Origin of the sequence: Cellulosimicrobium funkei (assembly GCF_900155925.1) — a bacterium.
In the GTDB taxonomy this organism is placed as follows: domain Bacteria; phylum Actinomycetota; class Actinomycetes; order Actinomycetales; family Cellulomonadaceae; genus Cellulosimicrobium; species Cellulosimicrobium funkei.
The window spans coordinates 1-56071 of record NZ_FTMI01000006.1 but is presented as its reverse complement, the minus strand read 5'-3'; the positions used below and the strand labels follow the sequence as shown (position 1 = coordinate 56071).

The following is a 56071-nucleotide window of genomic DNA, read 5'->3' as shown; positions in this document are numbered from 1 at the left end:
ATCTGGTCGAGCGGGACGTTGATGTAGTCCTTGATCCACTCCTGGTTCTGCTGGTACTGCTCCGGGGAGAACATCGGCAGGACCGGGGTGCCGACGGGCTGGTCGTTCGCGACGAGCGTCTCGGCGTCGGCGACGGCGCGCTTCTCGTCGACGAGCTTGCCGAGGTAGAAGAAGTCGATCCACTTGATCGCGGCCTCCTTCTTCGCCTCGTCCACGTCCGCCGGCATCGCGGCGAGCGTGCCGCCGGTGAGGACGCCCGCGTCGTCGCCCTCGAGCGGGAGCGCCGCGAGGCCGTAGGTGGCGGGGTCGATCGCGTTCGTCTGGACGAGCGACGTGAAGACGTCCGAGCCTGACGTGTACATGGCGACCTGGCCCGCGGCGAACGCCTGGTTCATGGTCCCCCAGTCGAGGAGGAAGTTGCTCCCGAGGGAGTTGTCCTCCCAGCGCATGGCCTGGAGCCACTCGAGCGCTTCCTTGGTGCCGTCGTTCGTGAGCGTCGAGGTGGCGGTGCCGTCGTCGGCGACCTCCTGCGTCCGACCGCCGCGCGCGAACGTGTTGACCGTGAGCTGCCAGCCGCCCGTGTTGTTCTGCGACATCTGCATGTAGCCCGCGACGCCCGGGTTGGCGTCCGCGATCTTCTTCGCGTCCTCGCGGACCTCGTCCCACGTGGTCGGCGGCTGGTCGGGATCGAGCCCGGCGGACTCGAACAGCTCCCGGTTGTAGTGCAGGCCCACGCCGTACACGTTCTTCGCGGGGATCGCGTAGACGTGGCCGTCGGAGCCCGTCCCGGCCTCGAGGATCGCCGGGTTGAACTTGTCGGCGTACGGCAGGGTCCGGAACTGCTCGTCGAGATCGGCGAGCTGGCCGTTCTCGACGAGCGTCTTGGCGTCGGTGAAGGGGATCTCGAAGACGTCGGGCAGCGTGCCGCCGGCGAGCTGCGGGGCGAACGTCGTCGCCTTCCACTCGTACTCCTCCGGCTGCACGTCGATGTCCGGGTTCGCGGCCTCGAACTCCTCGACCTGCGCGTTGAAGGCGTCGATCGCCTCCTGCTCGGAGCCCGGCAGGAGGGACACCACCTTGAGGGTGACCTTCCCGTCGCCGCCCGAGCCGCTGCTCTCGTCGTCGCTGCCCGAGCCGCCGCTCGAGCACGCGGCGAGCGTGCTGAACGCGAGCGCCCCCGCGAGGGTGAGGGCGGTCGCCTGACGTGTGGACTTCATCGTCGCTCCTGGGTTCCGGTGGTGCTGGGTGGGTTACGGGGTGCTGGGTAGCGGGTGCGGGTCGTGGGGCCGGGGCCCCGCGGCCCGGGTTCTCGTGGCGGTCGCCGCGGTCAGGCCCGGAGCCAGACGGCGGTGTCGGTGGGCAGGCGCGCCGCGCCCGGCGCGTCGCTCGCGCGGGACACGCTCCCGGGCGCGTCGCTGCGCAGGAGGACCTCGGCGTCCGCGGGGAGCGGGACGTCGTCGGGCCCGAGGTTGACGACGCACGCGACCGCGCGGCCGTCGCCGTCGCGGGGCGCCTCGCGGACGAAGGCGAGCACGTCGTCGCCGAGCACGACCCCGCCGAGGGAGTCGAGCCAGCGGAACCCGCCGGCCCGGAGCGCGGGCTCGGCCCGGCGGGTCGCGAGGACGCGCCGGTAGAGCGTGAGCACCGAGGTCTCGTCGCCGGTCTGCGCCTCGACGGAGAGCTCGCCCCAGCCGCGCGGCTGGGGCAGCCAGGGCGGCGCCCCGCCGTCGGGCCCGAAGCCGTGGCTCGTGCCGCCGCGCGTCCACGGGAGCGGGACGCGGCAGCCGTCGCGGCCCGGGTCGACGCCGCCGGACCGCGCGTGCATCGGGTCCTGGATCGCGTCGAGCGGGAGGTCCTCCACCTCGGGCAGCCCGAGCTCGTCGCCCTGGTAGAGGTACAGCGAGCCCGGCAGCGCGGCGGAGAGCAGCGCGGCCGCGCGGGCCCGACGCCGCCCGGTCGCCAGGTCCGTCGGCGTGCCGAACCGCTTGGTGGCGAACGCGAACGAGCTGTCCTCGCGCCCGTAGCGCGTCACGGGTCGGGTCACGTCGTGGTTGGACAGGACCCAGGTCGCGGGGGCGGCGACCGGCGCGTGCGCGTCGAGCGTGGTCTGGACCGACTCGCGCAGCGCCTTCGCGTCCCACGGGCGGGCCATGAAGTCGAAGTTGAACGCCGTGTGCATCTCGTCCGGGCGCAGGTACCGGGCGAACCGCTCCCGGTCCGCGAGCCAGACCTCGCCCACGAGCACGCGCGGCTCGTCGTACGCGTCGGCGACGGCGCGCCAGCCGCGGTAGATGTCGTGCAGCTCGTCGCGGTCGACGTGCGGGTGCTCGCCGGGGCCGGGGTGGTCCGGGACCTCGGGCAGGGCCGGGTCCTTGACGAGCTGCGCCGCCGAGTCGATGCGGATGCCCGCGGCGCCGCGGTCGAACCAGAACCGCAGGATGTCCTCGTGCTCGCGGCGCACGTCGGGGTGGTCCCAGTTGAGGTCGGGCTGCTCGGGCGCGAACACGTGGAGGTACCACTCGCCGGGCGTACCGTCGGGGTTCGTCGTGCGCGTCCACGTGCCGCCCTGGAACTCCGAGACCCAGTGGGTCGGGACCTGCGACCCGTCCTCGCCCCGGCCCGGGTGGAACCAGAAGCGCTCGCGCTCGGGCGAGCCGGGGCCGGCCGCGAGGGCCGCGCGGAACCACTCGTGCTCGGACGAGACGTGGTTCGGGACGACGTCGACGATCGTGCGGATGCCGAGCGCGCGGGCCTCCGCGATGAGCTGCTCGGCCTCGGCGAGCGTGCCGAACTGCGGGTCGATCGCGCGGTAGTCGGCGACGTCGTAGCCGCCGTCCGCGAGCGGGGACACGTACCAGGGGGTGAACCAGATCGCGTCGACGCCGAGGTCGCGCAGGTAGCCGAGGCGCTGGCGCACGCCTGCGAGGTCACCGGTCCCGTCGCCGTTCCCGTCCGCGAAGCTGCGCACGTACACCTGGTAGATCACGGCGCTGCGCCACCAGTCGGGCGACGAGGCCGCCGGCCGTGCCGCCGCCGCGGGGGCCGCGTCGGGGGTGGGCGCGCCGTCGGCGGCTCGGGGGTGGTCGTTGCTCACCGCGTCCTCTTCCGTGAGTGCGTGGCCGGTGGTCGGGGCGGTCGCCCCGTCGGTCGGCGCACGGCGTTCGATGCAGTCCGGGATGGTCCCGGGATGGTCCCGGGACGGCCGTCGTGCACCGGGTGCCGACCGCGCCGTCGGGCATGACAGTAACTAGTCGACAGCATGAGCGCAAGAACCTGACAGCAGCGTTATCGAAACGCTATCTCGACGCGTCCAGACCGCGACGGCGGCAGCCAGAGGCGAGACCGGCCCCGCCGCAGGGCAGACGACGAGGGCCCCGGCCCGGCGCGCACGAGGCGGCCGGGCCGGGGCCCAGGAGGAAGAGGGTGCGGTCAGGCGACCGTCGCGTCACGACCCGTCGTGCGTGCGGCGGCCGTCGAGCCGCGCACGACGAGCTCCGGCTCGAAGAGCAGCTCGTCGCGGGAGACGTCGGCGCCCGCGATCATGCCGGCGAGCAGGTCGACGGCCGCGCGACCCATCGGCTCGATGGGCTGGCGCACGGTCGTCAGCGCGGGGTCCGTCGAGTTCATGAGGTTCGAGTCGTCGTAGCCGACGACGGAGACGTCGGCGGGCACGTCGAGCCCCGCGCGGCGGACGGCGCGGACCGCGCCCAGCGCGAGGGGGTCGCTCGCGCACACGATCGCCGTCGCGCCGGCCTCGAGGAGCCGGTTCGCGGCGGCCTGACCGCTCTCGAGCGAGTACTGGCTGTGCACGACGAGCGCCGGGTCCAGCGCGTGGCCGTGCCGCTCGGCGAAGGCCTGCGCGGCAGCGAGCTTGCGCTCGGACGGTACGTGGTCGGCCGGGCCGAGGAGCAGGCCGACCCTCTCGTGGCCGAGGGACAGCACGTGGCCGAGCGCCTGGTTCATCGCGACGAGGTCGTCGCACGAGACGCGCGGGAAGTCGAGGTCCTCGACGGACGCGTTCATCAGCACGACGGGCAGGCCGAGCTTCTCGAGCCGGCGGAAGTGCGCGTGGTCGGCCTGGCGCTCGGCGTAGAAGCCGCCCGCGAAGATCACGCCCGACACGTGCTGCCCCAGGAGCAGGTCGATGTACTCGGCCTCCGTCACGCCGCCCGCCGTGCGCGTGCACAGCACCGGGGTGAACCCCTGCTGCGCGAGCGCGCCCCCGATGACCTCGGCGAACGCCGGGAAGATGGGGTTGACGAGCTCCGGGAGCACGAGCCCCACGAGCCGGCCGCGCTCCCCGCGCAGCTTGGTGGGCCGTTCGTAGCCGAGCACGTCGAGCGCCGTGAGCACCGCGTCCCGCGTGGCCTGCGAGACGCCGGGCTTCCCGTTGAGCACGCGGCTCACGGTGGCCTCGCTGACACCGACCTTGGTGGCGACCTCCGCCAGACGTCTCGACATGCCGTCGACTATACGTCCGGCCGCAAGCGGCTTGCGTGATCCTCCCGGCCGCGAACGCACGCTTGCGGCAGCGCTGTCCCACTCGTCCACAGCCGGGTAGGAACGCCCCCGCGGGCCCGCTAGGCTCGTTCGGTGTCCTTCCAAAAGGTGCCCACCTCGTCCACGGCGGACCCCGCCGGGATCCTCCCCGCCCCGGTGACGCTCGAGCCCGGCGCCGGGACGACCGTCGTCGCGGACGGGACGACCGTCGTCGCGGACCCCGCCCTGCACCGGGCGGCGCGCTGGTGGCGGCGCGTCACCGAGGACGCGTTCGGCCTGGACCTCGTGCCCGCCCCGGCGGGCACCGCGCCCACCGACGGCACCCCGTCCGTGGTCTTCGCGGTCGACGACGACCTCCCGCCGTCGGGCTACCGCCTCGTCGTCGGCGACGACGGCGTCCGGGTCGGTGCGGCCGACCTCGACGGCGCGCACGCCGCGGCCCAGACCCTGCGCCAGCTCGCCGGCCCCGCCGCGTTCCGCCGCGCCCCCACCGTGACGGGCGCGGGCGGTCGCGCGACGCTCGCGCTCCCCCACGTCGCGGTCACCGACCACCCGCGGTTCGCGTGGCGTGGCGTGCTGCTCGACGTCGCGCGCCACTTCCTGCCGAAGGCCGACGTCCTGCGGTTCGTCGACCTCGCCGCCGCGCACCGGCTCAACGTGCTCCAGCTCCACCTCACGGACGACCAAGGGTGGCGCGTCGAGATCGCGCGCTACCCCCGGCTCACCGAGGTGGGCGCGTGGCGGCGCGAGTCCGGGCTCGGCACCTGGCGCGCCGGCGTCGCCGACGGCCGTCCGCACGGCGGCTTCTACACGCAGGACGACCTGCGCGAGATCGTCGCGTACGCGCGCGAGCGCGGCGTCACCGTGGTCCCGGAGATCGACGCACCGGGGCACGTGGAGGCCGCCGTCGCCGCGTACCCGGAGCTCGGCACGCGCAAGCGGCCGCACGAGGTCCGCACCACGTGGGGCGTGAGCACCGAGGTGCTCGACCCGTCGGAGGAGTCGCTGACGTTCTTCCGGCACGTGCTCGACGAGGTGCTGGAGATCTTCGACGCGCCGTTCGTCGCGATCGGCGGCGACGAGGTGCCCACGACGCTGTGGCGCGAGAACCCCGCGATCGTCGCGCGCGCGCAGGCGCTCGGGCTCGACGACGTCGGCGGGCTGCACGGCTGGTTCCTCGCGCGGCTCGCCGAGCACGTCGCGTCCCGCGGTCGGCGGGCGGTCGTGTGGGACGAGGCGTTCGGCCCCGCGCTCCCGCGCGACGTCGTCGTGACGTCGTGGCGCGGCTGGGCCGTGGGCGCGGACGCGCTCGCGGCGGGCCACGACGTCGTCATGGCGCCCGAGCAGGTCGTGTACCTCGACCACCGCGGCGGCGACACCCCGGACGAGCCCGTGCCGGTCGGGTTCCTCACCACGCTCGACGACGTGTACGCGTTCGAGCCCCTGCCGGCCGAGCTCGCGGGTGCCGCGGACGGCACGGCGGCCGGTCCCGCCACCGCTCCCGCGCCGGGCGCGCTGCTCGGCGGGCAGGCGGAGCTCTGGTCCGAGCACCTCGACTCCGCGCGCCGCGTCGACTACGCCGCGTTCCCGCGCCTCGCGGCGTTCGCCGAGGTCATGTGGTCGCCCGAGGCCGACCGCTCCCCCGGGTCCCCCGCGGCGCGCGCGTTCCGCGAGCGCCTCGTCGCGCACCACCTGCCGCGCCTCGACGCGGCCGGCGTGGAGTACCGGCCGCTCGACGGGCCGCACCCGTGGCAGACCCGGCCCGGGGTCGCGGGCTGGCCGCGCGACCGCGCCGAGGAGCTCGCCGCGGGCGGCCTGCGCGGCGTCGGCGGCTGGGTCGAGGGTCGCGACGAGGACGCGGGCGGCCCGGCATGAGCGCCCTCGTGGTGCGCGGGGCGCGCCTCGTCGAGCCCGACGGCGGCCCCTCCGCCCCCGTCGACGTCACCGTGCGCGCGGGCCGGGTCGAGGGTGTCGCGCCCGCGGCCGGGACCGCTCCGGCGGACGCCGACGTGCTGGACGCGGACGGCCGCCTCCTGCTGCCCGGGTTCGTCGACGCGCACGTGCACGGGGAGGCCGCCGTGCTCGACGACGACGTGCAGCTCGCGATGCTGCGCCAGGGCGTGACGAGCGTCGTCGTCGGGCAGGACGGGGTGTCCTACGCACCCTCGCCGCGCCCGGGCGCCGACGGCGGGCCCGCGGCGTCGGGCCTGCACGACGCCGCCGCGTGGGCGAGCGGGTACTTCGCGGCGATCAACGGCGAGCACCCGACGTTCCGGGGCGGGTCCGTCGCCGACCTCCTCGCCACGTACGACGGCACGACCCGCGTCAACGTGGGCTACCTCGCCCCGCACGGCACGATCCGCTACGCGGTGCTCGGCGCCGCCGCGCGCCCCGCGACGCCCGCCGAGACGGACCGGATGCTCGCGCTGCTCGCCTCGGCGCTCGACGACGGCGCGCTCGGCCTGTCGACCGGCCTGGAGTACGTCCCCGCGACGTACGCCGACGAGGCCGAGCTCGTCGCGCTCGCGCGCGTGCTCGCGGCCCGCGGCGTGCCGCACGTGTCGCACATGCGCGGCTACGAGGACCGGGCCGGCCCGGCGTTCGCGGAGCTCGTGCGCGTCGCACGCGCGTCCGGGGTCGCGACCCACGTCTCGCACTACCACGGCCCGGCCGCGGAGCTGCTGGGGTACGTCGACGACGCGCACGCCGCGGGCCTGGACGTCACGTTCGACTCGTACCCGTACCTGCGCGGCTGCTCGATCCTGTCGATGGTGTCGCTGCCGACGTGGCTCCCCATCGCGGACGTCGACGCGACCGTCGCGGCGCTCGCCGACCCCGCGGTGCTCGAGCGCCTGCACCGCGAGCACTTCCCGCACCTGGCCGACCTGTGGCCGCGCGTGACGATGGCCGCGGTCCCGACCGGCCCCGCCGCCGGGGCCGCGCCGGGCTCGGTCGAGGACCTGTCGTGGACCGAGGGCATGACGTTGCCCGACGTCGCCGCGCGCCTGGGGCTGTCCCCCGCCGAGACCGCGGTGCGGCTGCTCGTCGCGACGCGGCTGCGCGCGTCGTGCGTCTTCGCCCAGCCGCCCACGAACTCCCCGGAGTCCGTCCGCGCCCTGCTGCGCCACCGGGCGCACGTCGGCGGGTCCGACGCGATCTACGCGCCGGTCGGGGGCGGCGGCCGCCCCCACCCGCGTGGCTGGGGCGCGTTCGCGCGCTTCCTCGCCGAGCACGTGCGTACGCTCGGGGACTGGACGTGGCACGACGCCGTCACGCACCTGTCCGCGCGGCCCGCCGCGCGCTTCGGGCTCGCCGGGCGCGGTGCGGTCGTCCCGGGGGCGGTCGCGGACCTCGCGCTCGTCGACCCCGACCGCGTGCGCGACGAGGCGACGTACGAGGACCCGCGCCGACCGGCGTCGGGCGTGGACGACGTGCTCGTCGCGGGCGTGCGCGTCCTGCGCGACGGCGCGCTCACCGACGCGCTCCCGGGCCGCCCGCTGCGCCCGGGCGCCCCGGCGGCGTGAGCCTCCCCCTGCACCCGTCCACGAGAGCCCCGTCCCCGAGGAGGACCCCATGACCGGCACGACGCACGACGCCGCGCGGCCCGCACCCGACCGCCCCTGGGCGCGCGACGTCGTCGGGCCCCGGACCAAGGGCCTGCGGCTCCCGGCCGGGACCACCGTCGCGGACGTGCTCGCGGGCTCGCCGCGCGTCACCGACGGCGCGTTCTCCTGGCCGCTGCTCACGCTCGACGACGCGGCGCTCGACCACAACGTCGGCACCGTCGCGCGCGTGTGCGCCGAGCGCGGGGTCGAGCACGCGCCGCACGTGAAGACGACGATGTCGCGCGCGCTCTACGCGCGCCAGGCTGCGGCCGGGGCGTGCGGCGCGACGGTCGCGACGCCGTCCCAGCTGCGCACGGTGCGCGACTGGGGCGTGCCTCGCGTGCTGCTCGCCAACGAGCTGCTCGACCCGCGCGAGATCGCGTGGCTGCGTGACGACCTGGCGCGCGCCGAGGCCGCGGGCGGCGACGACGAGGTGTGGCTGTGCGTCGACTCGCCGCACGGGGTCGACCTGCTCGCCCGCGGGTTCGCCGACGCCCCGGCCGGCGTCCGCGTGCGCCTCGGCGTGCTCGTCGAGCTCGGCGTCCCCGGCGGGCGCACCGGCGTCCGCAGCACCGCCGCGGCGCTCGACCTCGCGCGCGCGGTCCGCGCGTCGGGCCTGCGCCTGCTCGGCGCGACGGGGTACGAGGGCTCGGTCGCGGGCGGCACGACCGACGACGAGCTCGCCGCCGTCGGCGCCTGGTGCGACGGGCTGCGCGCGCTCGGCGCCGCGTTCGTGCGCGAAGGTCTCGCGGGCGTCGCCGAGCCGCTCGTGCTGTCGGCGGGCGGCAGCTCGTTCCTCGACGTCGTGCTCGCCGGGCTGCCCGGCCCCGTCCCCGGCGCGGACGGGCGCGAGGTCGAGGTCCGCGTCGTCGTACGCTCGGGCGCGTACGTGACGCACGACCACGGCTTCTACTCGCGCACCGACCCGTGGAGCCGCATCCCCGGCGCGGAGCCGCTGCGCGCCGCCGCGACCGTCTGGGGCCAGGTGCTCTCCGTCCCGGAGCCCGGGCTCGCGGTCTGCGGCATCGGGCGCCGCGACGTCTCGTTCGACATCGACCTGCCCGTCGCGCTCTGGCTGCGCTCGCAGGCCGACGACGGCTGGCTCGCCCCCCGCGAGCTCGCCGGCACCCGTGTCACCGCGCTCAACGACCAGCACCTCTACCTCGCGCTGGACGCGGACGAGGCCGGCGCCGGGCAGGTCGGCGGCCCCGCCACCGCCCAGGTCCGCCCGGGCGACGTCGTCGGCTTCGGCATCTCCCACCCCTGCACGACGTTCGACCGGTGGCGCGTCGCCGCCGTCGTGCGGGGCGACGAGGTCGTGGACCTCGCGACGATCGACCTCTGACCCACCCCGACGACCCCACCCGACCCCGCACAGCACCCAGACACCCAGACGCTCCGAGAGGACCCCGCATGACCACCGAGAAGACCGCGATCTCCACCCCCGACGCCCCGGCCCCCGCGCACACGTTCCACCAGGGCGTGCGCAAGGGACCGTTCGTCCAGGTCTCGGGCCAGGGGCCCGTCGACCCGGCGACGAACGAGTACCTCTACCCCGGCGACGTCGCCGCGCAGACCACGCGCACGCTCGAGAACGTGCGCGCGATCGTCGAGGCGTCCGGCGCCACGTTCGACGACGTCGTCATGCTCCGCGTGTACCTCACGAAGCGCGAGGACTTCCCGATCATGAACGACGCCTACGGCGCGTTCGTCGCGCAGCACACCACGAAGGGCGTGCTCCCCAGCCGCACCACGGTGTTCACGGGCCTGCCCCGCGAGGAGATGCTCGTCGAGATCGACGCGTTCGCGATCACCGACTGACGCGCCACACAGCCCGCCTTGCCGCGCTCCGCGCCGGGGCCCCGCGCCGCCGCGTGGGACCCGGCGCGTAGCGTGCCGGGCGGGAGGTGACCGATGCTCGCGACGATCGCGGTGGAGGGCTACCGCTCGCTGCGGAGCCTCGTGCTGCCGCTCGGGCGGCTCACGGTCGTGACCGGGGCGAACGGGACCGGCAAGTCGAGCCTGTACCGCGCGCTGCGCCTGCTGTCCGGGTGCGCGCTGGGCGGCGCCGTCGGCGCGGTGGCCCGCGAGGGCGGCCTGCGGTCGACGCTCTGGGCCGGGCCCGAGCAGGGCGGTCGGGCGGCGCGCGGTGGCGCGGTGCAGGGCACGCGACGGTCGGCGCCCGTCGCGCTGCGCCTCGGCTTCGCAGGGGCCACCCCGGACGACCTCGGCTACGCGGTGGACCTCGGCCTGCCGCAGCACCCGGGCTCGGCGTTCGCCCTCGACCCGGAGATCAAGGTCGAGACCGTCTGGTCGGGGCCCGTCCCGCGGCCCGCGACGCTCCAGGTCGAGCGGCGCGGACCGGCCGTCCGCGTGCGCGACGACGCGGGCCGCTGGCAGTCCTCACCCGCGCGCCTGCGCCCCTTCGACAGCGTGCTCACCGAGCTCGTCGACCCGGTGGGCGCGCCGGAGGTCGTCGCGGTGCGCGAGCGCCTGCGGTCGTGGCGCTTCTACGACCAGCTGCGCACCGACGCCGACGCCCCGGCGCGCTCGCCGCGGCTCGGCACCCGCACGCCCGTCCTCGCGCACGACGGCGCGGACCTCGCCGCGGCGCTGGAGACGGTGCGCGACCTGGGCCGCGGGGACGAGCTCGACGACGCCGTCGCCCGGGCCTTCCCCGGCAGCCGGCTCGCGGTGCACGCCGACGACGGCCGGTTCGAGGTCGCCTTCCACCAGGACGGCCTGCTCCGGCCGCTCACCGGCGCCGAGCTCAGCGACGGGACGCTGCGCTATCTCTTCCTCGTCGCCGCGCTGCTCTCGCCGCGACCGCCCGAGCTCCTCGTGCTCAACGAGCCGGAGACGAGCCTGCACCCCGACCTCCTGCCCGCGCTCGGCGCGCTCGTGCACGCGGCGGGCCGCGAGACGCAGGTCGTGGTCGTCACGCACGCGCCGCCGCTCGTCGAGGCACTGCGCGACGCGGCCGCGTCGGGCCCGGCGGACCTGCCCGGCGCGGACGAGCTCGTGGAGGTCGAGCTCGTGCGGTCACCGTTCGGCGAGACGACGGTCGCCGGGCGCGAGGGACTCCTCGACCAGCCCGCGTGGGGCTGGCCGAAGCGCTGACGGCGGCACCGTCCCTCGGGAGCCGGCCGAGGGCAGGGGCGGGGGACGCGCCGGTCAGCGCCGCGACGCGACGTGCAGGCTCGTGACGGTCGCGGCGAGGTCGACGAGGCGGGACGCCGTGCGGTCGAGCAGCTCGTCGAGCGCGATGGGCCCGGGCGCGATGCTGAACGCCGCGGCGATCCCGGCCTCGCGCGTCTGATGGGCGGGCAGCAGCACCCGGCCCGCGAGCACGACGACCGGTGGCCGGTGCGGCGTCGCCGCGGCGAGGGCGCCCATCGCGTCCGCGACCTTCCCGTTGACGGACTGCGAGTCGAACGACCCCTCCCCCGTGACGACGAGGTCGGCAGCACGGATGGCAGCAGGCAGCCCGATCGCCTCGGCGACGAGGCGCGCGCCCGGCTCGAGCTCGGCGCCGAGGACGCCGACCATGCCCGCGGGCACGCCGCCCGCGGCGCCCGCGCCCGCGAGCTCCGCCACGTCGACGCCGGTCTCCTGCGCGAGGACTCCCGCCCAGCGCCGCAGCGCGTCGTCGAGGAACGCGACGTCCGCCGGCTGGGCTCCCTTCTGCGGTCCGAACACGTGCGCCGCGCCCCGCTCGCCGTGCAGCGGGTTGGTGACGTCGACCGCGAGGCGCCAGCGGACCTCGCGCGCCCGCGGGTGCAGGCCGGACAGGTCGAGCCGCGCAACCCGCGCGAGGCCCTCCCCGCCGTCGGGAACGGGCGCGCCGTCGGCGTCGAGGAGCCGCGCGCCGAGGCCGGTGAGGATGCCCGCACCGCCGTCGGTGGACGCCGAGCCGCCGAGGCACACGACCACCTCGTCGACCCCCGCGTCGAGCACGGCGGCCGCCGCCGCGCCCGTGCCGCGGGTGTGCGCGTGCAGGGGCTGGAGCGCGACGTCGCTGACCTGGGGCAGCCCGCTCGCCTCGGCGAGCTCGACCACGCCGAGGCGGCCGTCGGCCGAGACCCCGTACCGCGCGGTGCGGGGACGGCCGATCGCGTCGACCGTGGAGACCTCGCGGGCCGGGACGCCCCACACGGCGAGCAGGGCCTCGAGCGTGCCCTCGCCGCCGTCGGCCATGGGGAGCTCGACGACCTCCGCGTCGGGGACGACGCTGCGCACGCCCGTCGCGACGGCGCGCGCGACGTCGGCGGCGCTCAGGCTGCCCTTGAACGAGTCGGGCGCGACGACGACGCGCAGCGGGCCGTCGGCGCGGGGCCCGGGGACGGGGTTCGGGGTGGTGCTCGGCGTTGAGGACACGCTCGCATCCTAGGCAGGCCGACGTGCGACGGCCCGTAGCGGAAGGGACGGACCGGACGTGTTCCGCGCCACAGCGCCGAGCGTGCGGGGCCGATGCTGAGGCGCTCGGGGTGCCCGGGTCGCCAGCATCGCCCTTGGCCGAGTGCTCAGGCGCCCGGGGCGCCCGCCGCGCGTCTCGGCGCGGCGTCCGGGATGTCCGGCTGCGCGGCGCGCAGCCGCTCGAGCAGCTCGCCGAGCGTGGCGAGGTCGGTGTCGTCGAGCGCGCCGCCCACGTACGTCGCGATGGCCTGGGCGTGCGCGCGGCCGGTCGCGCGCTGGAGGTCCCGGCCCGCCGGGGTGAGCCGGACGAGCGTGCCCCGCGCGTCGTCCGGCGGGGTCGCCCGCTCGACGAGGCCGCGCGCCGCGAGCCGGTCCACCATGCGGCTCAGCGAGGGCTGGCTGAGCAGGATGTACGCGTTGAGGTCGCGCAGCCGCATCCCGTCCTCGGGGCCCTTCGTCAGCGAGAACAGCACGTCGTACTCGCGCAGGGTCAGGCCGTCCCAGACCGGGTCGGACTGCAGCCGCCGCATGATCGCGACCTGGGCCCGGAAGAGGGACTCCCACGTCTCGACGGCGAGGCGCGCGCTCCCGGGGCCCGGCTCGGGGCCCGCGTCGTCGGCGTGCTGCTGGGTCATGTCGCCCCCGGACGGATCGGTCGATGCATTCGCATCGACCCTACCCGCCGGGTGACCGATCAGCGGCCCAGCCGGCGTTCGCGCTGCGAGTACGCGCGCAGCGCGCGCAGGTAGTCGACGCGACGGAAGTCGGGCCAGTACGCCTCGCAGAAGTAGAACTCCGAGTGCGCGCTCTGCCAGAGCAGGAAGCCGCCGAGGCGCTGCTCGCCCGACGTGCGGATGACGAGCTCCGGGTCCGGCTGGCCCTTGGTGTAGAGGTGCTCCTCGATGTGCTCGACGTCGAGGTTCTCCGCGAGGTCCTGCAGGCGCGCGCCCGCGGCGGCCTGCTCGCGCAGGTACGACCGCACGGCGTCGGCGATCTCGTGGCGCCCCCCGTAGCCGATCGCGACGTTGACCTGGAGGCCGTCGACGGCGGCCGTGCGCTGCTGGGCGTCGCGCAGCGCCGCCGTGAGCCGCTCGGGCAGCAGGTCGAGCCGACCCATGACCCGCAGGCGCCAGCGGCCCGTCTCGGCGAGGTCGCGCACGGCGTCCTCGATGATGTCGAGCAGCGCCGACAGCTCCTCCTGCGACCGCGACAGGTTGTCGGTCGAGAGCATCCACAGCGTGACGACCTCGACGCCGAGGTCCTCGCTCCAGCCCAGGAACTCCGTGATCTTGTCGGCACCCCGGCGGTGCCCGGTCGCCGTGGACTCCCCGAACGAGCGCGCCCACCGCCGGTTGCCGTCGAGGATGACCCCCACGTGGCGCGGGACGCTCTCGCGCGAGAGGGTCGCCGCGAGGCGACGCTCGTAGAGTCCGTAGACGGGGCGGGGCAGGCGCACGCTGGTTCCTCGGCGATGGGCGGACGGGGACGCCCGGCGGGCGCGCCCCGGTGCGGGGCGCTCGGGCCGAACCCGCACACGCTACCGCTCGTCCGTGCCCGGTCCGGCGGGCCCGGACCGCTCCGCGCGCCCCTGCCCAGGATCTTCACACCGCGAGGCGGGGACCGGTCGCGAACCTACGTTGGCGTAACTTACGATGGCGTAGGTTGGCGTGGGAGCCCCGCGCCGGCCTCTTCCGTGCACGGACACACCACCGAGGAGACGTCGTGGACCGACCGACCGACCGCGACCGCACCCCGAGCGCGCCGCCCGCCGACCCGGGCCCGGCGCACGCACCCGGCACCGACGCGCTCGACTCCGTCCGCGAGAACGTGGGCGACGCGGTCGCGAAGGTCGCCGAGGTCGTCAAGCCGCGCCTGCGCGGCTGGATCCACGCGGGGACGTTCCCCCTCGCGCTCGTCGCGAGCATCGTCCTCGTCGTCGTCGCGCCGCCCGTCGCCGGCAAGGTCGCGACCGCGGTCTTCGGCCTCAGCGCGTGCCTGCTGTTCGGCACGAGCGCCGTGTACCACCGCGGCACGTGGTCGCCCCGCGTCGCGGGCGTGCTCCGCCGCGCCGACCACTCGAACATCTTCCTCATCATCGCGGGCACCTACACGCCCCTCGCCGTCCTCCTGCTGCCCCAGCGGACAGCGACGATCCTGCTCGCGATCGTGTGGAGCGGGGCCCTGCTCGGCCTCCTCGCCCGGATCCTGTGGCTCGACGCCCCGCGGTGGGTGTACGTCCCGATCTACGTCGCGCTCGGGTGGGTCGCGGTGGGCTACATGCCGCAGTTCTGGACGACGACGAACGGCCCGGCGATCGTCTGGCTCGTCGCCGTCGGCGGCCTCGCCTACACGCTGGGCGCCGTGGTCTACGGCATCAAGAAGCCCAACCCCAGCCCGCGCTGGTTCGGCTTCCACGAGATCTTCCACGTGCTCACCGTCGTCGGCTACGGGTGCCACTACGCCGCGATCCTCATCGCGGCGCTCGCCGCGCGCTGAGCGCCCGCCGCGGGCGGAGTGCCCACCCGGGCGCCCCGCGCCGGCTCAGTCCTTCGGGACGACGACGTAGCGCCGGTTCGCGAGCGACGGGTTGCGCTCGCGCACCGCGGCCAGCGCGGCCGGGTCGAGGTCCGCGCTGCGCAGCTCCGCGCGCTCGCCGAGCTCCAGCCCCACCTGGCCGTCGGGACCGACGAGCAGGGAGCGCCCGGTCACGCCCCGGCCCGCCTGGCCGACGGCGAGCACGACGGCGGTGTTCTCGATCGCGCGGGCCCGCGCGAGGGTGCGCCACTGGTCCGCCTTGAGCTCGCCCGCCGCCCACGCGGCCGGCACCACCAGCACGTCGGCGCCCACGTCCACGAGGCGCCGCGCGCTCTCCGGGAAGCGCAGGTCGTAGCAGGTCATCACGCCGAACGTCAGGTCGCCGACGCGCAGCACGAGCGGGGGCGCGGCCGGGTCCCCCGCGTCGAGCCGGTCCGACTCGCGGTGACCGAAGGCGTCGTAGAGGTGCACCTTGCGGTACGTCCCCACGAGGTCGCCCGCGGCGTCCACCGCCACGACGACGTTCACCGCCCGGCCGGGCGCGCTGCCCGGCACGAGGGTCCCCGCCACGACCGCGACACCGTGCTCGCGCGCGAGCCCGCGCAACGTGCCGACGAACGGCCCGTCCAGCGGCTCCGCGTGCTCCGCGCCGGTGCCGCGCGGGTCGAACGCCGCGGCGTACTCCGGCAGCACGAGCAGGTCGGCGCGCACGCGCGCCGCCTCCCGGAACGCCGCGCCGACGGTCACGAGGTTCGCGGCGTGGTCGGCCGAGACCTCGAGCTGCCCGATCGTGACGCGAGCGCCGGTCGCCACGGTCAGCCCTGCCGCTCCGGGCCGCTCTCGTCCGGGCCGCGCGCGTCGCGGGTGCCGCCGGACGTGGAGCCGTCCGGCGCGGCGCCGTCGGACGCGGAGCCGTCCGGTCCGGAGCCGGCGGTCGCGGAGCCGGCGGGGGTCTCCGGGGCGGTCGCGTCGACCGGGCCGTCCGGGCCGATCCCCTGGGTCTCGGCGTTGTGCCGCATGCGTCGGAGCTGGCGCGAGAGCCCGAAGAACAGGGCGACGGTCGCGACCGCCACCGCGAAGATCGCGAGGAAACCGGCGAGACCGGGCGACACGTCGTTCGGATCCAGGTCCTCGCGCAGCGGGTCGTCCGACGGGCTCGGCGTCGCGGTCTCCGCGACGACGTCCGCCGCCCAGCCCGGGCCGCCCGCGAGCGTCGGCACGTCGAGGAAGGGTGCCGCGCTCACGAGGCCACCTCCTCGCCCGCGACGAGCTCCCGCACGCCGGCGAACAGGTCGTCCTCCGGCAGGTCCGTCGGGACGCGCGACTCCGCGAGCTCGAACTCCTCGAACGGCCACACGTCGACCTCGAGGTCGCGCGGGATCGCGAAGAAGAAGCCCTCCGGGTCGATCTGCGACGCGTGCGCGATGAGCGCCGCGTCACGCTGGGCGTAGTAGCGCGCCACGTGGACGCGCGTCGTGACCTCGCGCTCGGGGATCTCCCGCGCGGACCGCGACTCGACCCAGTCGCCGAACGGCGACTCCAGGCCCGCGCCCTGCATCGCCTCGTGGAGCGTGCGGATGCGGTTCATCGAGAAGTCGTGGTTGTAGTACAGCTTGAGCGGCGACCAGGGCGCCGCGCCGCCCTCCCGGCGGTAGCGCTCCGGGTCGCCCGCGGCGTGGAACGCCTCGAACGCGACGCGGTGGCACATGACGTGGTCCGGGTGCGGGTAGCCGCCCGACGGGTCGTACGTCGTGACGACGTGCGGACGGAACTCGCGCACGAGCTCGACCAGCGGCGCGGCCGCCTCCTCGAGCGGCACGAGACCGAACGAGCCCTCGGGCAGCGGCGGCAGCGGGTCCCCCTCGGGCAGCCCCGAGTCGACGAACCCGAGCCACTGCTGCCGGACGCCGAGCGCGCGCGCCGCGGCGGCCATCTCGACGCGACGCAGGGCACGCATGCCCTCGATGTCCGCCGGGCCCTCGCCGAAGCTCGGGTTGAGGATGTCGCCACGCTCGCCCCCGGTGCACGTGGCGACGAGCACGTCCACGCCCTCGGCCGCGTAGCGCGCCGTCGTCGCGGCGCCCTTGCTCGACTCGTCGTCGGGATGCGCGTGCACGGCCAGGAGACGGAGCGTCTCCGGCTGCTCGCGGTGGGTGGTCGATCCGGCCGCGGGTTCGGCCACTGGTCCTCCCGGGTGCGTCGTACGTCTCCTCGCGCGGCCCGGGACGCGGCACAGGACGCCGTGGGTGCACGACGAGGGCCGGGGCTCTGCGAAGATGGGTCGAGGACATGATCCACCACCGCGCCCACACCTGACGAACCGCCGACCATCGCCGGCACCCGCCGGGCCCGCGACCGGGGCGCGGCGGCACCGACCACGGGACCGCACCATGACGAACGAGACCACCGCCCCGCAGCCGAGCCCGAGCACGCCCCTGCGCCCTCCGGCGGGCCGGTACGGGCCCGAGCCCACCGAGCGGCGTCGGCGCCTGGCGGTCGTCGGGATCGTGCTCGTCGCGGTCGTCGGGCTCGCGATCACGTTCGTCATCGGGCTGCGCTACGCGAACGAGCCGGTGCGCTTCAAGGACTTCGGCTACACCGTCGTCAGCCCGGAGCGCGTGGACGTCACGTTCGAGGTGTACATGGACCCCGGCACGACGGCGACGTGCACCCTGGACGCACTCGCCGAGAGCTACGCGCAGGTCGGCACGGTCGACGTGACGGTCGGCCCCGTCGAGGTCACGGAGTCCCGCTACACCGTGAGCGTCGCGACGTCGGAGCTCGCCACGACGGGGATCGTCCAGTCCTGCCGCCCGGCTCCCTGAGCCGCCCGGCCGTCGTGCGGACCAGCCGCCGCACTCCCGGCCGTCGTGCCGGCGGACCGCCCCGCCCCGCGCCGTCCGCACCTCGTGCTTTGCTATCCTGAGGGATTCCCGCACCCGACCGCGTGCGGCCCGCGGCCGGTGCTCGTGACAGGCGACCGACCATCGGGCGACCCGGCGGTCCGGCGGGAACCAGTCCTCCGCGCTGCCACCCGGGCAGCGTCACCGACCCGGGCAGGCAGGCGCTCGCGTGAGCACGCGCCCCGGCTGCCCGTCTCTGCACGGCCGTGCCCGGCGCGACCGTCGAACCATGGAAAGGAAGGAGCGAACCGTGACCGACACCACCGTCACCTGGCTGACCCAGGAGGCGCACGACAGGCTGCAGGCCGAGCTCGCCCACCTGTCCGGCGAGGGCCGCACCGAGATCGCGGAGCGCATCGCCGCCGCCCGTGACGAGGGCGACCTCAAGGAGAACGGCGGCTACCACGCCGCCCGCGAGGAGCAGGCCAAGAACGAGGCCCGCATCCGCGAGCTCACCGAGAAGCTGCGCAACGTGCGCATCGGCACGCCGCCGGACGACGGCAAGGTCGAGGCCGGCATGGTCGTCACGGCCGTCGTCGCGGGCGACGAGATGACGTTCCTCCTCGGCTCGCGCGAGATCGCCGGCACGACGGACCTCGACGTGTACTCGCCGACGTCCCCGCTCGGTGCCGCGATCGACGGCAAGACCGTCGGCGACGAGACCAGCTACACCGCTCCGAACGGCAACGAGATCGCCGTGAAGATCACCGCCGCGAAGCCCTTCGAGGGCTGACGCGCCCCCGGCGGCCGCGACACCGCCGGGCGAGACGTGAGAAGTGGCCCCTCCGACACGTGTCGGAGGGGCCACTTCTCGCTTCTCGGCAGCTCTCGTCTGCTTCGTCCACAGGTCTCGGCCGTTCCTCGGCAGGTCGGGGGTGTGCTCGGGGACACTCTCGGCATGCCCGTCCCGGTGCCCGACCCGCCGTTCGTCGTCGCCGAGGCGCTCCGCCTCGGCGTGAGCCGGAAGCAGCTGCGCTCACCGCGGCTCCACGCCCCGGTGCGGGGCGTCCGCATGGACGCCGCCCGGCGCGACGACCTGCGGTCCGTCGCCGCCGCCGTCCGGCTCGCGCTCCCGCGCGCGGCCGCCTTCTCCCACACCACCGCTGCCGCGCTGTGGGACCTGCCGCTCCCGCCCGGCGTGTCCGGCCTCTCTCCGCTGCACGTCTCGGGGCCACCCGGCACGCGACCCCTCGACGCGACCGGTGTCGTCACGCACGTCGGCCTGCCGGGGCGCGACGTCGTCGTCCGGCACGAGCTCGCCGTGACCGGCCCGGACAGGACCGTCGCCGACCTGGCGGCGCTCGTCGCCGCGGGCGGGCACGGTCTCACCGAGACGGACCTCGTCGTCGTCCTGGACGCGGTCCTCGGCGCCCGGGGACGAGCCCGCCCGTACCCCCGCGACCGGCTCGAGGCGCGCGTGCACCTGCTGCGCGGTCGACGCGGGGTCGTGCCGCTCGCGTCCGCGCTCCACCGTTCCCGCCGTTTCGTGGACTCCCCCATGGAGACGCTGCTGCGCCTCCGGCTGGTCGACTCGGGCTTCCCCTGCCCGGTCGTCGGGGCCGACGTCGTCGACGACGACGGACGCTGGCTCGCACGACCCGACCTGTGCTGGCCCGAGCTCCGCATCGCGGTGGAGTACGACGGCCGGCACCACCTGACCTCCGCGCGGCAGCGCCTGAACGACGTCGCGCGGCAGGAGGAGCTGGAACGGCTCGGATGGCGGGTGATCGTGCTGTTCGCGTACGACGTCCTCGGCCGCTGGCCCTCGACCGAGGGCCGGATTCTGCAAGCCTTCGTCGACCGCGGCGCGCGCCCGGAAGAGCTCCCGGACGCTCCCGACCCGGCCACGCGCCCGCGCGTCGTCACCCCGGCGCACCGGACCACCTGACTGCCGGCCGCCGGCCGAGAGGCGGGTGGGCGAGACGTGAGAAGTGAGAAGTGGCCCCTCCGGCACGCGCGGGAGGGGCCACTTCTCGCTCCTCGTCAGACGCGCGGCGACCCGCCGTCGCTGCGCTCGACGCGGTAGCCCGCGGAGCGCAGGTGCGCGACGAGCTCTTCGCAGTGCTCGGGCCCCTTGGTCTCGACCTGCATGCGCACCCACGCCTCGCCGATCGCGAGGCCCACGTCGGTGCGGTCGTGGTCGATGTGCATGATGTTGCCGCGCCTCGCCGCGACCGCCTCGAGCATGCGCGCGAGGGCGCCGGGGCGGTCGTCGAGCAGCACCTGGAGCTGGATGTACCGGCCCGCGGCGGCGAGGCCGTGCCGCACGACCCGCAGCAGCACGAGCGGGTCGACGTTCCCTCCGGACAGCACGACGACGACCGGTCCCTCGACCGGGTCCGCCGCGCCCGCGTCGACCGCGGCCGTCCCGGACAGGAGCGCCGCGACGCCGGTCGCGGCGGCGGGCTCCACGAGCAGCTTCGCGCGCTCGGCGACCATGAGCAGGGACCGGGAGATCTCCTCCTCGGTCACGGTGCGCACCTCGACGCCGTGGTGCGCGACGATCCCGAACGGCACCGCACCCGGGGTCCCGACCGCGATGCCGTCGGCCATCGTCCCGGCGAGCCGGGCCGTCGTCGGCTCTCCCGCGGCGAGCGAGCCCGGGTAGGCCGCGGCACGCTCCGCCTGCACCCCGATGACGCGCACGTGCGGCGCGGCCTGGGCGAACGCCGCGGCGAGCCCGGCGACGAGGCCGCCGCCTCCGAGCGGGGCGACGACGGTCCGGACGTCGGGCACCTGCTCGAGGATCTCGAGCGCGATGGTCGCCTGACCCGCGACGACGTCGGGGTGGTCGAACGGGTGGATGAACACGGCGCCGGTGCGGTCGGCCTCGGCGCGCGCGGCGGCGAGCGTCTCGTCCACGTCGGCGCCGACGAGCCGGACCTCGGCGCCGTACTGGCGCGTCGCCGCGACCTTGGGGAGCGCGGCGTCGACCGGCATGTACACGACGGCCCGGATGCCGAGCAGGCCCGCGGCGAACGCGACGCCCTGCGCATGGTTGCCCGCGCTCGCCGCGACGACGCCGCGCGCCTTCTCGTCGGCGCTCAGGCGCGCCATGCGCACGTAGGCGCCGCGGACCTTGAACGACCCCGCGCGCTGGAGGTTCTCGCACTTGAGCAGGACCCGGACGCCGGCCGCCTCGCTGATCGCCCGGGTGGTGTGCACCGGCGTGCGGTACGCGACGCCGTCGAGCAGGCGGGCGGCGTCGCGGACGTCGCCGAGCGGGACGGGCACGGGACCTGAGGTCACCGCGCCTCTCCCGGTGTGCCCTCGCCCGGTGCGTCGGCGACGCCGGCGTCCTGCGTCTCCACGACCGCCGAGCCGCCGGCGTCGTGCGCCCGGCGACCGGGGCGGCGGCGCACGCCCGCGTCGTCGAGGTCGGACTCGGCGCGCGCGATGACGGGCGGCTGCGGGCTGCCGCGCACGACGACGCGGTCGTCGGTGCCGAGCTCGGGGAACTTGTCGTGGCCGTGCAGGTAGAGCACCACCGTGTTGAGCACCGCGGCGATCGGGACCGCGAACAGCGCGCCGACGATGCCCGCGGCGAAGCTACCGGCCGCGACGACGAGCAGGACGGCGACGGGGTGCAGCGAGACCGCGTGCCCCATGAGGAAGGGCTGGAGGATGTGGCCCTCGATCTGCTGCACGAGCAGCACGATGCCGAGCATGACGAGCGCCTGCACCCAGCCCTGCGCGACGAGCACGACGAGCACCGCGATGGACCCGGTGACGATGGCACCGACGATCGGGATGAACGACCCGACGAAGACGAGGATGCCGAGCGGCAGCGCGAGCGACGGCACGAAGAACGCGGCGCCGACGCCGATGCCGACCGCGTCGACCGCGGCGACGAGGATCTGGGTGCGCGTGTACGCGGCGAGCGTCACGATGCCGCGACGGCCGGCCTGGTGCACGCGGTCGCGGGCGCGCAGCGGGAGCAGCCCCACGACCCACGACCAGATCGAGCGGCCGTCGAGCAGGAAGAAGAACGTGCAGAACAGGGCGATGAGGGCCCCGGCGAGCACGTGGCCGATGGTCGTCGCCGCGCCCAGCGCGCCCGAGACGATCGAGTCCTGGTTCTCGGAGACCGCGGTCCCCGCCTGGTCGAGCCAGTGCGAGAGCGTGGTGGAGTCGAGGCCGAGGGGGCCGTCGGCGAGCCAGTTCGTGAACTGCTCGAAGCCCTCGACGGCCTGGTCGCGCAGGTCCTGGAAGCCGCTGACGATCTGCTGCCCCGCGATGGCGATGAGCCCCGCGACCACGACGATGAGCGCGATGAGCGCGGCGCCCGACGCGAGGCCGCGCGACATGCGCAGGTGCCGCCGGAAGAACCGCTGGACCGGCGTGAGGAGCACGGTGAGCAGCAGCGCCACCGCGATCGGCACGACGATCACCTTGAGCTGCGTCACGACCCACAGCCCGGCCGCGATCGCCGCGCCGATGAGCAGCAGGCGCCACGACCACGCGGCGGCCGAGCGCACGGCGTCGGGCACGGCCGCTGCGCCGGGACGCGCGGGAGGAAGCGGGTCGGGGGTGCGGTGCTGGTCCGTCTGCGCGCTCACAGCGCAACCCTAGGGGAGCGGCCCCCGCCGCGCGCCCCTGCGCACGGCGAGCCCGCGCGGTGTGCGCAGGATCTCCCCGTCAGGCGAGCGCCTGCCCGAGGTCGGCGAGGAGGTCCTCGACGTCCTCGATGCCGACGGACAGCCGGACGAGGTCGTCGGGGACCTCGAGCGCCGTGCCCGCGACGGAGCCGTGCGTCATGCGGCCGGGGTGCTCGACGAGCGACTCGACCCCGCCCAGCGACTCCGCGAGCGTGAACACCCGGGTGCGCGCGCACACGTCGAGCGCCTTGGCCTCGCTGCCCACTCGGAACGAGACCATGCCGCCGAACCCGGACATCTGACGCGCGGCGAGCTCGTGGCCCGGGTGCGACGCGAGGCCCGGGTAGATCACCTCGGTCACGGCCGGGTGCGCGTCGAGGAACTCCGCGACCGCGGCCGCGTTCGCCTGGTGGCGGTCCATGCGCACCGCGAGCGTCTTGAGCCCGCGCAGCGTGAGCCACGCGTCGAACGGCCCGGCGACGGCGCCCGACGCGTTCTGGTGGAAGCCCACCGCCCCCGCGACGTCCGTGCCGCCCGCGGGCGACGCGAGCCCGCCGGGGAGCTGCGCGGCCGTCGCCACGACGAGCGCTCCCCCGACGACGTCGCTGTGGCCCCCGACGTACTTCGTGGTCGAGTGCACGACGACGTCCGCCCCCAGCGCGAGCGGCTGCTGGAGGTAGGGCGTCGCGAACGTGTTGTCGACGACGAGCAGCGCCCCGGCGTCGTGCGCGACGCCCGCGAGCGCCGCGACGTCGCTCACGCCGAGCAGCGGGTTCGTGGGGGTCTCGACCCAGACGACGCGCGTCTCGGGGCGCACGGCCGCGCGCACGGCCTCGACGTCCGTGAGGTCGACGGGCGTGTGCTCGACGCCCCACGGCCCGAACACGCGGGCGATGAGGCGGTAGGTGCCGCCGTACGCGTCGTCGGGCACGATCACGTGGTCCCCGGGGCGCACGACGGCGCGCAGCAGCGTGTCCTCGGCCGCGAGGCCGGACGCGAAGGCGAACCCGCGCGCGGCGGGCGACCCGTCCGCCGTCGGGCGCAGGCCGCCGGACTCCGCGGCCGCGAGCGCCTCCTCGAGGGCGGTGCGCGTCGGGTTCGCGGAGCGCGAGTACTCGTAGCCGCCGCGCAGCCCGCCGACGCCGTCCTGCTTGTACGTCGAGACCTGGTGGATCGGCGGCACGACGGCGCCGGTCGTCGCGTCCGGGTCCTGGCCCGCGTGGATCGCACGCGTGGAGAAGCCGGTGGTGGTCCAGTCGGGGTGCTCGCTCGAGGTGGTCACCCGACCAGCCTAGGCGCACCCCCTGCGCCGAGCAGGCGGTCCTGGTCCGTCCCGCTACCCGGACGAGCCAGGACCACCTGCTCGGCGGCGGCCGTGGCGACGGCGGCCATGGCGGGGGCGGTGAGGCGGTGGCGGCCGCGACCGCCGCGGGGCACGGTAGGGAGGCGGGCGGCGACCGTCGTCCGACGACCCGGAAGGAGCCCGCGCATGAGGATCGACCTGGACGGCAGGAGGGCGCTCGTCACCGGCTCGGCGCAGGGGATCGGGCTCGCGATCTCGCGCACGCTCGCGGCGTGCGGCGCGGCGGTCGTCGTCAACGGGCGCTCCGAGGAGACGGCGCAGCGGGCCGCCGCCGACGTGCGCGAGCACGTGCCCGGGGCGGACGTGCTGGGCGTGGCCGCCGACCTCGCGACCGACGAGGGGACGGCGGCCGTGCTCGACGCCGTGCCGCACGTCGACGTGCTGGTGAACAACCTCGGCATCTTCTCGAGCGCGGACCCGCTCGCGATCGACGACGCCACGTGGCGCCGCTACTTCGAGGTGAACGTCCTCGCGGGCGTGCGGCTCACGCGCGCGTACCTGCCGGGGATGACGGAGCGCGGCTGGGGCCGGGTGCAGTTCGTCGGGAGCGACTCGGCGGTCGTGATCCCGGCCGAGATGATCCACTACGGCGTGACGAAGACGGCGCTGCTCGGCGTCTCGCGCGGGTTCGCCAAGGCGGCGGCGGGCACGGGCGTCACGGTGAACAGCGTGCTCGCCGGGCCCACGCACACGGGCGGGGTGGAGGCGTTCGCGCGCGAGCTCGTCGGCGACGACCTGCCGTGGGACGAGGCGCAGCGCGTGTTCATGCGCGAGCACCGCCCGCAGTCGCTGCTCCAGCGCCTCATCGAGCCGGAGGAGATCGCGCACATGGTCGCCTACCTCGCGTCACCGCTCGCGTCGGCGACGACCGGCGCCGCGGTGCGCGTCGACGGCGGGTACATCGACTCGATCGTCCCGTGAGAGGCTCGGGCCGGACGCGCGCCCGGGCCCCGGTCGCGGCACGTCCGCGGAACACCGACCGCCCCCGCCGCGTTCTACCCCGTGCCAGGACGATGCGTCGTGGGCCAGCGCCCCGGTCGTCCGGGCACCCTCAGGAGGTAAGCGATGAACTCGATCTTCGACGCGATCTTCGGCTCGTCCGGCAAGACGACGATGATCGCCCCCGAGGACGCGCTGCCCGGGCGCCAGTCGCCCGTGCTGCAGGCGCCGCGTCCCCACACCGTGCTCGGCACCTCGATCACTGGCCCGTGGCCCGAGGGCACGCGCGTGCTCTACCTGGCGATGGGCTGCTTCTGGGGCGCCGAGGAGATCTTCTGGCAGGTCCCCGGGGTGGTGAGCACCGCCGTCGGCTACATGGGCGGCACGACGCCGAACCCCACCTACGAGGAGGCGTGCACCGCGCGGACCGGCCACACCGAGACGGCGCTCGTCGCGTACGACCCGACGAAGGTCTCCGAGGAGGAGCTGCTCAAGATCTTCTGGGAGCGCCACGACCCGACGCAGGGCTACCGCCAGGGCAACGACGTCGGCACCCAGTACCGGTCCGCCGTGTACTGGACGACGCCCGAGCAGGAGCGGGCCGTCCGCGAGACGGCGGCGCGCTACTCCGCGGTGCTCGAGGCCAAGGGGTACGACCCGGTGACGACGGAGATGCGCCCCGCGGCCGAGGCCGGGCCGTTCTACTACGCCGAGGACTACCACCAGCAGTACCTCGACAAGAACCCGAACGGCTACCGCTGCCACGCGACCACGGGGGTCCCGTTCCCGAGCGCCGCGTAGCACCCGCCGAGAGGTGAGAAGTGGCCCCGGGTCCCGCCGGACCAGGGGCCACTTCTCGCATCTCGCCCGCGCGACGTCCCGCTGCCGCGTCCCGCCGAGGTGCGGGGCCGCCGGGGTCGCCCGCACGATGGGCCCATGACGATCCCCACCCTCGCGGCGCAGGACGGCACGACGATCCCCGCGATCGGCCTCGGCACCTACCGGCTCCAGGGCGAGGAGGGCGCGGACGCCGTCGCGCGCGCGATCGACGCGGGGTACCGGCTCGTCGACTCCGCGTTCAGCTACGAGAACGAGGGCGCCGTGGGCGCGGCGGTGCGCCGCTCGGGCGTCGCGCGCGAGGACGTGCTCGTGACGTCGAAGCTCCCCGGGCGCCACCACGCGCACGACGACGCCGTCCGGACGGTCGAGGAGTCGGTGCTGCGCACGGGCCTGGACTACCTCGACCTGTACCTCGTGCACTGGCCCAACCCGCGCGTGGGCCGGTACGTCGAGGCGTACGAGGCGCTCGTGGAGTGCCGCGACCGGGGCCTGGTCCGGCACGTCGGCGTCTCGAACTTCCTGCCCGAGCACCTGGACGCGGTGATCGCGGCGACGGGCGTGACGCCCGTCGTGAACCAGGTCGAGCTGCACCCGTACTTCCCGCAGCCGCTCCAGCGTGCGGCGGACGCGGAGCGCGGCGTCGTCACGGAGGCGTGGAGCCCGATCGGACGCGCGAACGACCTGCTCCGGGACCCGGTCGTCACGCAGGTCGCGGCCGCGCACGGCGTCTCCCCGGTGCAGGCGATCCTGCGCTGGCACGTGCAGCTCGGTGTCGTGCCGCTGCCGAAGGCGTCGTCGCCGGAGCGTCAGCGCGAGAACCTCGACGTGTTCTCGTTCGAGCTGACCACGCACGAGATGAACGCCCTGACCGGGCTCGCCCGGGCGGACGGGCGCACGAACGGCCAGGACCCGGCGGTGTACGAGGAGCTGTAGCGCCGGGGCTCGCACGGCCCGGTCGCGGCCCGGTCCCGGCGCGGCGGCGCGCGCCCCCGCCCGCCGGTCGTGGCACCGTGTGCGCGTGACCTCCGCCGCGCTCAGCCCGCTGCCCGACGCCGCCCGCCCGCCCTGGGCGGTCGGGTCGCCCCTGCGGCTGCTCGCCGCGGTCCTCGTGTCCGGCTCCGCGGTGCTGCTCTTCGCGGTCCACGCGCGCCCGCTCGGGTACGTCCCGCTCGTCCTCGGGGTCGCGCTCGGGCTGCTCGTGGACCGGCGCCTCGGCCGCGACCTCGCGCTGGTCGGCGTCGGGATGGGGATCATCTCGACCATCTCGCTGAAGGCCGACCTGTCCGACGCCGGCATGGTGCGCTTCGCCGTCGTGCTCTCCCTCGCGGTGCTCGTCCCGTGGGCGCTGTCCCGCTTCGTCTTCCGCGAGGACGCCGTCACGTTCCCCGTCGCGACGGGGCGCCGCTGGACGCGGGGGCAGGTCGTGTACCTGGTCGTGGTCGTCGTGGCGGGCTACCTGATCCTGCCGTTCTACTTCATCGGGTCGGGCGCGTACCTCAACTGGCCGCCGATCACGGGCGGCGCGGAGATCGCGCGCCTGTTCGTCGGCGTCAACGCGGTGGGCATCTGGGACGAGCTGTTCTTCGTGTGCGTGGTCTTCGCGCTGTACCGCGAGCACTTCGGGGTGTGGACGGCGAACCTGCTGCAGGCGACGGTCTTCGTGTCGTTCCTCTGGGAGCTCGGCTACCGCGAGTGGGGCCCGCTGCTCACCGTGCCGTTCGCGCTCGTCCAGGGCTGGATCTTCTCCTGGAGCAAGTCGCTCACGTACGTCGTGGCCGTCCACCTGCTGTTCGACGTCGTGGTGTTCGCCGTGCTGGTGCACGCCCACCACCCGGAGTTGTTCGACGTCTTCGTCACCGCGCCGCGCTGACGGCGCCGCCCGCGGGCGGGGTCAGGACGGTCGGGCGAGCAGCACGCGGCGCACCCCGTCGACGCGGCACGCCGCCGCGACGGCCGTCGTGGCGGGACCGGCGAGCACCGTCACCGCCGCCACGACCACGGCGACGCCCACGGCCGCGCCGGCCACGACGTCGTGCGGGAAGTGCACGCCCTGGGCGACGCGGGCCGCCGCGACCGCCACGGCCAGCAGGGCCGGCACGACGACCCACACCGCGAGGTCGCGCGTACGGGAGCGGGTCGCGTGCCGCGCCGGCACGGCGCCGGGGACCCGCACGGCCGGCGCGCCGGCGAGGACGACGGCGGTCGCGAGGGCGAACGCGATCGCGGTGTGGTTGCTCGGGAACGACCAGTCGCCCGCCGCGGGGCAGTGCGCGACCTCGACCAGCTCCCAGCAACCGCGCGGCTGGCGGACGAGCGACTTCACGGCCTCGCTCGCGGCGTAGGCGGCGACGGCGCCCACGCCGGCGACGAGCGTCGTCGCGACCGCGGGCGGGCCGCCCCGGCGCGAGCGCCAGGCCACGAGCGCGCACCAGGCCACGAGCACGAGCACGCCGCCCTCGGCGACGAGCTCCGTCCCGGGGAGGTCGGCCGTGCGCGCCGTGACGGCGAGGTAGAGGGACTCGCTCGGCCCGCGCAGCATCCGGGCGACGAGGACGACGAGCGCCGCCCCGACGAGCCACGACAGCGCCACGAGCGCCTGCCCCGCCAGCCCGGACGACGGCTCGGGGGCCGTGGGTCCGGCCGGCGCGCCGTCGCTCTCGTCACGCGTCGGGGCGGCGTCGGGCAGGGTCGTGGTGCGGGACGAATCGGGCGAAGTCATCGAACGAGGGTATGCCGGGTGAACCACGGGTGAACATCCGCCCCGCGGCGGACGTCCGCCGCGGGGCGTCCCCCCGGGGCGGTACCTCGCGGGACCGCCGGTGCGACCCGCGACCGGCGACCGCGGGGGCGGCCCTACCGGGTGCCCGAGCCGTCCTCGGCGGGGACGTCGTCCGCAGGGACGTAGAACGCCGTCGTGGCGGCGACGCGGGCGGCGACGTCGTCCGCGTCGAGCCCGTCGGCCGCGGCGAGCGCCGCTCCCCACGCCTCGCTGCTCGCGACGTTGAACGCGCGCAGCTCGGGGCTCGCGAGGACGGCCTCGGGGTCGAGCGTCGCCCCGCCGTCGAGGTGCAGCCCGAGGCCCAGCAGCGCGCCGTCCCACCCGACGCCGACGGCGCCCGGGCCGAACTGGTCCCACATCTCCGGCGGCACGACGGCGGTGTGCTCGAGCGTGAGCGTGGTGCCGCCGTCCGGCGCAGGCGCGAGCCGGACCTCGACGACGGACGAGTCCTCCGGCGTCGGCGGGCCCATGACCCACGTGAGCCGCAGGAGCCGCGGGGCCTCGCACGCGCGGATCTCGCCGCCGGCGTTGCCCTCGACCTGGTAGGTGCCGCCCACCCGGAGGTCGCCCGTCACGGGCAGGAACCAGCGCGGGATGCGCTCGGGGTCGGTGACGGCGTCCCACACGTCCTCGACGTCGGCCGGGTAGGTGCGCTCGAGGGTGACGACCCGTGCCGCACCGGCGGGCAGGTCTCCCGTCCCGACGGTGCGCCGCGCGGCCTCGAGCTCGGCGATGAAGTCCTTCATGCTGTCCTCCTGGTGGTGTCGGTGGGGCGCTCGTCGTCCTCGTCGGCGCCGGCTGCCGTCGCCCGACGGCGCTCGCGGGCGCCCCGGGCGAGCTCGGTCCCGAGCGCGTCCAGCCGCTGCTCCCAGAACCGGCGCAGGCCCGCGGTCCAGTCCTCGACCTCGTCGAGGGCGGCCGGGTCGAGCGCGTAGAGGCGCCGGGTCCCGTCCGGACGCACCGACGCGAACCCGCTGGTCCGCAGCACGCGCAGGTGCTGCGACACCGCGGGCTGGCTGATGCCGAACTCCTCCCCCACGCGCGCCGCGATCTCGCCGGCGGGCTGCTCGCCGTGCGCGAGGTGCTCGAGGATCCGGCGACGCACCGGGTCGCCGAGGACGTCGAACGCTTCCATGACCCCCATCATTCAGACTGTGCTTATATAAGTCAAGGCCTATGTTGCGAGCGCGCGTGCCATGACCCGCTGCGGCCCGGCGCTGCCCCCGAGGTACGCGCCGCGGTCGTGCATCCCCGCACGGGCGTACGCGCGCCGCCCCGCCGCGTTGCGATCGTTGACCGTGAGGACGAGCGCCCCGTACGGCGTCGTCCGCCCGCGCAGCGCCGCGAGCGCTGCGACGGCGCCGGGAAGGTCCCGGACGACGCGCGACCCGACGCCGCCGCCCTGCGCCGCGACGTCGACGAGGAAGCCGCGGAACAGCACGACGTCGTCCGGGGCGACGCCGTCGAGCAGCGCCGCGACCTCGGCCGGGGCACCGCCCGGGTGCAGCACGCCGAGCGCGACGGGGTCGCCGCCCGGCGGCCGGGCGACCAGCAGGTGCCGTCCCGGGTCGGCGTGGGCCGCGGCGACGACGTCGGCCGCGGGCGGCACGAACTCCTCCTGCCCGGGTCCCAGCCGGAGCCGGAGCGCGGCGGCGAGCAGCCGGCCCCGCTCGTCCGGGGGCACCGCGTCGAGCAGCACGAGCTCGACCGGGCCACCCGGAGCCTGCGGCGCGGGCGGCGGAGCCGTCACCGCCGCTTCCCGCCCCGACCACGGGCGCCCCGGCCCTTCGGCGTTCCGCGGCCCTGCGCGCCGCCCCCGCCGCGCCCGCCACCCCCTCCCGCACGACCGGTGCCCGCTCCGCCGCGACCCGTGCCCGCTCCCCCGCGGCCCGCGCCACCGCGCGCGTCGCGGTCGCGGCGCTCGCGGGCGGGCGCGGCGTCCTCCGCGGGCGCCGTCGCGCGACGCCCGCGCGAGCTGTTGGCCGTGCGGCCCCGGACGATCCCGACCATCTCCTCGACGAGGTCGTCGTCGCGGTCCGCGACCCACGCGAGCGCGACGGGGGCCGACGGCGCCCCCTCCAGGCGGCGGTAGGTGACGTCCTTGCGGTGGTGCAGGCGCGCGAGCGACTGCGGCACGACCGCCACCCCGACGTTCGCGGCGACCAGCACGACCGCGTCGCCGGTCGTCGCGGGCCGCTCGTCGGCCGGCCGCCCCGGTGGCTGCGGCGCGTCGTCCGCGGCCCCGGCCTCGCCCGCCCACGGCACGACGTCGTCGAGCGGCCGCAGCAGCACGTCGTCGGCGAGGTCGTCGAGCGCGACCGGCTCCTCGGGCTCCAGGGCGGCGAGCAGGTGGTCGCGCGACACGAGCACGACCGGCGCCTCCTCGTAGAGACGGATCGCGCTCAGCACGTCGCGGTCGACGGGCAGGCGCAGGATCGCGGCGTCGGCCTCGTCGTCGCGCAGCGCCCGCTCCGCGTCGCCGGGCTCGACGGCGACGAGCTCGAGCGGCACGTCGGGGAGGCGCTCGCGCCACGTGCGCACCCACTTGGCCGGGGTCGCGCCGGGGACGTACGCGAGCCGGAACCGGCGGCCGGCCCCGTCGTCCCCGCCGCCGTCGGTCGTTGCCTCGGGAGCCGTGCCCGCGTCGTCGTCCACCCGGACAGCCTAGGCGCGCGGTCCCGCGCGCTCCCGCCCGAGGTGCACCGGGCCCGGCTCCGGTCCGTCGCGGGCCCGCCGGACGCCCGCCGCGCGCCCCGCCGCGGACCGCCGGCACCCGACCGGCCGACTACCCTGGAGCCCATGACCCCCAAGCAGTCCGCGCAGACCATGAAGCCCGCCACCGCGGCGAAGAAGCTCGGGGTGTACCTGCCCGCCACGCCGCAGGAGTTCCAGGAGGGCACCATCACCCGGGCCCAGCTCGAGGAGATGGAGAAGAACCCGCCCCAGTGGCTCGCGGACCTGCGCCGCAACGGCCCGCACCCGCGGCCCGTCGTCGCGGGCCGGCTCGGCGTCTCGATCTCCGGCCTCACGCGCGGCGGCCTCACCGAGCCGCTGACCACCGACGAGATCGACGCGCTGCGCCAGGACCCGCCGGAGTGGCTGACGGCCGAGCGCGAGGTGCAGAAGAAGGTCCGCGCCGAGGAGGAGCGGCTCGCCGCCGCGCGCGCGAAGAAGGGCTGAGCCGCGTCCTGCGGGACCGCGTCTGCCGGGCGGCCCGACCGGCCTCAGTCCGGGCGCGGTGCCTCCGTCGCGGCGTCCGTCGCAGCGTCCGTCGCGGCGTCCGTCGTGGTGGCCGCGCGGTCGGTGTGGCCGAGCGACAGGTCGGGCGCGACGGCGTCGCGCACCCGCCGCTTGAGGTCCGGGATCTCGGGGAACCCGCCGTCGACGCGGCGGTCCCACAGCAGCACCGGCCCGTCCCCGGCGTCGAGCGTGACCCGGAAGACGCCGTCCGTGCCGGGCACGAGGGCCACCTCGCCCAGGCGCGTGCGGAACGTCTGCAGGAGCTCCTGCGCGACCCACGCCGCGCGCAGCAGCCAGCGGCACTGCGTGCAGTACTCGACCGCCACGCGCGCGGTCCCGCGCGCCTCGGCGGGCGCGGTCGGAGCCTCTGCCCGCGCGGAGGACTCCGCAGGCGCCTCGGCGGGCGCGGGGGCGTGCGGGCCGGGCTGACCTCCGTCGTCCGTCATGGCGCCCAGCGTACGGGCGACGGCCGGGCGCGCGGGTGGCCGTACACCGCCGTCGGACCGGCTCAGGCGCCCCGCTCGGCCGGGAGGCGGCCGCTCGTCACGGCGGCCTCGAGCGCGGCGTAGTCGCCCTCGACGACGTCCGCGTACGCGCGCGACCACCGCGCGAGGGACTCGTCGAACACGTCCGAGCGGCCGAGGTAGCCGTGCGCCACGCGCGCGCCCGGCGACTGGCTGTGCGCGCGGGCGAGCACGCGCCCGCACAGCTCCCCGTACCGCACGAACTGCGAGGCCGAGAGCCGGCCGAGCTCGACGGACCCCTTCATGTCGCGGAACTGGCGCCAGTAGAAGTCGACGCGCGGGCGGCCCGTGCGGTCGGGCGCCTCGACGGTCGTCCACCCCAGGAACGGGTCGGACTGCGCCTGCAGGATGCGCTGGGCGGCGACCACCCGGCGGCCCTGGGCGGGCACGGCGCCGGCGGGCACGAGCCCGGACGGCAGCGCGTCGACCATCCCGCCGTACGTCGCGAGGACCGACGACGTCGCCTCCTTCACCTGCAGCACGAGCGGCTCCCCCGCGGGCCCCTCGAGGAGCACGATGTAGCAGCGTGTCCCGACGCTCCCGACGCCCACGACGCGCAGCACGAAGTCCACGACCGTGAACTGGCTCAGCAGGAGCCGGACGTCGGCGCGCAGGGGCTCGCGGTACGCCTCGAACAGCGTCGTGAGCTCGTCGACGCTCGCCGTGCCCACGTGCTGGGTGACGGGCGGCTGGTCGACGATCCGCGTGCGGCCGTCGGCGGTCCGGCTCGTGATCTTCCGCACCACCTGCTCCGACGTGCGCCGCCGCGCCTTGCGCACGGTCCGCTCGAGCTCCTCGCGCCCGCCGTCGAGCAGCAGGGGCTCGATGACCGCGGTGTCGACGAGGAACGCGTAGCGCTCGAGGGCGTCACGCGCGAACGCCTCGGCGAGCGTCTCGCGGTACCCGCGCACCGCGCTGCGCGCGGCGTCCGCGCAGTCGTGCTCGGCCAGGCCCTTGTCCCGCCCGCCCACGTACATGCTCGCCGCGAGGCGCTTGACGTCCCACTCCCACGGGGCGTCCGACGCCTCGTCGAAGTCGTTGAGGTCGAACAGGACCCGCCGCTCGGGCGACGCGAAGAGCCCGAAGTTGGAGACGTGCGCGTCCCCGCACGCGACGACCTGGACGCCGGTCCGGGGGCCGTCGCGCAGGTCGTGGGCCATGGTCGCGGCGGTGCCGCGGTAGAACGCGAAGGGCGACTCGAGCATCCGGCCGATGCGCAGCGGGACGAGGTCCTGGAGCCGGTCGCGGTTCTGCTCCTCGACGATCGCGACCGGGTCGCGCTCCGGCAGCAGCAGCGCGCCCTGCGTGCGACGCGGCACCCGGTCGCGCAGCGCGCGCCCGACGGCACGGGACTCGACCAGGGTGCGTGGGACGTCCACGGGTGCCTCCTCGCTCTCCGCAGTCGCACAGTAGCGCTCCGCCGGGCGCGCGGCGCGGCGACCACCGGGCGTCGGGGAGACTGGGGCGGTGACGACCTCGCCCGACCTCGCCGCCCTCCTGGAGCGCCTGCGCACCCACGACGTCGGTCCGGACCGGGAGGACGCACCGGTCGCCGTCGACCCGGCCGACCGACTGCTGCTCGACGAGGCGGCGCCCCTGCTCGCCGGCGTCGCGCCGGGGGCCGTGGCCGTCGTCGACGACCGGTACGGCGCCCTCACCCTGGGTGCGGCGCTGCTCACCGGGGCAGGACCCGCCGGGGGGCGCGTGCGCGTCCACCAGGACGCGTGCACCGCGGAGGCGGCGCTCGACGCGAACGCGCGCGCGGCGGGGATGGCGACGGCGTACGACCGCCGCGGACTCGACGCGGGGCTCCTGGCCGGGGCGCGGGTCGTGCTGCTGCGGCTCCCCCGCGGCCTCGCGGCGCTGCGCGACGTCGCAGAGCACGTCGCGCGCGCGGCCGGGCCGGACGTCGTGCTCCTCGGGAGCGCGCGCGTCAAGCACATGACGCGCGCGATGAACGACGTCCTCGCCGAGTCGTTCGGCGAGGTGCGCGCGAGCCTCGCCCGGGGCAAGTCCCGCGTGCTCGTCGCGTCGGCGCCCCGGCCGGCGCGCCCGCTCACCTACCCGGTCGTCACCGACCTGGCCGACGTCGGCCTGCGGGTCGCGGCGTTCGGCGCCGCCTTCGCGGGAGCGGGCCTGGACCTCGGCACGCGGTTCCTGCTCGACCGGCTCGGCGCCGACGACGGACCGACCCCCGGCGGGCAGGGTGCGGCGCCGCGCGACGTCGTCGACCTCGGGTGCGGGACGGGCCTGCTCGCCGCGTGGGCGGCCCGGCGCTGGCCCGACGCGCGGGTGGTCGCCGCCGACCGCTCGGACGCCGCCGTCCGCTCGACGGCGCTCACGGCGCGCGAGAACGGCGTCGCCGACCGTGTGCGGACGGTGCGCGACGACGCGGGCGCGACCCTCGCGGACGCGAGCGCCGACGTCGTGCTGCTCAACCCGCCGTTCCACGACGGCGCGGCGGTGCGCACCGACGCGGCGCACCGCATGTTCGCGACCGCGGGGCGCGTGCTGCGTCCGGGCGGCGAGCTGTGGTGCGTCTGGAACTCGCACCTGCGGTACCGCCCCGCGCTCGAGCGCGCGGTCGGGCCCACGACGCAGGTCGCGCGCGACCCGCGCTTCACGGTGACGCGGTCCGTGCGGCGCTGAGCGGCGGGCGCCCGTCGTGGATGATCACCGCGACGGGCACCCCGCGCTCAGGAGGTCACTGGACGTCGACGACGTCCACGACGAAGACGAGCGTGTCCGTGCCGCCGATGCCGGCCTGCGGCACGCCGCGCTGGCCGTAGCCGTGCTCCGGCGGGATCGAGAGCAGCACGCGGGAGCCGACGTTCTGGCCCACGAGGCCCTTGTCCCAGCCGCCGATGACGGCGCCGACGCCGATGGGGAAGGCGATGGTGTCGCCGCGGTCGTAGGAGTTGTCGAAGACGTGCCCGCCCCAGGTCTGGCCGAGGTAGTGCACGACGATGTTGCGCCCCGACGTGACGGCCGGGCCGTCGCCCTCGGTGAGCACGACCACCTGCAGACCGCTGGGCGCGTCCGTCTCGGGGAAGGTGAGCGTCGGCTTCTCGCCGAAGGATCCCGAGGCGGTGGGGAGGGTGGGCTGGTCGGTCACGAGGTTGCCTCTCGTCGGGTGCAGGAAGGCCCGCGCGGGCGCGGGTCTCCCTACCCTACGCGGGTCGCCCGGCCCCGGCCGGGCGCGATCGCCGGAACTCTTGCCCTCGTTGGCTAATGGCATTAGCCTTGCAGCTATGACCACGAGCCAGCAACCGAGCGTGCGCCACCTCGCCCGCGCCGAGGGACGCCTCGCCTACACCGACCAGGGCTCCGGCCCGCTCGTCGTCGCCGCGCCCGGCATGGGCGACCTCCGCGCCACCTACGACGACGTCGTCCCCCACCTCCTCGCCGCGGGCCACCGCGTGGTCGCCATGGACCTGCGCGGCCACGGCGACAGCGACACGACCTTCGCGACGCACGGCGACGAGGCGACCGCGTCCGACTACGTCGCGCTCGTCGAGCACCTGGGCGCCGGCCCGGCCGTCCTGCTGGGCAGCTCCATGGCGGCGTCGGCCGCCGTGGTCGCCGCGGCCCTGCGTCCCGACCTCGTGCGCGGGCTCGTCCTGCTCGACGGGTTCCTGCGCGAGCCGTCGTCCCCCGCGAGGCTCCGCGCGATGCGCGTGCTCTACCGCGTCGCGCTCGCCCGACCGTGGGGCGCGGCGTTCTGGGCCTCGTTCTACGGCTCGCTGAACAAGGGCCGCACCCCCGCGCGCCTCGCCGCGCACCAGGCCGCGATCCGCGCCAACCTCTCCGAGCCGGGGCGCCTGCGCTCCTTCCGGGACCTCACCCTCCAGCTCGACCACCGCGTCGTCGAGCCGCGCGTCGCCCAGGTCGAGGCGCCCGTGCTCGCGGTCTACGGCGCGCTCGACCCCGACTACGCCGACCCGGCCGCCGAGGCCGCGTGGGCCGAGCAGGCGCTCGGCGCGACCACGCTCCTGCTGCCCGACGTCGGCCACTACCCCCAGCTCCAGGCGCCCGAGGAGGTCGTGGCCGCGACCCTCGACTTCCTCTCCGGGCTGCCCGACGCCGACGCGCGCCCGGATGCCGAGCGGTCGGAGGACGCTCGTGGCTAGGGCCGGGCTGTCCCACGACGCCGTCGTCCGGATCGCGCTCGACCTCGTCGACGCCGGCGGCCCGACGGGCTTCGCCGACCTCACGCTCGCCAAGGTCGCCGCGCAGGCAGGCGTCGCGACGCCGAGCCTGTACAAGCACGTCGGCTCGCTCGCCGCGCTGCGCCGCGAGGTCGCCGTCGTCGCCGTCGGGGACTACACGCGCGCCCTCACCGACGCGACGGTCGGCCTCGCCGGGCCCGACGCCGTCGCCGCCCTCGCGCACGCGACCCGGGGGTACGCCCGGGCGCACCCCGGCCGGTACGCGGCCGTGCAGGTCGCCCCCGACCCGGACGACCCCGCGGACGCCGCGCTGTCGGCGGCCGCGGGGCGCAGCGTCCAGGTCGTCGCCGCGGTGCTGCGCGGGTTCGACCTCCCCGAGGACCGCACGGTCGACGCCGTCCGGTCCGTGCGCGCGAGCCTGCACGGCTTCGTCGCGCTCGAGCTCGGCGGCGGCTTCCGCCTGCCCGACGACCTCGACCGCAGCTTCGACCTGCACGTCCGCGCGCTCCTCGCGGGCCTGGCATCCCTCGCGCGCCCGCCGGCCGGAGCCTGAGGCGCGCGCCGGGCCCGGCGGGGATCAGCGCGCGGCGACGAACCCCAGGAGGTCGTGCCGCGTGAGGACCCCGACCGGGTCGCCGTCCTCGACGACGAGCAGCGCGTCGGCGTCGTGCAGCGCCGTGCGCACGGCCTCGACGCCCTCGCCCGCGCCGATGAGCGGGAAGCGGGGCTCCATGTGCTGGTCCACGCGGTCGGCGAGCGACGCGCGGCCGGAGAAGACGGCGTCGAGCAGCGCGCGCTCGCTCACCGACCCGGCCACCTCCCCGCTCTTCACGGGCGGCTCGGCGCCGACGACGGGCATCTGCGACACCCCGTACTCGCGCAGGATCTCGATGGCGTCGCGGACCGTCTCGCTCGGGTGCGTGTGCACGAGGTCGGGCAGGCGGCCGTCCTTCGCGCGCAGCACGTCGCCCGCGGTCACGCCCTCCTCGTCGGGCAGGAACCCGTAGGACCGCATCCACGCGTCGTTGAAGATCTTGGAGAGGTAGCCGCGCCCGCTGTCCGGCAGCAGGACGACGATGACGGCCCGCGCCGCCGCCTCCGGGTCCTCCTCCTCGAGCCGGCGCGCGAGCCGCAGCGTCGCCTCGACGGCCATGCCGCACGACCCGCCGACGAGCAGGCCCTCCTCGCGCGCGAGGCGCCGGGTCATCGCGAACGAGTCCGCGTCGCTGACCGGGATGACCTCGTCGGGGACCGCCGGGTCGTAGGCGGCCGGCCAGAAGTCCTCGCCCACGCCCTCGACGAGGTACGGGCGCCCGTCGCCGCCCGAGTAGACCGAGCCCGCCGGGTCCGCGCCGACGACGCGCACACGCCCGCCGTCGGAGGCCGCGCGGTCCGCGGAGACCTCCTTGAGGTAGCGGCCCGTGCCGGTGATGGTGCCGCCCGTGCCGACCCCGGCGACGAAGTGCGTCACGCGACCGTCGGTGTCGGCCCAGACCTCGGGGCCGGTGGACTCGTAGTGCGACGCCGGGCCGTTCGGGTTCGCGTACTGGTTCGGCTTCCAGGCGCCCGGGATCTCGCGGACCAGCCGGTCGGAGACCGAGTAGTAGGAGTCCGGGTGGTCGGGGGCCACGGCGGTCGGCGTGACGACGACGCGCGCGCCGTACGCGCGCAGCACGTCGCGCTTGTCCTGGCTCACCTTGTCCGGGCAGACGAAGACGCAGTCGTACCCCTTGCGCTGCGCGACGAGCGCGAGCCCGACGCCCGTGTTGCCGGACGTCGGCTCCACGATCGTGCCGCCGGGCCGGAGCTCGCCCGAGGCCTCCGCGGCCTCGACCATCTTCAGCGCGATGCGGTCCTTGACGGAGCCGCCGGGGTTCACGTACTCGACCTTGGCGAGGATCGTCGCGCTGAGGCCTGCGGTGACACGGGACAGCCGGACGAGCGGGGTACCGCCGACGAGCTCGGACACGTGCTCTGCGTATCTCATGCCCCGATCATCCCCGATCCGGCGCCGCGCGCGTGCTCGACCGGGCACCGTCCCGACCGACGCCCGGCACGAGGGTCGCTCGCGACGGGAATTCCCGTACGGTGTAGAGCGTTGAGGACGCCGACATCCCCGACCGAGAGGTGACCCGTGCCCGAGCCCACGACCGCCGCCACCCGTCCCGCGTCCCCCGCAGCGGCCTCCGCGCCGCCCGCGCTCCCCCCGCTGCCCGACGTCGTCGCCCAGGCCGAGCGCCTCGTCGCGCTCGGCGTCCACGACATCGCCGTTCTCACCGCGGACGCGTTCCGCGCCGCCGCGGCCGACCTCGCGGCGACCGCCCCCGCGGGCGCGCTGCTCGTCGTCGACCCGGCGCTCGCGCCGCCGTCGGCGCTGGCTCCCCTGCTGCGGCTCCCGGCGAAGGACGGCGAGAAGGAGGGTTTCGTCGTCGTCGACATGACGGACGTGGACCGCTTCACGCCGATCGAGGGGATCGTCGTCCCGCCGGGGCCGCTCTCGCTCGTCACGGACGTCGACCGCGGCGACGACCTGGCGAGCTGGTCCCCGGACGAGGCGCTGCCGGAGCTCACGGCGCGCGGCCGGACGCCGCTCCTGCTGCACGAGGGGATCCACTGGGCGCTCCAGGCGCCGGACGTCCTCGCGCGCAACCACTGCTACATGACGGTCGGCTCACGGCTGCGCAAGCCCGACGGCCGCCTCGACACCCGCACCCCCGCGCTGTGGATCTCGAACGGCACCGGACGCGACGGGCGCGAGCGCCGCGGCGCCCCGAAGGTCGGCTGGTGCTGGGCCGGGAACCGCCACACGTGGCTCGGCTTCGCCTCGGCCACCGGCCGCCTCCCCGCCTGACCCCCGCTGAGTGCGGGAGAGAGTCGCGGCGGAGACGCCCGACCGCGGCTCTTTCCCGCACTCACGGGGTGGGGCCGTCAGCCGACGAGACCCAGGATCGCGACGAGGACCACGACGACGCCGAGCACGACGACGAGCAGCGGGCGGTCGGAGGCCTCGGGCGCCACGAGCCGGCCGAGACCCGCGCCGACCGCGGCGGTGACCCCGACGACGGCGGCCGCACCCGCGACGAGCGCACCGCCACCGCCAGCGCCGGCGTCGGCGAGCTGCCGGGCGATCCCGCCCGCGAGCAACGACCCCCAGAGCGCTCCGGCCACGAGTCCGAGCGCCGCGAACACGAGCGCGGCCCGGCGCTCCGTGGCGTCGCGCGTGATCCGGGTGCCGAGCCAGGCGACGGCGGCGCCCGCCGTCGGGACGCTGAGCAGGATGAGGAGCGCCGCGAACGACAGCCACGCAGGCGGCGCGCCCGAGACGACCATGTACAGGACCTGGACGCCGAGCATCGCGGCCGCCGCGACGACGAGCCCGGCCAGAAACACCGGCACCCGCGGCGGGAGGTCCGCCGCGGGTGCCGGTTCACGGGTGCTGCGCGCCACCGTCAGTCGCTGCTCTGCAGGATCGCGAAGAGGCGCAGGAACTCGAGGTAGAGCCAGATCAGCGTGACCATGAGGCCGAACGCGGCCGACCACGCGAACTTGGCGGGGACGCCGGCCTCGACGCCACGCTTGATCGAGTCGAAGTCGACGATGAGCGACGCGGCGGCCAGGCCGACCGCGATGAGCCCGACGACGATGCCGATCGTGCCGCCGCGCATGCCCCAGCCGTCGAGGACGCCGAAGAGCACGAGGACCACGTTGACGAGCGAGAACGCGAGGTACCCGACCATCGCGATGAGCAGCCAGCGCGTGAACTTCGGGGTGACACGCACCTTGCCGGAGCGGAACAGGAACAGCGCGGCCGCGAACGTCGCGACGGTCGCGAGGACCGCCTGGAAGACGATGTCCGTGAGGTTCCCGCCGTTGCCGACGGTCATGGTGCCGAACGCGAGGCTGATGCCACCGAGGAACAGGCCCTGGGCCACGGTGTACGCGATGATCAGGGCCGGGCTCGGGTTCCGCTTGAACGCGTTGACCAGGCCGAGCACCAGGCCGGCGATCGCACCCAGCAGGTAGAGGAACGGCATCTGCGGCGTGAGGTACCACGACGCCGCCCCGACGACGACGAGCAGCGCGAGCAGGCCGCCCGTCTTCATGATCACGTCGTCGTACGTGAGGCGCTTGGTGTCCGCCGTGGTCGCCGACGGCGCGCTGTACATCGCGTCGAGCTGCGCCGCGTCCGCGGTCTGGGCGCCGTACGCACCCCACTGCGCGCCCTGCGGGGGCGTGCCGTACGCGGGGCCCTGGCCCTGTGCGGGCGGGCTCCCGTAGGCGGGTGCGGCCTGCGTGGCCGCCCCACCGCGCCGGTTCTTCGGCTCGCCGAAGACCGCGCTGTTGTTGAAGACGGGGTTGCTCATGAGCTCCTCCTGGTCGCGGCGTCCACTACCTCTCAGCGGGCCTCGTCATCGGCGTCTCGCCTCGAGTCGGGTGTCGCTGGCCTGTGTTCATCCTAGGGAACGTGCGAGTCCCGGCCACTGTTCCCGCGGGTTTTCCCGAGCCTCGCGGGCGAAGTCCCGACCAGCGGACCACGCGCCGGGACGTCGCGTACGCCGCGCGGCGTACACACTCCGGGTCACGACGGCGGCAAGATACGTCGCAAGGTGGCTGCCCGGCGCCGAGCCCGTCCGTAGGCTCGAGACGTACCTCGCGGTGAGGGGCCCGGCCGGACCGGAGCGACCTTCCCGCGGTGCACCAGGACCATCCCGGACGAACGACCCTCGGAGGGGCGAAGTCATGATCGAAGCACGCGGCCTGACCAAGAGGTACGGGCCCAAGACCGCGGTGGACGGCATCTCGTTCACCGTGCGTCCCGGGACCGTGACCGGCTTCCTGGGCCCCAACGGCGCGGGCAAGTCCACGACCATGCGCATGATCATGGGCCTGGACCGCCCCACCGCCGGGACCGTCACCGTCAACGGGCGCCCCTACGCCCAGCACCGCTCACCGCTGACCGAGGTCGGCGCGCTGCTGGACGCCAAGGCCGTGCACACCGGCCGCTCGGCCTACAACCACCTGCTCGCGATGGCCGCCACGCACGGCATCCCGACCAAGCGCGTGGACGAGGTCATCGAGATGACCGGCCTGCAGCCGGTCGCGAAGAAGCGCGTGGGCGGCTTCTCCCTCGGCATGGGCCAGCGCCTGGGCATCGCGTCCGCGCTGCTGGGCGACCCCAAGACCCTCATCCTGGACGAGCCGGTCAACGGCCTGGACCCCGAGGGCGTGCTGTGGGTGCGCAACCTCGCGCGCTACCTCGCCTCCGAGGGCCGCACCGTCTTCCTGTCGAGCCACCTCATGAGCGAGGTCGCCCTCACCGCCGACCACATCATCGTCATCGGCAAGGGCCGCATCATCGCGGACGCCCCGGTGAGCGACATCGTCAACGGCTCGCAGCAGCGCACCGTGCGCGTGCGCACCCCGCACGCCACGCAGCTCGCCGAGCTCCTCACGAGCGACGGCGCGACCGTCACGAGCGACGAGCCGAGCCTGCTCGTCGTCACGGGCGCGGACGCCCCCGGGATCGGCGAGCTCGCCGCGGCCAAGGGGTTCGTGCTGCACGAGCTCACGCCGGTCACGTCCACGCTCGAGGACGCCTACATGGCCCTCACGGCGGACGCGGTCGAGTACCAGACCGACTCCGCGCAGAACCACATCGGCCACGGTGCCGCGGGCGCGACCGCGGGCGCACCGGCCCCCACCGACTCCCTCGAAGGAGCGCAGCGATGAGCGCCACGACCCTCGCCACCGGCGCCGGCCCGACGGCGTCCCGCACCTCCCCCTACCGCCTCTCGTTCGGCCACGTGCTGCGCTCGGAGTGGATCAAGTTCCGCACCCTGCGCTCCACCTGGTGGACGCTCGGCATCACCGTCGTCGTCATGGTGGGCTTCTCGCTCATGTTCGCGGCCGTCATGTCCTCCATGCAGTCCGCGGGCGCCACGCCCGAGGAGGCCGGCATGGGGTCCGCCGACGGGGTGGGCATCACCGTGATCACCGTCGGCTACACGTTCGCGCAGCTCGCCGTGGCCGTGCTCGGGGCGCTCACCGTGACGGGCGAGTACTCGACCGGCATGATCCGCTCCACGCTCTCCGCCGTGCCGAGCCGTCTCCCCGCGCTCGCGGCGAAGATGATCGTCGTCGGCGTGGTGACCGCGGTGACGACCGTCGTGGCCGTCGGGCTGTCGTGGCTCGTGACGTACCCGATCCTGTCGGGCAAGGACATGACCGTCGACTTCTCGTCCGCGGACGACCAGCGCGCGCTGATCGGCGTCGTGCTCTACCTCACGACCGTCGCGCTCTTCTCCGTCGCGGTCGGCGTGCTGCTCCGCAGCTCCGCGGGGGCGATCTTCACGCTCGTCGCCGTGTTCTTCGTCCTGTCGATGGTCCTCGGGATCGTCATGGGCGTGACCGGTGCCGACTGGGTCCAGACGCTCTACAACTCCCTGCCCGCGTCCGCCGGCGAGCAGATCGTGCTCGGCGGCAACATGTCGGGCAGCGACACGATCGCGCCGTGGCCCGGCTACGCCGTGCTCCTCGGCTGGACCGCCGCGCTGGTCGCCGCGGCCGCGGTCGTCCTCAAGCGCCGGGACGCGTGACCACCCGGCCCACCACCCCGCCGACGCCGGACGAGCAGACCGCTCGTCCGGCGTCGGCCGTGGCGCGCCCGGAGCCGGTGGAGCCCGCCGCCCCGGGGAACCCGGGCTCGTCGACCCACCCCCTGCGCCCCGCGCCCGCTCCCTTCACCGAGCTCGACGCGCGTCGGCTCGGCCCCGTCCGCCGGTACTTCGCGCGGCACCCGGTCGTCATGGACTGGGTCGTCGTGGCCGTCTTCGTCGTGCCCGGCGTGCTGTACGCGCTCACCGCGTCTCAGCCCCGTGGGACGACGGCGCTCTCGCTCGTGTTCTTCCTCGTCGGCGGCGTGCTCCTGTACTGGCGCCGCCGTCGGCCCGTGACGATCGCGCTCGCGCTCACCGCCGTCGGGGTCGTCGCCATCGGCGTCACCGGCGACACGGCCGGGTTCGAGGTCGCGGCCATGTTCGCCGTCTACGCCGTCGCGGCGTCGCGGCCCTCCCGCATCGCGTGGCCCGTGCTCGCGATCGCCGTCCTCGCGCTCTCCGGCGCGACCCTGCTCTGGTACGACGTCGTCACCACCCCGGAAGGGGAGGTCCTGCGCCAGAGCGTCGAGCCCGGCCGCGCGACCGTCGACCGCATCGTCGGCATCCTCGTGACCACCATCCTCTGCCTCGTCGCGCTCGCGATCGGCACGAACGTGCGCGCGCGCCGCCAGCACGTGTCCGACCTCGTCGAGCGCGCCAACTCCATCGCGCGCGACCGCGACCAGCAGGCGCAGCTCGCCGCCGCCGCCGAGCGCGCGCGCATCGCGCGCGAGATGCACGACGTCGTCGCGCACTCCCTCACCGTGATGGTCGCCCTCGCGGACGGCGCCAAGGCGTCGGGCGCCAAGAACCCCGAGCTCGCGGGCCACGCGCTCGACGAGCTCACCGCGACCGGCCGCGCCGCGCTCGCCGACATGCGGCGCGTCCTCGGCGTCCTGCGCGAGCCGGGCGGCGAACAGACCGTGCCCCTCGCGCCCGCGCACGAGACGCCCGAGCTCGAGGAGATCGTCGAGCGGTTCCGCACCGCCGGGCTGCCCGTCCGGCTCGTGCGCTCCGGCCCGCAGCCGACGCCCGGCCCCGCCCTGCGCCAGACCGCGCACCGCATCGTCCAGGAGGCCCTGACGAACGTGCTGCGCTACGCGCCCCTGTCCCCCGTGGTCCTCGTCGAGGTGTCGCGCCGCGCCGAGCCCGGCGCCGACTGGCTGGAGCTGCGCGTCGTCAACCAGGCGGGCCGTCGTCCCGGGGAGGGCGCGAGCGCCGACGAGCGCGGGCTCCCGCCGTCCGTCGCGGAGCAGCACCCGCCCGGCGTCCCCGTCGGCACGGGGCGCGGGATCATCGGGATGCGGGAGAGGGCCGCGGTGTACGGCGGTACCGTGTCCGCGGGGCCGAGCGGGACGGGCTGGGAGGTGCGGGCGAGCCTGCGCCTCGACCTCGACCCCGGCCGCCAGGCCGGCGCACGCGACGACGGACGGGAACGCACATGACGGGAACGGGGGCACCGATCCGGGTGCTGCTCGTCGACGACCAGGCCCTGCTGCGCATGGGCTTCCGCATGATCCTCGCCGCCGAGGACGACATCGAGGTCGTCGGCGAGGCCGGGGACGGCGAGACGGGCGTCGCGCAGGCGTCCGCGCTCGCGCCGGACGTCGTGCTCATGGACGTGCGCATGCCCGGCACGAACGGCATCGAGGCGACGGAGCGGATCGTCGCCGCCCAGCCCGGGTCGCGCGTCATCATCCTCACGACGTTCGACCTCGACGAGTACGCGTTCGCCGCCCTGCGCGCCGGGGCGAGCGGCTTCCTCCTCAAGGACGCCAAGCCCGGCGAGCTCGTCGGGGCGATCCGCGCCGTCGCGAGCGGCGACGCCGCCGTCTCCCCGCGCATCACGCGCCGCATGCTCGAGATGTTCTCCGGCCAGCTCCCGCAGGACGGCGCCGCCGCCCCGGCCCAGGCGCCGACCGGCCGGGACGACCCGCGCCTCGCCGACCTCACCGCGCGCGAGCTCGAGGTCTTCGAGGCCCTCGGTGAAGGGCTGACGAACGCCGAGATCGCCGAGCGCTTCGTGCTCTCGGAGGCGACGGTCAAGACCCATGTCGGGCGCGTCCTCGGCAAGCTCGGCCTGCGCGACCGCGTCCAGGCCGTGGTGCTCGCCTACGAGACGGGCGTCGCCCGCCCCTCCTGACTCTCCCGCCCCCCGCCGAACAGGTGCTCGGCCCGCCGGGATCGCCTGGTCGGCGAGGGTCCGGCGGGTCCGGCGGGCCGGGGACGGTGGGGCGGTTCAGGCGTTCGCCGTCGTCTCCTCGGCAGCGGCGGCCTTGTCGGCCTCGGCCTGGGCCGCGGCCTCTTCCTTGGCCGCCTTCCTCGCGGCGCGCTTCTCGCCGCGGCGCTCGGCGAGCGTGTAGAGCACCGGGACGACGACGAGGGTAAGCAGCGTCGAGCTCAGCAGGCCGCCGATGACGACGAGCGCGAGCGGCTGGGAGATGAACGCGCCGCCGCCCGTGATCCCGACGGCCATGGGCGTGAGCGCGAAGATCGTCGCGGCCGCGGTCATGACGATGGGGCGCAGCCGCTTGCGCGACCCCTCCATGACGGCGTCGTCGAGCGCCCGTCCGCGCTCGCGGTACTGGTTGATGAGGTCGATGAGCACGATCGCGTTCGACACCACGATGCCGACGAGCATGAGCAGGCCGATGAGGGCCGGCACGCCCAGCGGCGTCCCCGTGGCGAGCAGCAGGAGCAGTGCGCCCGTCGCGGCGAACGGGATCGACACGAGCAGGATGAACGGCTGCAGGAGGCTGCGGAACGTCGCGACCATGACGAGGTAGACGATGAGGATCGCGACGAGCAGCGCGAGCCCGAGGTCGGCGAAGGCGTCGGCCTGGTCGGCGGCCACGCCCCCGACCTCGACCGTCGCGCCGCCCTCGAGCTCGAGGCCGTCGATCGCGGTCGTCAGCTCGGTGGTCAGCGCGCCGAGGTCCTGCCCCGCGGGGGTGACGGCGATCGTCGCGCTGCGCTCGCCGTCGACGCGCGTGATCGAGGTGGGGACCTCGACCTCGGCGACCTCGGCGACCTGCGTGAGCGGCACGGGGCCCGCGGCGGTGGGCAGCACGACCTGCTCGAGCTCGGCGACCGTCGCCGGCGCCTCGCCCGCGACCACGCGCACCTGCACCGGGCCGTCGCCGAGGTTCACCGTGCCGACCGGAGCCGGGGACATGGCCCCCGCGACCGTCCCGGCGACCTGCGTCTCCGTGAGCCCGACGGCGGCCGCCGCCTCACGGCCGACCGTCACCTGGACGGTGGCCTGGGCGGCGGCGAGGTTGTTCGTCACCTGCGCGGCGCCGTCGGTCCCCTCCGCGAGCTCCTGCACCTCGGCGGCGGCCGCGGCGAGGGTGTCGGTGTCGGGCGCGCGGACCACGAGGTCGACCGTGGAGCTGCCGAACGCGGCGTCGGCGCCCGCGACCTCGATGCCCTCGCTCGCGTCCCCACCCAGCCCGGAGACGGCGTCGCGCACGTCCTCCTGGGCCGCGACGGCGTCGGCGTCCGCGTCGAGCGTGACGGCGAACGTCGCCGTCGGGGACCCGCCGCCGCCGAAGAACGCGGCCTCCGGGCCGCCAGCGGTGCCGACGGTCGTCTGGACCGTGGCGACGCCGTCGACGTCGAGGAGCGCCTGCTCGACGTCGCGCGCGGCAGCGTCCTGCGCGTCGAGCGACGTGCCCGGCGCGAACGACTCGGTGACGGTGAGCGTGTCCTGGCCGGTGTCGCCGAGGAAGTTGGTCTCGAGCCGCGGCACGAGCGCGAGCGTCCCGGCGAGGATCGCGACCGACACGCCGAGCGTGATCGCGGGGTGGCGCAGGGCCCCCCGCAGCGTCGGGAGGTACGCGCGCTGCCACAGCCCGCGACGCTCCTTGGCCTCCGCGGCGGCGCGGGCGCGCTCGCCCGCGAGGCGCGCGGCCTCCGGGTCGGCCGGGACGGGCGGCGACGTGATGAACCAGTACGCGAGGACCGGGACGATCGTCAGCGCGACGAAGAGCGAGGCCAGCATCGCGATGGCGACGGTGAGCGCGAACGGCCGGAAGAGCTCGCCGACCATGCCGCCCACGAGCGCGATCGGCAGGAACACGGCGACGGTCGCGACGGTCGAGGCGGTGATCGCGCCCGCGACCTCCTTGACCGCGCCGATGATGGCGCCGACCTTCTCCTCGCCGTACGACAGGTGCCGCTTGATGTTCTCGATGACGACGATCGAGTCGTCGACCACGCGGCCGATCGCGACCGTCATCGCCCCGAGCGTGAGGATGTTGAGCGTGTAGCCCGTGGCGTTCATGACGATGAACGTCACGAGCAGCGACAGCGGGATCGACACGGCGGAGACGAGCGTCGAGCGCAGCGACGCGAGGAACAGCAGGATCACGACGACCGCGAAGAGGAGCCCGAGCAGGCCCTCGGTCGCGAGGCCCTCGATGGACTCCTCGATGAACGGGGCCTGGTCGAACACGACCTCGACGCGCACGTCCTGGGCGTCGAGCACGCCGGAGAGGTCGTCGACCGCGTCCTGGACCGCGTGCGACACCTCGACCGTGTTGCCGGCGGGCGTCTTGGTGATGGCGACGGCGAGCGCGGGCTCGCCGTCGAGCCGGGAGAACGACGTCGCGGGCTCGGGGCCCGCGGTGACGGTCGCGACGTCGCCGAGCGCGACGGGCGGGGTGCCGGGCGCCGCGGTCGGGGAAAGGAGGGGCAGCGCGGCGAGCTCGTCGACGGTCGTGATCGCCGTGCCGACCTGCACGCTGAGGGTGCGGTCGCCCTCCGCGACGGTGCCCGCGGGCACCACGACACCGTTGTCCTGGAGGATCGTGGAGACCTGCTGCGGGCTGAGCCCGGCGACGGCGAGCGCGGCGGGGTCGAGGGCGATCGTCACCTGCTGGTCGGCGACGCCGCTCACCGCGACGCTGCGGACCCCCTCGACGTCCTCGAGCGCAGGGACGAGGCTCGACGTCACGGTGTCCGCGAGCGCCGCCTCGTCCGCGCCGCCCGACACGGCGAGCTGGATGACCGGGAGGTCGTCCACGGAGCCGGTCACGACCTGCGGCTCGACGTCCTCCGGGAGCTGGGACTGCAGCCGCGTGACGGCCGTCTGGAGCTGCGAGGCCGCGGCGTCCATGTCGGTGCCGTACGCGAACTGGACGGTCGTCACCGAGAGGCCGGTCGACGACGTCGACGTGACGTCCTCGACCCCCTTGACCCCGCGCGCGGCCGTCTCGACGGGGACGGTGACCTGCTGCTCGACGATCGCCGGGGCCGAGCCCGGGTACGCGCCGACGACGGCGGCCGTGGGGATCTGCAGGCTCGGGATGAGCTCCTGCTTGAGCGATCCCATGCTGAGGACGCCGAAGATCGCGATCGCGACGGTGGCGAGCGCGACGAGCGCGCGGTTGGCCAGCGACAGCCGGGCGAGACGGGACACGGAGCCTCCAGGGGTTCCAGGTCGGGCGGGAGACGACGTCGGCGTCGCGATTTCGTTAGCGTAACGCGAAGCATCTCGGGATGGTTCCCGCGCCCACCGATAGAGTCGGCGCCGTGACCCACCCCGCCGACGACGAGCGCGCGACGCTCGCCCGGCGCCTCGAGGACGCCCAGCGACGGCTCGCCGACCTGCTGCTCGCGCAGCGCCTCGAGCCGCTGCTCCGCACGACCCTGACGGTCCCCCAGCTCCGCGCGCTCGCCGTGCTGCAGCTGGACGGCGAGACGAGCTCGCACCGGCTCGCGGACGTGCTCGGCATCTCCCCCGCGACGCTCTCGGGGATCGTGGACCGGCTCGAGGCGGCGGGCATGGCGTCGCGCCGCCCCGACCCGCAGGACGGTCGCGTGCGCCTCGTCGCCGCCACCCCGCGCGGCGCCGCGGCGGTGCGCCGGCTCGTCGCGCAGGAGGACGAGCCCCTCACGGACCTCCTCGACCGGCTCGACGTCGCGGACCTGCGCGCGCTGACGGCCGGGATCGAGGCCCTCACGCGGGCCGCGGAGTCGGCCGCGGCCGACCCCGAGCCCGACCCGGCGACCAGCACGTCGGGCACCTCGGGCGACGGCTCGGCCGACGCCGGGACCGACCCGGAGGACTGAGGGTCCCGGGCCTCGCGGCCCGGGACCCTCCCCCGTCGGCGCCGCCGGCGGCTCAGACCTCGCCGAGCGCCTCCTCGGGCGTCCCCTCGACGGTCCGGGCCGTGCGGTTCCACCGGGACCACAGGACGCGCTCCCCGAGCTCGCCCGCCATCCGGTGCCCGTACGCCACGAACACGACGACGCCGAGCACGAGGATCCCCGCCCCGAGCCAGAACGGCGCGGTCGCGGACACCGGGTGCAGAAGCCCCGCGATGACGGGGGCGGGGGCGGCGAAGCCCCAGCGCACGAGGTTGAACGCGCCGGTGGTCACGCGGCGGTCGGGGTCGCCGAGCGCGAGCGAGAGGTCCGTGAGGTTGGCGTTCGCGATGCCCATGAACACGCCGGCGCCGACGAGCACGACGACGGACCAGGCGGTCCCGAGGTCGAGCGCGAGGAGGACGAGCGCGACGAGGACGCCCACGACGGCCACGCCCAGCGTCTGGACGGCGCCGACGCGGTGCGCGAGCCGGTGCCCGACGACGAGGATCCCGACCGCGAGCCCCACGCCCCACGCGGTGAAGACGAGACCGAGCGGCACGACGTCGAGCCCGAGGAACACGGGGGTGTACCCGAGCACGACGAAGAAGCAGAAGTTGTACGCGGCGGTGACCGCGGCGAGCGCGAGGAAGCCGGGCTTGCGGAACAGGCGGAAGACCTGGCCGACGCGCAGCGGCGCGGGCTTCTCGGCGGGGTCCTTGAGGCGCGTCACGGACACGAGCAGCGCCACGAGCATGAAGACGCCGCACACGAAGAACGGCACGCGCCACGAGATGCCGCCGAGCAGCCCGCCGAGGAGCGGCCCGACGGCGAAGCCGAGGCCGACGCACGTCTCGAAGAGCTCGACGACCCACTCGCGGTCGTTCGCCAGGGAGACCAGGAGGACCATCGCCGTCGCGAAGAACATCGCGTTGCCGAGGCCCCACAGGCCGCGGAGCGCGGCGAGCTGGCCGATGCTCGTGCTCAGCGCCGCGAGCACGGCCGCGACGGCCACCAGGCTGACGCCCGTGGCGAGGATCTTCTTGTAGCCGAAGCGCCCGGTCGCCATGACGGCGGGGATCATGCCGAGCGCCATGACGGCGATGTAGGCGGTGAAGAGGAGCTCGATCTGCCAGGTCGACGCCCCGATCTCCTCGCCGATCACGGGGAGGATCGGGTCGACGACGGCGATGCCGGCGATCGCGAAGAACGCGGTGAGGGCGGTCGCGTAGATGGCGGTGCGGTTCGGTTCGTTGCGTGTGGAGGCCACTCGGTCGCACTTCCTGGTGAGGGAGGCCGCCGCACGAGGGGCGGCGGCGGGAGAAGTACCTGTATCTAGCAGGTAACTATCTGTAGAATACACCCATGACGGTTGCTGAGGGAAACGATCAGCCGCAGGCCGAGGCGCGCGGGGACGCGACCGCCCAGGACGTGCTGGGCACGATCGAGCTCGAGGTCGCTCAGCTCCTGCGCCGCGCGGAGCGCACGCGCGCCTCCGGGAGCCCCGGGACGTCGCGCCGGGGCGGCACGCTCGACCGGTCCGGCTACCTGCTGCTCCACACGCTCGGCACCCACGGCCCGCTGCACGTCAACGCGCTCGCCGAGCGCCTCGGCCTCGACGCCTCCACCGTCACCCGCCAGGTGGTCGTGCTCGAGCGGGCCGGGCACGTGCGCCGGGCCCGGGACCCGCACGACGGCCGGGCCGTCGTCGTCGAGCCCACGGGCGCGGGGCTCGACGAGCTCGCCGCCCACCGCGCGGCGCGCACCGCGCTCTACGCGGACGTGCTCGGGGACTGGTCGCGCCTCGACCGGGCCCTCCTCGCCGAGCTCCTCGGCCGACTCAACGAGGACCTCGACGCCTACCGCCGACGCCGCGCCGACGCCTGACCCGCCGGGCGCGCCTCGCCGTCAGGCTCCGGGGAGGGCCCACCGCAGCAGCCGCGTGACCGCCTCGCCCGCGGGGTGAGCCCACCGTTGAGGCAGCCCCCGCACGCGCGGCATGCCCGCGCGCGCCCAGTCCGGCAGGGACGCCCTCGCGGCCACCGCGAGCCCCGCGTACACCCGACGCACGGCCCACGGCAGCGGCGGCTCGACGAGGAGGAACCGCGCGGCGTCGAGCGCCGCCGGGGTGAGGCCGAGCACCGGCCGATACCCGGCGACGGCGTCGTTCAGCTCGCGCACCGTGACCGGCGCGTCCTCGACGCCCAGGGCGCGGCCGACCACCGCCGCCTGCGCGACGTACTCGTCGCACCCGGCGGCGCCGAGCGGGCGGTGCCCGAACTCCTGGTGCGCCACGAGGAAGCTCTGCGTCTCGGCGACGTGGACCCAGCGCAGCAGGTCCGGGTCGCTCGCGCGGTAGGGGCGGCCGTCGGGCGCGACGCCGCGGACCCGCTCGTGGACCGCCCGGACCGCCGCCACGGCGCCGGCGGCGTCGTCGGCCGTGCCGAAGGTCGTCGTGGCGATGAAGGTCGAGGTCCGCTGGAGGCGCCCCCAGGGGTCGCCCCGGTAGCCCGAGTGCGCCGCGACCCCGGCCATCGCGAGCGGGTGCAGGCTCTGCAGGAGCAGCGCACGCAGCCCGCCGACGAACATCGACGCGTCGCCGTGCACGCGCTGGACCGCGGACCCCGGCGGGAACCAGCGCGGGCCGGGCGTCTCGTGGATGCGTGCCCGCGTCGCCGTGGCGTCCGGGCCCGCGACCCGCAGGAAGATGGCGCGCTCCGCCGCGCCGCGCACCCGCTCCGCCACCTGCGTCATGCGCTCGATGCTCGCACCTCGCGCACGCCCCCGCTCCCCGCGCGGGCCGTCCGACAGATGCCAACATCCCGCTGCAAAGAAACTCTTGCAAAGAGTCGTTTGCATCGCTATGGTCGTCGTATGCCCACCGACAGCGCACCGGCACCCGTCCCGGCCGAACGCCACCCCGCGCTCGGCCCCGCGCAGCTCAAGGCGCTCGCGCACCCGTTGCGGGTGCAGATCCTCGACCTGCTCTCGACGCACGGCGCGCTCACCGCGAGCCGCCTCGCCGACCTCGCGGGCGAGTCCAGCGGGTCGACGAGCTACCACCTGCGCCAGCTCGCGCGGCACGGCTTCGTCCGGGAGGTCGCGGGCCGCGGGACGGCGCGCGAGCGCTGGTGGGAGCGCCCGCCGGGCGGGTTCACGGTCGACGTCCCGCACGACGAGGAGGACGCCGCCGCCACGCTCGCGGGCGCGATGGTGAGCCGCGAGTTCGAGTCCGCGCGGGCGCGCAAGATCCAGGCGTTCCTCGAGCGCTCCCCCGAGCTGCCGACGCGGTGGCTCGACGGCAGCCGTCTGACGACGGCGAGCATGTGGCTCACCGCCGAGCAGATGCTCGAGGTCGCGGAGGCGTGGGACGCGTTCGACGCGACGCTCCAGCGGTTCCAGGGCCAGGAGCAGACGCCCGGCGCGCGGCCCGTGCAGATCCACTTCAACGTCTTCCCGACGATCGACGGCAAGGAGAACCCCTCATGAGCGCGTACTCCCCCACCCTGCCCCGCACGGTCGAGCCCCGTGGCACGGACCGTCTGCTCGTCCTCGTGGGCTCCGCCCTGGCCGACCTCGGCCGCCGCCGCGCGGCGGCCCGGTCCCGGGTGTCGACCACCCCGCGCGCCGCGGAGGCCGTCGTCCGCCCGGACGGTGCGTCGCTGCGCACGGCCGAGGACCGCACGCGCGACCGGGCCGCGCTGTCCCGTGCGTCCCTTCTGCCCTGATCAGGGGAATATTCCACCCTCCATGGGGACTGCTCCCCATGCCCTGAGCGACCCTGCCTCGGTTACCCTCGTCGGGGCGTTCTGCGGGCAGTCTGCGGGCACCGGAGCACCCGTTCCCCTCGTCACCGCCGCTCGGCGGGACCGGGAGGACGTGTGCCCCGCCCAGGCACAGAGGAGCACAGGTGGGTCTTCTCACGACCATCCGCGAGCATCGTCGTACCGTCGCGTCGGTGAGCACCGTGTCGGTGTTCTCGACGGCGCTGGTGGGCATGGCGCTGCTCTACGAGGGCGAGGCCACGGCGGACGTGGACCTCAACGACTCGGGCGTGTGGGTGACGAAGACGTCCGCGGGCCTGGTGGGGCGGTTCAACTACGAGTCCCAGGCGATGGACGGCACGCTCAACGCGGGCAGCGCGTCGTTCGACGTGCAGCAGGACGCGGGCCGCGTCCTCCTCGACGACCAGGGGACGAGCACGTCGTCCCCCGTGGACGTCGCCCACCTCAAGCTCACCGGGCAGATCCGCCTGCCGGCCGGGGCGCAGGTCGCCTCCGGCGGCGCGACGACCGCGATCCTCGACGGCGAGGAGGGCCTGCTGTGGGTCCTGCCGTTCGACGGCGCCACCTCGTTCGACGCCGAGAAGCTCGACCCGACGGCCGAGGTCGGCGGTGACGGCGCGCTGACGGTGTCCGAGGACGGGACGGTCTTCGTCGCGATCCCCTCGACCGGAGCGCTCTGGACGGTCGAGACCACGAGCAAGGGCGCCGTCTCCGGCGACCCGGCGTCGACGTCCCTCCCGGTCGGGAAGGGCGCCGAGGTCGAGGTGACGGCCGTCGGTGACGAGCCCGTCGTCCTCGACCGCTCCGCCTCGCAGCTCGTGCTGCCAGGCGGCCGGACCGTCGCGGTCGAGGGCGCGGAGCAGGCGCGGCTCCAGCAGCCGTCCGCCGGGTCGGGCGACGTCGTCGTCGCGACGACCGACGCGCTCGTGACCCAGCCCCTGAAGGGCGGCGACGCCCAGCGCCGCGCCGCGCAGGGCGTCCCGGCCGCCCCGGTGCGCCTCGGGTCGTGCACGTACGGGGCGTGGGCCTCGACCGGCCAGGTGATCCGCGACTGCGAGGGCACCGACCGCGACGTCGACGAGCGCCTCGAAGGGCTCGACCCCCAGACCCGCCTGGAGTACCGGGTGAACCGGCAGGTCATCGTGCTCAACGACCTGTCGGCGGGGACGTTGTGGATGGCGGCGGACGAGTACCAGAAGGTCGACGACTGGGACGTCCAGATGCCCGAGGAGGCCGAGGGCGAGGAGGCCGACGCGGAGCTGACGAACCCGGAGCAGGTGGACCAGTTCATCGCGGACCGGTCCCAGCCGAACCGGCCGCCGCAGCCGAAGGACGACGCGTTCGGGGTGCGTCCGGGGCGCACGACGATCCTGCCGGTGCTGGGCAACGACGTGGACCCGGACGGGGACGTGATGACGGCGTCGCTCGTCGGGGACTCGCCGTCGAACGCGACCGTGCAGACCATCATGGGCGGAGCCGCGCTGCAGGCCGTGGTCCCCGAGGACGCCGAGGGCACCGGCTCCTTCCGGTACTCCGTGTCCGACGGCCGCGGCGGCGTCGCCGAGGCGGGCGTCACCCTCAAGGTGTCCCCCTGGGGCGAGAACGCTCCCCCCGAGCAGACCGGTGACCCGGTCCTGCGCGTCGCCCAGGGCGGCGCCGCGACGATCAAGGTGCTGCCCTTCTTCAAGGACCCGGACGGCGACGACCTGTACCTCGCGTCGGCGGCCGCGACGGTCGCGGGCGACGACGTGCGCTCGCGCCCCGACGGCACGGTCGAGCTGCGCGACGGCGGCGGCTCGACCGGGCGCAAGATCGTGACCCTGCTCGTCTCCGACGGCGAGCTGTCCTTCGAGGGCAAGCTGCTGGTCGACGTGGTGCCCGGTCCGCAGCCGCCGGTCGCGGTGAGCGACCACGTGGTGGTGCCGGCGGGGCAGCCGGTGACGGTGGAGCCGTTGCGCAACGACACCGACCCGAACGGGGACGAGCTGCGCCTGGCGTCGGTCTCGGAGTCGGCCCCGGCGCAGATCACGCCGAACTACGACGCGGGCACGTTCACGTTCCTCTCGATGGAGCCGCGCTCCTACGACCTGACGTACCAGGTGACCGACGGCCCGAACGCGACCACGGGCCTCGTCCGGGTCGACGTCCTGCCGCCGTCCGAGGCCGAGGGCGCGCCCGTCGTCGTCACCGACACCGCGCTCCTCCCGGCGGGAGGGTCCACGCTCGTGGACGTCCTCGCGAACGACACGGACCCCGCGGGCGGCGTGCTCGTCGTGCAGTCCGTGCGCGTGCCCGCCGACGCCGGGGTGTCGGTCGCGATCCTGGCCCACCAGATGCTGCGGGTGACCGAGATCCGGCGCCTGGACGCGCCGGTGACGGTGGAGTACACCGCCTCCAACGGCACCGAGACCGCGACCGGCCAGGTGCGGATCGTGCCGGTGCCGGCGCCGACGCGGCTGCAGCCGCCGAACGCGGTCGCGGACGAGGTGACCGTGCACGCGGGGGACGTGGTGACGGTCCCGGTGCTGAAGAACGACACGCACCCGGACGGGTTGGAGCTGTTCCTGCAGCCCGAGCTGGAGCAGGACGTGGACCCGGCGCTCGGCGAGGCGTTCGTGTCGGAGGACACGCTGCGGTTCAAGGCGGGCTCGGAGGCGGGCACGGCGTACGCGATCTACCGGGTGCGGGACGCCAACGGGCAGGAGGACTCGGCCCAGGTCACGATCCGGATCCGCGACGGCGAGGACAACACCCCGCCGCAGCCGCGCGAGATCGAGGCCCGGGTGCTGTCCGGGTCCAGCGTGCGCATCGCGGTCCCGCTGGACGGCATCGACCCCGACGGCGACTCCGTCCAGGTCACCGGCATCGCCACCCCCGCGGGCAAGGGCACCGCCCGGGTCGTGGACGGGATGATCGAGTACGCGGCGTCGAAGAACGCGACCGGGGCGGACACGTTCACCTACTCCGTGCTCGACGCGCGCGGCGCCACCGCCACGGGCACGGTCAACGTCGGCATCGCCCGTCCCGCGGACACCAACCAGTCGCCGGTCGCGGTGGACGACGAGGTGACGGTGCGCCCGGGGCGCACGGTCTCGGTCGCGGCGCTGGCCAACGACACCGACCCCGACG

General features: G+C 75.5%; 53 protein-coding genes (1 of these 53 cut by a window edge). 27 read left to right on the top strand and 26 right to left on the bottom strand.

Annotated elements, in window-relative coordinates:
- The 3 genes from BXA05_RS15145 to BXA05_RS15135 all read right to left on the bottom strand — a co-directional run.
- Positions 1 to 1217 carry the 5' portion of an ABC transporter substrate-binding protein gene (locus tag BXA05_RS15145; protein WP_021483402.1) on the bottom strand. The gene continues 184 nt to the left of window position 1, outside the view, so the window shows 1217 of its 1401 coding nt (coding positions 1-1217); the start codon lies at positions 1215 to 1217; its stop codon lies beyond the left edge, outside the window.
- Between the two features lie 110 nt (positions 1218 to 1327).
- On the bottom strand, positions 1328 to 3094 hold the full coding sequence (locus BXA05_RS15140) for a glycoside hydrolase family 13 protein (protein WP_076405895.1): 1767 nt from the start codon (positions 3092 to 3094) through the stop codon (positions 1328 to 1330).
- A gap of 335 nt (positions 3095 to 3429) precedes the next feature.
- Positions 3430 to 4461: a LacI family DNA-binding transcriptional regulator gene (locus BXA05_RS15135; RefSeq protein WP_043658239.1), complete on the bottom strand. Its 1032-nt coding sequence runs from the start codon at positions 4459 to 4461 to the stop codon at positions 3430 to 3432.
- 132 nt (positions 4462 to 4593) lie between these two features.
- On the opposite strand from BXA05_RS15135, the gene BXA05_RS15130 reads away from it, so the two are divergent.
- The 5 genes from BXA05_RS15130 to BXA05_RS15110 all read left to right on the top strand — a co-directional run bounded on the left by BXA05_RS15130 (position 4594) and on the right by BXA05_RS15110 (position 11225).
- Positions 4594 to 6375 carry a beta-N-acetylhexosaminidase gene (locus tag BXA05_RS15130; protein ID WP_244550484.1) on the top strand — a complete coding sequence of 594 codons (1782 nt, stop codon included), beginning with the start codon at positions 4594 to 4596 and terminating at the stop codon, positions 6373 to 6375.
- Entirely contained in the window at positions 6372 to 8024 is a 1653-nt protein-coding gene (locus BXA05_RS15125; protein WP_076405893.1) for an N-acyl-D-amino-acid deacylase family protein, read from the top strand. Before BXA05_RS15130 ends, BXA05_RS15125 begins: the two co-directional genes overlap by 4 nt.
- A gap of 49 nt (positions 8025 to 8073) precedes the next feature.
- Complete coding sequence (locus tag BXA05_RS15120) at positions 8074 to 9450, top strand: alanine racemase (protein WP_076405891.1); 1377 nt, start codon at positions 8074 to 8076, stop codon at positions 9448 to 9450.
- A 68-nt stretch (positions 9451 to 9518) separates the two neighbouring features.
- Positions 9519 to 9926, top strand: a complete 408-nt coding sequence (locus BXA05_RS15115) for a RidA family protein (protein ID WP_021483739.1) — start codon at positions 9519 to 9521, stop codon at positions 9924 to 9926.
- A 93-nt stretch (positions 9927 to 10019) separates the two neighbouring features.
- Positions 10020 to 11225, top strand: a complete 1206-nt coding sequence (locus BXA05_RS15110; protein WP_076405890.1) for an AAA family ATPase — start codon at positions 10020 to 10022, stop codon at positions 11223 to 11225.
- Between the two features lie 54 nt (positions 11226 to 11279).
- On the opposite strand, the gene BXA05_RS15105 is transcribed toward BXA05_RS15110, so the two are convergent.
- The 3 genes from BXA05_RS15105 to BXA05_RS15095 form a co-directional block, all read right to left on the bottom strand.
- The gene (locus BXA05_RS15105; RefSeq protein WP_143311172.1) at positions 11280 to 12482 is read right to left on the bottom strand and encodes a glycerate kinase; all 1203 of its coding nucleotides are present in this window, start codon (positions 12480 to 12482) and stop codon (positions 11280 to 11282) included.
- 146 nt (positions 12483 to 12628) lie between these two features.
- Positions 12629 to 13156: a MarR family winged helix-turn-helix transcriptional regulator gene (locus BXA05_RS15100; protein ID WP_076405889.1), complete on the bottom strand. Its 528-nt coding sequence runs from the start codon at positions 13154 to 13156 to the stop codon at positions 12629 to 12631.
- 59 nt (positions 13157 to 13215) lie between these two features.
- Positions 13216 to 13977 carry an isoprenyl transferase gene (locus BXA05_RS15095; RefSeq protein ID WP_043655243.1) on the bottom strand — a complete coding sequence of 254 codons (762 nt, stop codon included), beginning with the start codon at positions 13975 to 13977 and terminating at the stop codon, positions 13216 to 13218.
- A gap of 266 nt (positions 13978 to 14243) precedes the next feature.
- Here BXA05_RS15095 and trhA point away from each other — a divergent pair, with 266 nt between their 5' ends.
- Positions 14244 to 15017 (top strand): PAQR family membrane homeostasis protein TrhA, encoded by a 774-nt coding sequence (trhA, locus tag BXA05_RS15090; protein WP_083711929.1) that lies wholly within the window; start codon positions 14244 to 14246, stop codon positions 15015 to 15017.
- A 45-nt stretch (positions 15018 to 15062) separates the two neighbouring features.
- On the opposite strand, the gene BXA05_RS15085 is transcribed toward trhA, so the two are convergent.
- Genes BXA05_RS15085 through mca form a run of 3 tightly spaced genes read right to left on the bottom strand, consistent with a single transcriptional unit; the run spans position 15063 to position 17238 of the window.
- The gene (locus tag BXA05_RS15085; RefSeq protein WP_076405887.1) at positions 15063 to 15869 is read right to left on the bottom strand and encodes a carbon-nitrogen hydrolase family protein; all 807 of its coding nucleotides are present in this window, start codon (positions 15867 to 15869) and stop codon (positions 15063 to 15065) included.
- A gap of 2 nt (positions 15870 to 15871) precedes the next feature.
- Positions 15872 to 16300: a hypothetical protein gene (locus tag BXA05_RS20105; RefSeq protein WP_083711928.1), complete on the bottom strand. Its 429-nt coding sequence runs from the start codon at positions 16298 to 16300 to the stop codon at positions 15872 to 15874.
- Positions 16297 to 17238: a mycothiol conjugate amidase Mca gene (mca, locus tag BXA05_RS15075; RefSeq protein WP_051028194.1), complete on the bottom strand. Its 942-nt coding sequence runs from the start codon at positions 17236 to 17238 to the stop codon at positions 16297 to 16299. Before mca ends, BXA05_RS20105 begins: the two co-directional genes overlap by 4 nt.
- Positions 17239 to 17446: 208 nt before the next feature.
- Between mca and BXA05_RS15070 the strand changes: the two genes are divergently transcribed.
- The 3 genes from BXA05_RS15070 to BXA05_RS15060 all read left to right on the top strand — a co-directional run bounded on the left by BXA05_RS15070 (position 17447) and on the right by BXA05_RS15060 (position 19847).
- Positions 17447 to 17881: a DUF4307 domain-containing protein gene (locus BXA05_RS15070; protein WP_061267455.1), complete on the top strand. Its 435-nt coding sequence runs from the start codon at positions 17447 to 17449 to the stop codon at positions 17879 to 17881.
- Between the two features lie 328 nt (positions 17882 to 18209).
- Positions 18210 to 18692, top strand: a complete 483-nt coding sequence (gene greA, locus BXA05_RS15065; protein ID WP_021483866.1) for a transcription elongation factor GreA — start codon at positions 18210 to 18212, stop codon at positions 18690 to 18692.
- Between the two features lie 165 nt (positions 18693 to 18857).
- On the top strand, positions 18858 to 19847 hold the full coding sequence (locus BXA05_RS15060) for an endonuclease domain-containing protein (protein ID WP_143311171.1): 990 nt from the start codon (positions 18858 to 18860) through the stop codon (positions 19845 to 19847).
- A gap of 95 nt (positions 19848 to 19942) precedes the next feature.
- Here the strand turns inward: BXA05_RS15060 and ilvA are convergent, their stop codons facing one another.
- The 3 genes from ilvA to BXA05_RS15045 all read right to left on the bottom strand — a co-directional run bounded on the left by ilvA (position 19943) and on the right by BXA05_RS15045 (position 23839).
- The gene (ilvA, locus tag BXA05_RS15055; RefSeq protein WP_076405883.1) at positions 19943 to 21208 is read right to left on the bottom strand and encodes a threonine ammonia-lyase; all 1266 of its coding nucleotides are present in this window, start codon (positions 21206 to 21208) and stop codon (positions 19943 to 19945) included.
- Positions 21205 to 22518: an AI-2E family transporter gene (locus tag BXA05_RS15050; RefSeq protein ID WP_083711927.1), complete on the bottom strand. Its 1314-nt coding sequence runs from the start codon at positions 22516 to 22518 to the stop codon at positions 21205 to 21207. The genes ilvA and BXA05_RS15050 overlap by 4 nt, the downstream gene beginning before the upstream one ends.
- 79 nt (positions 22519 to 22597) lie before the next feature.
- The gene (locus tag BXA05_RS15045) at positions 22598 to 23839 is read right to left on the bottom strand and encodes a cystathionine gamma-synthase (protein ID WP_076405881.1); all 1242 of its coding nucleotides are present in this window, start codon (positions 23837 to 23839) and stop codon (positions 22598 to 22600) included.
- A gap of 207 nt (positions 23840 to 24046) precedes the next feature.
- Here BXA05_RS15045 and BXA05_RS15035 point away from each other — a divergent pair, with 207 nt between their 5' ends.
- The 4 genes from BXA05_RS15035 (at position 24047) to BXA05_RS15020 (ending at position 27569) form a co-directional block, all read left to right on the top strand.
- A complete protein-coding gene (locus BXA05_RS15035; protein ID WP_076405877.1) occupies positions 24047 to 24841 on the top strand; it encodes an SDR family NAD(P)-dependent oxidoreductase in 795 nt (264 codons plus the stop codon).
- 144 nt (positions 24842 to 24985) lie between these two features.
- A complete protein-coding gene (gene msrA, locus BXA05_RS15030; RefSeq protein WP_034653375.1) occupies positions 24986 to 25660 on the top strand; it encodes a peptide-methionine (S)-S-oxide reductase MsrA in 675 nt (224 codons plus the stop codon).
- A gap of 135 nt (positions 25661 to 25795) precedes the next feature.
- A complete protein-coding gene (locus BXA05_RS15025) occupies positions 25796 to 26632 on the top strand; it encodes an aldo/keto reductase (protein ID WP_061267449.1) in 837 nt (278 codons plus the stop codon).
- Between the two features lie 109 nt (positions 26633 to 26741).
- Complete coding sequence (locus BXA05_RS15020) at positions 26742 to 27569, top strand: CPBP family intramembrane glutamic endopeptidase (protein ID WP_034653394.1); 828 nt, start codon at positions 26742 to 26744, stop codon at positions 27567 to 27569.
- A 21-nt stretch (positions 27570 to 27590) separates the two neighbouring features.
- Here the strand turns inward: BXA05_RS15020 and BXA05_RS15015 are convergent, their stop codons facing one another.
- From BXA05_RS15015 to BXA05_RS14995, 5 genes are all read right to left on the bottom strand, one after another.
- Positions 27591 to 28418 (bottom strand): phosphatase PAP2 family protein, encoded by an 828-nt coding sequence (locus BXA05_RS15015; protein WP_076405875.1) that lies wholly within the window; start codon positions 28416 to 28418, stop codon positions 27591 to 27593.
- 134 nt (positions 28419 to 28552) lie between these two features.
- Positions 28553 to 29224 carry an SRPBCC family protein gene (locus BXA05_RS15010; RefSeq protein ID WP_076405873.1) on the bottom strand — a complete coding sequence of 224 codons (672 nt, stop codon included), beginning with the start codon at positions 29222 to 29224 and terminating at the stop codon, positions 28553 to 28555.
- Complete coding sequence (locus BXA05_RS15005) at positions 29221 to 29613, bottom strand: ArsR/SmtB family transcription factor (RefSeq protein ID WP_061267446.1); 393 nt, start codon at positions 29611 to 29613, stop codon at positions 29221 to 29223. The genes BXA05_RS15010 and BXA05_RS15005 overlap by 4 nt, the downstream gene beginning before the upstream one ends.
- A gap of 39 nt (positions 29614 to 29652) precedes the next feature.
- The gene (locus tag BXA05_RS15000; protein ID WP_076405871.1) at positions 29653 to 30228 is read right to left on the bottom strand and encodes a hypothetical protein; all 576 of its coding nucleotides are present in this window, start codon (positions 30226 to 30228) and stop codon (positions 29653 to 29655) included.
- On the bottom strand, positions 30225 to 31133 hold the full coding sequence (locus BXA05_RS14995) for a substrate-binding domain-containing protein (RefSeq protein WP_076405869.1): 909 nt from the start codon (positions 31131 to 31133) through the stop codon (positions 30225 to 30227). Before BXA05_RS14995 ends, BXA05_RS15000 begins: the two co-directional genes overlap by 4 nt.
- A 144-nt stretch (positions 31134 to 31277) precedes the next feature.
- Here BXA05_RS14995 and BXA05_RS14990 point away from each other — a divergent pair, with 144 nt between their 5' ends.
- Positions 31278 to 31658 (top strand): DUF5997 family protein, encoded by a 381-nt coding sequence (locus BXA05_RS14990; RefSeq protein ID WP_034650386.1) that lies wholly within the window; start codon positions 31278 to 31280, stop codon positions 31656 to 31658.
- A 44-nt stretch (positions 31659 to 31702) separates the two neighbouring features.
- On the opposite strand, the gene BXA05_RS14985 is transcribed toward BXA05_RS14990, so the two are convergent.
- Together BXA05_RS14985 and BXA05_RS14980 are read right to left on the bottom strand one after the other, a co-directional pair.
- On the bottom strand, positions 31703 to 32164 hold the full coding sequence (locus BXA05_RS14985; protein WP_083711926.1) for an Rdx family protein: 462 nt from the start codon (positions 32162 to 32164) through the stop codon (positions 31703 to 31705).
- A 62-nt stretch (positions 32165 to 32226) separates the two neighbouring features.
- Positions 32227 to 33621 carry a DUF2252 domain-containing protein gene (locus BXA05_RS14980; RefSeq protein WP_076405867.1) on the bottom strand — a complete coding sequence of 465 codons (1395 nt, stop codon included), beginning with the start codon at positions 33619 to 33621 and terminating at the stop codon, positions 32227 to 32229.
- Positions 33622 to 33709: 88 nt separating this feature from the next.
- Between BXA05_RS14980 and BXA05_RS14975 the strand changes: the two genes are divergently transcribed.
- On the top strand, positions 33710 to 34891 hold the full coding sequence (locus BXA05_RS14975; RefSeq protein ID WP_076405865.1) for a class I SAM-dependent methyltransferase: 1182 nt from the start codon (positions 33710 to 33712) through the stop codon (positions 34889 to 34891).
- 55 nt (positions 34892 to 34946) lie between these two features.
- On the opposite strand, the gene BXA05_RS14970 is transcribed toward BXA05_RS14975, so the two are convergent.
- Positions 34947 to 35357 carry an FKBP-type peptidyl-prolyl cis-trans isomerase gene (locus BXA05_RS14970; RefSeq protein WP_009864026.1) on the bottom strand — a complete coding sequence of 137 codons (411 nt, stop codon included), beginning with the start codon at positions 35355 to 35357 and terminating at the stop codon, positions 34947 to 34949.
- A 136-nt stretch (positions 35358 to 35493) separates the two neighbouring features.
- On the opposite strand from BXA05_RS14970, the gene BXA05_RS14965 reads away from it, so the two are divergent.
- Together BXA05_RS14965 and BXA05_RS14960 are read left to right on the top strand one after the other, a co-directional pair.
- Positions 35494 to 36372: an alpha/beta fold hydrolase gene (locus BXA05_RS14965; protein WP_076405863.1), complete on the top strand. Its 879-nt coding sequence runs from the start codon at positions 35494 to 35496 to the stop codon at positions 36370 to 36372.
- Entirely contained in the window at positions 36365 to 36964 is a 600-nt protein-coding gene (locus BXA05_RS14960) for a TetR/AcrR family transcriptional regulator (RefSeq protein WP_076405861.1), read from the top strand. Before BXA05_RS14965 ends, BXA05_RS14960 begins: the two co-directional genes overlap by 8 nt.
- Before the next feature lie 24 nt (positions 36965 to 36988).
- On the opposite strand, the gene BXA05_RS14955 is transcribed toward BXA05_RS14960, so the two are convergent.
- Entirely contained in the window at positions 36989 to 38398 is a 1410-nt protein-coding gene (locus BXA05_RS14955) for a cystathionine beta-synthase (protein WP_076405859.1), read from the bottom strand.
- Between the two features lie 147 nt (positions 38399 to 38545).
- On the opposite strand from BXA05_RS14955, the gene BXA05_RS14950 reads away from it, so the two are divergent.
- Positions 38546 to 39262, top strand: a complete 717-nt coding sequence (locus tag BXA05_RS14950; protein WP_076405857.1) for a DUF5701 family protein — start codon at positions 38546 to 38548, stop codon at positions 39260 to 39262.
- Positions 39263 to 39339: 77 nt separating this feature from the next.
- Here the strand turns inward: BXA05_RS14950 and BXA05_RS14945 are convergent, their stop codons facing one another.
- Positions 39340 to 39807 (bottom strand): hypothetical protein, encoded by a 468-nt coding sequence (locus tag BXA05_RS14945; RefSeq protein WP_143317313.1) that lies wholly within the window; start codon positions 39805 to 39807, stop codon positions 39340 to 39342.
- Between the two features lie 53 nt (positions 39808 to 39860).
- Positions 39861 to 40775 (bottom strand): Bax inhibitor-1/YccA family protein, encoded by a 915-nt coding sequence (locus BXA05_RS14940; protein ID WP_021482325.1) that lies wholly within the window; start codon positions 40773 to 40775, stop codon positions 39861 to 39863.
- Between the two features lie 376 nt (positions 40776 to 41151).
- On the opposite strand from BXA05_RS14940, the gene BXA05_RS14935 reads away from it, so the two are divergent.
- The 4 genes from BXA05_RS14935 to BXA05_RS14920 are packed head-to-tail and all read left to right on the top strand — an operon-like array spanning position 41152 to position 45210.
- Positions 41152 to 42141, top strand: coding sequence for an ABC transporter ATP-binding protein (locus BXA05_RS14935; RefSeq protein ID WP_076405853.1), 990 nt, complete (start codon positions 41152 to 41154; stop codon positions 42139 to 42141).
- A complete protein-coding gene (locus tag BXA05_RS14930; RefSeq protein ID WP_021482323.1) occupies positions 42138 to 43007 on the top strand; it encodes an ABC transporter permease subunit in 870 nt (289 codons plus the stop codon). Before BXA05_RS14935 ends, BXA05_RS14930 begins: the two co-directional genes overlap by 4 nt.
- Positions 43004 to 44512, top strand: coding sequence for a sensor histidine kinase (locus tag BXA05_RS14925; RefSeq protein WP_083711923.1), 1509 nt, complete (start codon positions 43004 to 43006; stop codon positions 44510 to 44512). The genes BXA05_RS14930 and BXA05_RS14925 overlap by 4 nt, the downstream gene beginning before the upstream one ends.
- On the top strand, positions 44509 to 45210 hold the full coding sequence (locus BXA05_RS14920) for a response regulator (RefSeq protein WP_021483142.1): 702 nt from the start codon (positions 44509 to 44511) through the stop codon (positions 45208 to 45210). Before BXA05_RS14925 ends, BXA05_RS14920 begins: the two co-directional genes overlap by 4 nt.
- A 96-nt stretch (positions 45211 to 45306) precedes the next feature.
- On the opposite strand, the gene BXA05_RS14915 is transcribed toward BXA05_RS14920, so the two are convergent.
- Positions 45307 to 48489: an efflux RND transporter permease subunit gene (locus BXA05_RS14915; protein WP_076405851.1), complete on the bottom strand. Its 3183-nt coding sequence runs from the start codon at positions 48487 to 48489 to the stop codon at positions 45307 to 45309.
- A gap of 113 nt (positions 48490 to 48602) precedes the next feature.
- Between BXA05_RS14915 and BXA05_RS14910 the strand changes: the two genes are divergently transcribed.
- A complete protein-coding gene (locus BXA05_RS14910) occupies positions 48603 to 49142 on the top strand; it encodes a MarR family winged helix-turn-helix transcriptional regulator (protein ID WP_076405849.1) in 540 nt (179 codons plus the stop codon).
- A 52-nt stretch (positions 49143 to 49194) separates the two neighbouring features.
- Here BXA05_RS14910 and BXA05_RS14905 read toward each other — a convergent pair whose 3' ends face one another.
- The gene (locus BXA05_RS14905) at positions 49195 to 50427 is read right to left on the bottom strand and encodes an MFS transporter (RefSeq protein WP_051028020.1); all 1233 of its coding nucleotides are present in this window, start codon (positions 50425 to 50427) and stop codon (positions 49195 to 49197) included.
- Positions 50428 to 50522: 95 nt separating this feature from the next.
- On the opposite strand from BXA05_RS14905, the gene BXA05_RS14900 reads away from it, so the two are divergent.
- Positions 50523 to 51044, top strand: coding sequence for a MarR family winged helix-turn-helix transcriptional regulator (locus BXA05_RS14900; protein ID WP_061269420.1), 522 nt, complete (start codon positions 50523 to 50525; stop codon positions 51042 to 51044).
- A 21-nt stretch (positions 51045 to 51065) separates the two neighbouring features.
- Here the strand turns inward: BXA05_RS14900 and BXA05_RS14895 are convergent, their stop codons facing one another.
- Positions 51066 to 51911: an oxygenase MpaB family protein gene (locus BXA05_RS14895; protein ID WP_076405847.1), complete on the bottom strand. Its 846-nt coding sequence runs from the start codon at positions 51909 to 51911 to the stop codon at positions 51066 to 51068.
- A gap of 120 nt (positions 51912 to 52031) precedes the next feature.
- On the opposite strand from BXA05_RS14895, the gene BXA05_RS14890 reads away from it, so the two are divergent.
- The 3 genes from BXA05_RS14890 to BXA05_RS14880 form a co-directional block, all read left to right on the top strand.
- Complete coding sequence (locus BXA05_RS14890; protein ID WP_076405845.1) at positions 52032 to 52646, top strand: ArsR/SmtB family transcription factor; 615 nt, start codon at positions 52032 to 52034, stop codon at positions 52644 to 52646.
- Positions 52643 to 52885: a hypothetical protein gene (locus tag BXA05_RS14885; RefSeq protein WP_076405843.1), complete on the top strand. Its 243-nt coding sequence runs from the start codon at positions 52643 to 52645 to the stop codon at positions 52883 to 52885. The genes BXA05_RS14890 and BXA05_RS14885 overlap by 4 nt, the downstream gene beginning before the upstream one ends.
- Before the next feature lie 182 nt (positions 52886 to 53067).
- On the top strand, positions 53068 to 56071 hold a 3004-nt coding region (locus BXA05_RS14880; protein ID WP_244550483.1), incomplete at its 3' end, for an Ig-like domain-containing protein.

Excerpts from the sequence above, each read along its gene's own strand:
- BXA05_RS15135 (WP_043658239.1), bottom strand. The coding sequence starts at position 4,461 with ATGTCGAGACGTCTGGCGGAGGTCGCCACCAAGGTCGGTGTCAGCGAG.
- BXA05_RS15125 (WP_076405893.1), top strand. The coding sequence starts at position 6,372 with ATGAGCGCCCTCGTGGTGCGCGGGGCGCGCCTCGTCGAGCCCGACGGC.
- BXA05_RS15120 (WP_076405891.1), top strand. The coding sequence starts at position 8,074 with ATGACCGGCACGACGCACGACGCCGCGCGGCCCGCACCCGACCGCCCC.
- BXA05_RS15115 (WP_021483739.1), top strand. The coding sequence starts at position 9,519 with ATGACCACCGAGAAGACCGCGATCTCCACCCCCGACGCCCCGGCCCCC.
- BXA05_RS15110 (WP_076405890.1), top strand. The coding sequence starts at position 10,020 with ATGCTCGCGACGATCGCGGTGGAGGGCTACCGCTCGCTGCGGAGCCTC.
- BXA05_RS15100 (WP_076405889.1), bottom strand. The coding sequence starts at position 13,156 with ATGACCCAGCAGCACGCCGACGACGCGGGCCCCGAGCCGGGCCCCGGG.
- BXA05_RS15070 (WP_061267455.1), top strand. The coding sequence starts at position 17,447 with ATGACGAACGAGACCACCGCCCCGCAGCCGAGCCCGAGCACGCCCCTG.
- BXA05_RS15060 (WP_143311171.1), top strand. The coding sequence starts at position 18,858 with ATGCCCGTCCCGGTGCCCGACCCGCCGTTCGTCGTCGCCGAGGCGCTC.
- BXA05_RS15035 (WP_076405877.1), top strand. The coding sequence starts at position 24,047 with ATGAGGATCGACCTGGACGGCAGGAGGGCGCTCGTCACCGGCTCGGCG.
- msrA (WP_034653375.1), top strand. The coding sequence starts at position 24,986 with ATGAACTCGATCTTCGACGCGATCTTCGGCTCGTCCGGCAAGACGACG.
- BXA05_RS15025 (WP_061267449.1), top strand. The coding sequence starts at position 25,796 with ATGACGATCCCCACCCTCGCGGCGCAGGACGGCACGACGATCCCCGCG.
- BXA05_RS15015 (WP_076405875.1), bottom strand. The coding sequence starts at position 28,418 with ATGACTTCGCCCGATTCGTCCCGCACCACGACCCTGCCCGACGCCGCC.
- BXA05_RS15010 (WP_076405873.1), bottom strand. The coding sequence starts at position 29,224 with ATGAAGGACTTCATCGCCGAGCTCGAGGCCGCGCGGCGCACCGTCGGG.
- BXA05_RS15005 (WP_061267446.1), bottom strand. The coding sequence starts at position 29,613 with ATGGAAGCGTTCGACGTCCTCGGCGACCCGGTGCGTCGCCGGATCCTC.
- BXA05_RS14990 (WP_034650386.1), top strand. The coding sequence starts at position 31,278 with ATGACCCCCAAGCAGTCCGCGCAGACCATGAAGCCCGCCACCGCGGCG.
- BXA05_RS14985 (WP_083711926.1), bottom strand. The coding sequence starts at position 32,164 with ATGACGGACGACGGAGGTCAGCCCGGCCCGCACGCCCCCGCGCCCGCC.
- BXA05_RS14965 (WP_076405863.1), top strand. The coding sequence starts at position 35,494 with ATGACCACGAGCCAGCAACCGAGCGTGCGCCACCTCGCCCGCGCCGAG.
- BXA05_RS14955 (WP_076405859.1), bottom strand. The coding sequence starts at position 38,398 with ATGAGATACGCAGAGCACGTGTCCGAGCTCGTCGGCGGTACCCCGCTC.
- BXA05_RS14940 (WP_021482325.1), bottom strand. The coding sequence starts at position 40,775 with ATGAGCAACCCCGTCTTCAACAACAGCGCGGTCTTCGGCGAGCCGAAG.
- BXA05_RS14935 (WP_076405853.1), top strand. The coding sequence starts at position 41,152 with ATGATCGAAGCACGCGGCCTGACCAAGAGGTACGGGCCCAAGACCGCG.
- BXA05_RS14930 (WP_021482323.1), top strand. The coding sequence starts at position 42,138 with ATGAGCGCCACGACCCTCGCCACCGGCGCCGGCCCGACGGCGTCCCGC.
- BXA05_RS14920 (WP_021483142.1), top strand. The coding sequence starts at position 44,509 with ATGACGGGAACGGGGGCACCGATCCGGGTGCTGCTCGTCGACGACCAG.
- BXA05_RS14900 (WP_061269420.1), top strand. The coding sequence starts at position 50,523 with ATGACGGTTGCTGAGGGAAACGATCAGCCGCAGGCCGAGGCGCGCGGG.
- BXA05_RS14895 (WP_076405847.1), bottom strand. The coding sequence starts at position 51,911 with ATGACGCAGGTGGCGGAGCGGGTGCGCGGCGCGGCGGAGCGCGCCATC.
- BXA05_RS14890 (WP_076405845.1), top strand. The coding sequence starts at position 52,032 with ATGCCCACCGACAGCGCACCGGCACCCGTCCCGGCCGAACGCCACCCC.
- BXA05_RS14885 (WP_076405843.1), top strand. The coding sequence starts at position 52,643 with ATGAGCGCGTACTCCCCCACCCTGCCCCGCACGGTCGAGCCCCGTGGC.